At 72.3% G+C, this 54,507-nt stretch carries 53 protein-coding genes (2 of these 53 running past the window's edge); 27 read left to right on the top strand and 26 right to left on the bottom strand.

Features of this window, described 5'->3' with window-relative positions; genetic code table 11:
• Together sufU and ACIQH8_RS15200 are read right to left on the bottom strand one after the other, a co-directional pair.
• A protein-coding gene (gene sufU, locus ACIQH8_RS15205) for a Fe-S cluster assembly sulfur transfer protein SufU (protein WP_401000169.1) crosses the window boundary here: on the bottom strand, positions 1-115 show its 5' portion. 326 nt of this gene lie to the left of the window's left edge; the window shows 115 of its 441 coding nt (coding positions 1-115); the start codon lies at positions 113-115; its stop codon lies beyond the left edge, outside the window.
• Complete coding sequence (locus ACIQH8_RS15200; RefSeq protein WP_401000167.1) at positions 115-1,422, bottom strand: aminotransferase class V-fold PLP-dependent enzyme; 1,308 nt, start codon at positions 1,420-1,422, stop codon at positions 115-117. The genes sufU and ACIQH8_RS15200 overlap by 1 nt, the downstream gene beginning before the upstream one ends.
• Before the next feature lie 82 nt (positions 1,423-1,504).
• Here ACIQH8_RS15200 and ACIQH8_RS15195 point away from each other — a divergent pair, with 82 nt between their 5' ends.
• On the top strand, positions 1,505-3,043 hold the full coding sequence (locus ACIQH8_RS15195; RefSeq protein ID WP_401000165.1) for an MmgE/PrpD family protein: 1,539 nt from the start codon (positions 1,505-1,507) through the stop codon (positions 3,041-3,043).
• Between the two features lie 71 nt (positions 3,044-3,114).
• Here the strand turns inward: ACIQH8_RS15195 and ACIQH8_RS15190 are convergent, their stop codons facing one another.
• Complete coding sequence (locus ACIQH8_RS15190) at positions 3,115-3,948, bottom strand: hypothetical protein (RefSeq protein ID WP_401000163.1); 834 nt, start codon at positions 3,946-3,948, stop codon at positions 3,115-3,117.
• A gap of 324 nt (positions 3,949-4,272) precedes the next feature.
• Here ACIQH8_RS15190 and ACIQH8_RS15185 point away from each other — a divergent pair, with 324 nt between their 5' ends.
• The gene (locus ACIQH8_RS15185; RefSeq protein ID WP_401000161.1) at positions 4,273-5,442 is read left to right on the top strand and encodes a bifunctional 2-methylcitrate synthase/citrate synthase; all 1,170 of its coding nucleotides are present in this window, start codon (positions 4,273-4,275) and stop codon (positions 5,440-5,442) included.
• A gap of 135 nt (positions 5,443-5,577) precedes the next feature.
• On the top strand, positions 5,578-6,138 hold the full coding sequence (locus tag ACIQH8_RS15180) for an acyl-CoA thioesterase (protein ID WP_401000159.1): 561 nt from the start codon (positions 5,578-5,580) through the stop codon (positions 6,136-6,138).
• Positions 6,139-6,181: 43 nt separating this feature from the next.
• Here ACIQH8_RS15180 and ACIQH8_RS15175 read toward each other — a convergent pair whose 3' ends face one another.
• Complete coding sequence (locus tag ACIQH8_RS15175) at positions 6,182-7,291, bottom strand: AI-2E family transporter (RefSeq protein WP_401000157.1); 1,110 nt, start codon at positions 7,289-7,291, stop codon at positions 6,182-6,184.
• Positions 7,292-7,348: 57 nt separating this feature from the next.
• On the bottom strand, positions 7,349-7,879 hold the full coding sequence (locus ACIQH8_RS15170; RefSeq protein ID WP_401000155.1) for an SRPBCC domain-containing protein: 531 nt from the start codon (positions 7,877-7,879) through the stop codon (positions 7,349-7,351).
• Positions 7,880-7,949: 70 nt separating this feature from the next.
• On the opposite strand from ACIQH8_RS15170, the gene ACIQH8_RS15165 reads away from it, so the two are divergent.
• Complete coding sequence (locus tag ACIQH8_RS15165) at positions 7,950-8,321, top strand: hypothetical protein (protein WP_401000153.1); 372 nt, start codon at positions 7,950-7,952, stop codon at positions 8,319-8,321.
• Between the two features lie 55 nt (positions 8,322-8,376).
• On the opposite strand, the gene ACIQH8_RS15160 is transcribed toward ACIQH8_RS15165, so the two are convergent.
• Complete coding sequence (locus tag ACIQH8_RS15160) at positions 8,377-10,110, bottom strand: phytoene desaturase family protein (RefSeq protein WP_401000151.1); 1,734 nt, start codon at positions 10,108-10,110, stop codon at positions 8,377-8,379.
• Positions 10,111-10,222: 112 nt separating this feature from the next.
• Between ACIQH8_RS15160 and ACIQH8_RS15155 the strand changes: the two genes are divergently transcribed.
• From ACIQH8_RS15155 to ACIQH8_RS15140, 4 genes are all read left to right on the top strand, one after another.
• The gene (locus tag ACIQH8_RS15155; protein WP_401000149.1) at positions 10,223-10,444 is read left to right on the top strand and encodes an antitoxin; all 222 of its coding nucleotides are present in this window, start codon (positions 10,223-10,225) and stop codon (positions 10,442-10,444) included.
• On the top strand, positions 10,441-10,803 hold the full coding sequence (locus tag ACIQH8_RS15150) for a type II toxin-antitoxin system PemK/MazF family toxin (RefSeq protein WP_401000147.1): 363 nt from the start codon (positions 10,441-10,443) through the stop codon (positions 10,801-10,803). The genes ACIQH8_RS15155 and ACIQH8_RS15150 overlap by 4 nt, the downstream gene beginning before the upstream one ends.
• 91 nt (positions 10,804-10,894) lie before the next feature.
• The gene (locus ACIQH8_RS15145) at positions 10,895-11,899 is read left to right on the top strand and encodes a helix-turn-helix transcriptional regulator (protein WP_401000145.1); all 1,005 of its coding nucleotides are present in this window, start codon (positions 10,895-10,897) and stop codon (positions 11,897-11,899) included.
• Between the two features lie 153 nt (positions 11,900-12,052).
• Positions 12,053-12,505: a VOC family protein gene (locus ACIQH8_RS15140; RefSeq protein ID WP_401000143.1), complete on the top strand. Its 453-nt coding sequence runs from the start codon at positions 12,053-12,055 to the stop codon at positions 12,503-12,505.
• A 6-nt stretch (positions 12,506-12,511) separates the two neighbouring features.
• Here the strand turns inward: ACIQH8_RS15140 and ACIQH8_RS15135 are convergent, their stop codons facing one another.
• Complete coding sequence (locus ACIQH8_RS15135; protein WP_401000141.1) at positions 12,512-12,904, bottom strand: META domain-containing protein; 393 nt, start codon at positions 12,902-12,904, stop codon at positions 12,512-12,514.
• Positions 12,905-12,943: 39 nt separating this feature from the next.
• Positions 12,944-13,936 carry a LysR family transcriptional regulator gene (locus ACIQH8_RS15130; RefSeq protein WP_401000139.1) on the bottom strand — a complete coding sequence of 331 codons (993 nt, stop codon included), beginning with the start codon at positions 13,934-13,936 and terminating at the stop codon, positions 12,944-12,946.
• 202 nt (positions 13,937-14,138) lie between these two features.
• On the opposite strand from ACIQH8_RS15130, the gene ACIQH8_RS15125 reads away from it, so the two are divergent.
• From ACIQH8_RS15125 to ACIQH8_RS15110, 4 genes are all read left to right on the top strand, one after another.
• Positions 14,139-17,771 carry a bifunctional proline dehydrogenase/L-glutamate gamma-semialdehyde dehydrogenase gene (locus ACIQH8_RS15125; RefSeq protein ID WP_401000137.1) on the top strand — a complete coding sequence of 1,211 codons (3,633 nt, stop codon included), beginning with the start codon at positions 14,139-14,141 and terminating at the stop codon, positions 17,769-17,771.
• A gap of 213 nt (positions 17,772-17,984) precedes the next feature.
• Positions 17,985-19,442 carry a basic amino acid/polyamine antiporter gene (locus ACIQH8_RS15120; RefSeq protein WP_401000135.1) on the top strand — a complete coding sequence of 486 codons (1,458 nt, stop codon included), beginning with the start codon at positions 17,985-17,987 and terminating at the stop codon, positions 19,440-19,442.
• Between the two features lie 35 nt (positions 19,443-19,477).
• Complete coding sequence (locus ACIQH8_RS15115; protein WP_401000133.1) at positions 19,478-20,716, top strand: arginine deiminase; 1,239 nt, start codon at positions 19,478-19,480, stop codon at positions 20,714-20,716.
• A 2-nt stretch (positions 20,717-20,718) separates the two neighbouring features.
• Positions 20,719-21,663 (top strand): 1-phosphofructokinase family hexose kinase, encoded by a 945-nt coding sequence (locus tag ACIQH8_RS15110; RefSeq protein WP_401000131.1) that lies wholly within the window; start codon positions 20,719-20,721, stop codon positions 21,661-21,663.
• A gap of 230 nt (positions 21,664-21,893) precedes the next feature.
• Here ACIQH8_RS15110 and ACIQH8_RS15105 read toward each other — a convergent pair whose 3' ends face one another.
• Complete coding sequence (locus ACIQH8_RS15105) at positions 21,894-22,376, bottom strand: ATP-dependent zinc protease (RefSeq protein WP_401000129.1); 483 nt, start codon at positions 22,374-22,376, stop codon at positions 21,894-21,896.
• A 26-nt stretch (positions 22,377-22,402) separates the two neighbouring features.
• On the opposite strand from ACIQH8_RS15105, the gene rimK reads away from it, so the two are divergent.
• Complete coding sequence (rimK, locus tag ACIQH8_RS15100) at positions 22,403-23,611, top strand: 30S ribosomal protein S6--L-glutamate ligase (RefSeq protein ID WP_401000127.1); 1,209 nt, start codon at positions 22,403-22,405, stop codon at positions 23,609-23,611.
• Positions 23,612-23,798: 187 nt separating this feature from the next.
• Here rimK and ACIQH8_RS15095 read toward each other — a convergent pair whose 3' ends face one another.
• Positions 23,799-24,161, bottom strand: coding sequence for a GntR family transcriptional regulator (locus ACIQH8_RS15095; RefSeq protein ID WP_401000125.1), 363 nt, complete (start codon positions 24,159-24,161; stop codon positions 23,799-23,801).
• A 30-nt stretch (positions 24,162-24,191) separates the two neighbouring features.
• Positions 24,192-24,629, bottom strand: coding sequence for an Lrp/AsnC family transcriptional regulator (locus tag ACIQH8_RS15090; RefSeq protein WP_401000123.1), 438 nt, complete (start codon positions 24,627-24,629; stop codon positions 24,192-24,194).
• A gap of 282 nt (positions 24,630-24,911) precedes the next feature.
• On the opposite strand from ACIQH8_RS15090, the gene ACIQH8_RS15085 reads away from it, so the two are divergent.
• Positions 24,912-25,739 (top strand): LLM class F420-dependent oxidoreductase, encoded by an 828-nt coding sequence (locus tag ACIQH8_RS15085; RefSeq protein WP_401000121.1) that lies wholly within the window; start codon positions 24,912-24,914, stop codon positions 25,737-25,739.
• A gap of 41 nt (positions 25,740-25,780) precedes the next feature.
• Here the strand turns inward: ACIQH8_RS15085 and ACIQH8_RS15080 are convergent, their stop codons facing one another.
• On the bottom strand, positions 25,781-26,569 hold the full coding sequence (locus tag ACIQH8_RS15080) for a hypothetical protein (RefSeq protein ID WP_401000119.1): 789 nt from the start codon (positions 26,567-26,569) through the stop codon (positions 25,781-25,783).
• Positions 26,570-26,960: 391 nt separating this feature from the next.
• Between ACIQH8_RS15080 and ddaH the strand changes: the two genes are divergently transcribed.
• Both ddaH and ACIQH8_RS15070 read left to right on the top strand, forming a co-directional pair.
• On the top strand, positions 26,961-27,824 hold the full coding sequence (gene ddaH, locus ACIQH8_RS15075) for a dimethylargininase (RefSeq protein WP_401000117.1): 864 nt from the start codon (positions 26,961-26,963) through the stop codon (positions 27,822-27,824).
• Between the two features lie 54 nt (positions 27,825-27,878).
• Positions 27,879-28,379 (top strand): Rho termination factor N-terminal domain-containing protein, encoded by a 501-nt coding sequence (locus ACIQH8_RS15070; RefSeq protein ID WP_401000115.1) that lies wholly within the window; start codon positions 27,879-27,881, stop codon positions 28,377-28,379.
• Positions 28,380-28,400: 21 nt separating this feature from the next.
• On the opposite strand, the gene ACIQH8_RS15065 is transcribed toward ACIQH8_RS15070, so the two are convergent.
• Positions 28,401-29,231: an alpha/beta fold hydrolase gene (locus ACIQH8_RS15065; RefSeq protein ID WP_401000113.1), complete on the bottom strand. Its 831-nt coding sequence runs from the start codon at positions 29,229-29,231 to the stop codon at positions 28,401-28,403.
• Between the two features lie 138 nt (positions 29,232-29,369).
• On the opposite strand from ACIQH8_RS15065, the gene ACIQH8_RS15060 reads away from it, so the two are divergent.
• Together ACIQH8_RS15060 and ACIQH8_RS15055 are read left to right on the top strand one after the other, a co-directional pair.
• Positions 29,370-30,914 carry a peptide MFS transporter gene (locus ACIQH8_RS15060; protein WP_401000111.1) on the top strand — a complete coding sequence of 515 codons (1,545 nt, stop codon included), beginning with the start codon at positions 29,370-29,372 and terminating at the stop codon, positions 30,912-30,914.
• A gap of 44 nt (positions 30,915-30,958) precedes the next feature.
• The gene (locus ACIQH8_RS15055; protein WP_401000109.1) at positions 30,959-31,771 is read left to right on the top strand and encodes a polyprenol monophosphomannose synthase; all 813 of its coding nucleotides are present in this window, start codon (positions 30,959-30,961) and stop codon (positions 31,769-31,771) included.
• Here the strand turns inward: ACIQH8_RS15055 and ACIQH8_RS15050 are convergent.
• The 3 genes from ACIQH8_RS15050 to ACIQH8_RS15040 all read right to left on the bottom strand — a co-directional run bounded on the left by ACIQH8_RS15050 (position 31,723) and on the right by ACIQH8_RS15040 (position 35,268).
• Entirely contained in the window at positions 31,723-32,997 is a 1,275-nt protein-coding gene (locus ACIQH8_RS15050; protein WP_401000107.1) for an ROK family transcriptional regulator, read from the bottom strand. The two genes, ACIQH8_RS15055 and ACIQH8_RS15050, sit on opposite strands and share 49 nt — an antisense overlap.
• Positions 32,998-33,091: 94 nt before the next feature.
• The gene (locus ACIQH8_RS15045) at positions 33,092-34,636 is read right to left on the bottom strand and encodes a carboxylesterase/lipase family protein (RefSeq protein ID WP_401000105.1); all 1,545 of its coding nucleotides are present in this window, start codon (positions 34,634-34,636) and stop codon (positions 33,092-33,094) included.
• Positions 34,637-34,650: 14 nt separating this feature from the next.
• Positions 34,651-35,268: a TetR/AcrR family transcriptional regulator gene (locus ACIQH8_RS15040; RefSeq protein WP_401000103.1), complete on the bottom strand. Its 618-nt coding sequence runs from the start codon at positions 35,266-35,268 to the stop codon at positions 34,651-34,653.
• 125 nt (positions 35,269-35,393) lie between these two features.
• Here ACIQH8_RS15040 and ACIQH8_RS15035 point away from each other — a divergent pair, with 125 nt between their 5' ends.
• The 7 genes from ACIQH8_RS15035 (at position 35,394) to ACIQH8_RS15005 (ending at position 40,214) form a co-directional block, all read left to right on the top strand.
• On the top strand, positions 35,394-35,870 hold the full coding sequence (locus tag ACIQH8_RS15035) for a hypothetical protein (RefSeq protein WP_401000101.1): 477 nt from the start codon (positions 35,394-35,396) through the stop codon (positions 35,868-35,870).
• 1 nt (position 35,871) lies between these two features.
• Positions 35,872-36,222: a hypothetical protein gene (locus tag ACIQH8_RS15030; RefSeq protein ID WP_401000099.1), complete on the top strand. Its 351-nt coding sequence runs from the start codon at positions 35,872-35,874 to the stop codon at positions 36,220-36,222.
• Between the two features lie 84 nt (positions 36,223-36,306).
• Positions 36,307-37,098, top strand: a complete 792-nt coding sequence (locus ACIQH8_RS15025) for an MTAP family purine nucleoside phosphorylase (RefSeq protein WP_401000097.1) — start codon at positions 36,307-36,309, stop codon at positions 37,096-37,098.
• Complete coding sequence (locus tag ACIQH8_RS15020; RefSeq protein WP_401000095.1) at positions 37,095-38,144, top strand: NAD-dependent epimerase/dehydratase family protein; 1,050 nt, start codon at positions 37,095-37,097, stop codon at positions 38,142-38,144. Before ACIQH8_RS15025 ends, ACIQH8_RS15020 begins: the two co-directional genes overlap by 4 nt.
• Positions 38,141-38,824, top strand: a complete 684-nt coding sequence (locus ACIQH8_RS15015; RefSeq protein WP_401000093.1) for a glycosyltransferase family 2 protein — start codon at positions 38,141-38,143, stop codon at positions 38,822-38,824. The genes ACIQH8_RS15020 and ACIQH8_RS15015 overlap by 4 nt, the downstream gene beginning before the upstream one ends.
• The gene (locus ACIQH8_RS15010; RefSeq protein ID WP_401000091.1) at positions 38,821-39,453 is read left to right on the top strand and encodes a DUF2064 domain-containing protein; all 633 of its coding nucleotides are present in this window, start codon (positions 38,821-38,823) and stop codon (positions 39,451-39,453) included. The genes ACIQH8_RS15015 and ACIQH8_RS15010 overlap by 4 nt, the downstream gene beginning before the upstream one ends.
• Positions 39,450-40,214 carry a class I SAM-dependent methyltransferase gene (locus ACIQH8_RS15005; protein WP_401000089.1) on the top strand — a complete coding sequence of 255 codons (765 nt, stop codon included), beginning with the start codon at positions 39,450-39,452 and terminating at the stop codon, positions 40,212-40,214. Before ACIQH8_RS15010 ends, ACIQH8_RS15005 begins: the two co-directional genes overlap by 4 nt.
• Here the strand turns inward: ACIQH8_RS15005 and ACIQH8_RS15000 are convergent.
• Together ACIQH8_RS15000 and ACIQH8_RS14995 are read right to left on the bottom strand one after the other, a co-directional pair.
• Positions 40,100-40,543 carry a hypothetical protein gene (locus tag ACIQH8_RS15000; RefSeq protein WP_401000087.1) on the bottom strand — a complete coding sequence of 148 codons (444 nt, stop codon included), beginning with the start codon at positions 40,541-40,543 and terminating at the stop codon, positions 40,100-40,102. The two genes, ACIQH8_RS15005 and ACIQH8_RS15000, sit on opposite strands and share 115 nt — an antisense overlap.
• Positions 40,540-41,730, bottom strand: a complete 1,191-nt coding sequence (locus ACIQH8_RS14995; RefSeq protein WP_401000085.1) for a molybdopterin-dependent oxidoreductase — start codon at positions 41,728-41,730, stop codon at positions 40,540-40,542. The genes ACIQH8_RS15000 and ACIQH8_RS14995 overlap by 4 nt, the downstream gene beginning before the upstream one ends.
• Positions 41,731-41,857: 127 nt before the next feature.
• Between ACIQH8_RS14995 and ACIQH8_RS14990 the strand changes: the two genes are divergently transcribed.
• A complete protein-coding gene (locus ACIQH8_RS14990; protein WP_401000083.1) occupies positions 41,858-43,252 on the top strand; it encodes a hypothetical protein in 1,395 nt (464 codons plus the stop codon).
• A 179-nt stretch (positions 43,253-43,431) separates the two neighbouring features.
• On the opposite strand, the gene ACIQH8_RS14985 is transcribed toward ACIQH8_RS14990, so the two are convergent.
• From ACIQH8_RS14985 to ACIQH8_RS14975, 3 genes are read right to left on the bottom strand one after another with little or no spacing between them, the layout of a single operon-like run.
• Entirely contained in the window at positions 43,432-44,838 is a 1,407-nt protein-coding gene (locus ACIQH8_RS14985) for an MFS transporter (RefSeq protein WP_401000081.1), read from the bottom strand.
• A gap of 41 nt (positions 44,839-44,879) precedes the next feature.
• Complete coding sequence (locus tag ACIQH8_RS14980; RefSeq protein WP_401000079.1) at positions 44,880-46,691, bottom strand: sulfatase; 1,812 nt, start codon at positions 46,689-46,691, stop codon at positions 44,880-44,882.
• Positions 46,688-47,308: a PadR family transcriptional regulator gene (locus tag ACIQH8_RS14975; RefSeq protein ID WP_401000077.1), complete on the bottom strand. Its 621-nt coding sequence runs from the start codon at positions 47,306-47,308 to the stop codon at positions 46,688-46,690. The genes ACIQH8_RS14980 and ACIQH8_RS14975 overlap by 4 nt, the downstream gene beginning before the upstream one ends.
• Positions 47,309-47,458: 150 nt before the next feature.
• On the opposite strand from ACIQH8_RS14975, the gene ACIQH8_RS14970 reads away from it, so the two are divergent.
• Positions 47,459-49,807: a glycoside hydrolase family 3 C-terminal domain-containing protein gene (locus ACIQH8_RS14970; RefSeq protein WP_401000075.1), complete on the top strand. Its 2,349-nt coding sequence runs from the start codon at positions 47,459-47,461 to the stop codon at positions 49,805-49,807.
• Between the two features lie 45 nt (positions 49,808-49,852).
• Here the strand turns inward: ACIQH8_RS14970 and ACIQH8_RS14965 are convergent, their stop codons facing one another.
• The 5 genes from ACIQH8_RS14965 to ACIQH8_RS14945 form a co-directional block, all read right to left on the bottom strand.
• A complete protein-coding gene (locus ACIQH8_RS14965; protein ID WP_401000073.1) occupies positions 49,853-50,638 on the bottom strand; it encodes an SDR family NAD(P)-dependent oxidoreductase in 786 nt (261 codons plus the stop codon).
• Between the two features lie 57 nt (positions 50,639-50,695).
• Complete coding sequence (locus ACIQH8_RS14960; protein WP_401000071.1) at positions 50,696-51,736, bottom strand: lactonase family protein; 1,041 nt, start codon at positions 51,734-51,736, stop codon at positions 50,696-50,698.
• Positions 51,733-53,019, bottom strand: coding sequence for an alpha-hydroxy-acid oxidizing protein (locus ACIQH8_RS14955; RefSeq protein WP_401000069.1), 1,287 nt, complete (start codon positions 53,017-53,019; stop codon positions 51,733-51,735). The genes ACIQH8_RS14960 and ACIQH8_RS14955 overlap by 4 nt, the downstream gene beginning before the upstream one ends.
• 15 nt (positions 53,020-53,034) lie before the next feature.
• On the bottom strand, positions 53,035-53,784 hold the full coding sequence (locus tag ACIQH8_RS14950) for a FadR/GntR family transcriptional regulator (protein WP_401000067.1): 750 nt from the start codon (positions 53,782-53,784) through the stop codon (positions 53,035-53,037).
• Positions 53,785-53,901: 117 nt separating this feature from the next.
• On the bottom strand, positions 53,902-54,507 hold the 3' portion of the coding sequence (locus ACIQH8_RS14945) for an NYN domain-containing protein (RefSeq protein WP_401000065.1). Its footprint extends 963 nt past the window's final position; the window shows 606 of its 1,569 coding nt (coding positions 964-1,569); its start codon lies off the right edge, out of view; its stop codon occupies positions 53,902-53,904.

Genomic DNA, 54,507 nt, shown 5'->3' with positions numbered 1-54,507 from the left:
ACGTCGGGTTGTACTCGTGGTGCTCGGCGTCGGCGCCCTCGAGTGGCCCGTCGCCGTGCCGGGCGCGAGCGTGGTCGAGGATGATCTCCTGGTAGAGGCCGTCGAGGTTGGCCATCACGCGGCTCCCAGTCCGAAGAAGGCGCGGACCTCGCCGAGCGCGGCGACGAACCGGTCGGCCTCCTCCGCGGTCGTGTACACGTGCGCGCTCGCCCGCGTCGTGGAGGTGAGGCCGAGCGCGCGGTGCAGGGGCTGCGCGCAGTGGTGGCCGACGCGTACCACGAGCCCGGCGTCGTCGAGGAACTGGCCGACGTCGTGCGAGTGCACGCCGTCGACCGCGACGCTCACGAGGCCCGCTCGTGCGTGCCCGCGTTGCGGCCCGACGATGCGCACGCCCGGGATCGCGGCGACGCCCTCGACGACGCGCTCGGCGAACGCGTCCTCGTGCGCCGCGACGGCCTCCATGCCCATGTCCTCGAGGTAGCGGACGGCGGCGGCCAGGCCGATCGCCTGCGACACGGGCTGCGTGCCCGCCTCGAAGCGCTGCGGGGCCGGGAGGAACGACGCCGTGTCGAAGGTGACGCGTGTGATGGTCGAGCCGCCCGTGCGGGCCGGCGGCAGTGCATCGAGGAGCTCGGCGCGACCGTAGAGCACGCCGATGCCGTTCGGTCCGAGCATCTTGTGGCCGGAGAACGCGGCGAAGTCGACGTCGTAGCCCGCGAAGTCGACGGGGCGATGCGGCACCGACTGGCAGGCGTCGAGCACGACGAACGCCTGAGGCGCGCGAGCGCGCACGGCCGCGACGACGTCGGCGACCGGCACGATGAGGCCGGTCACGTTGGAGATCTCGGCGAACGCGACGACGCGCGTACGCGGCGTGAGCACGGCGACGAGGTCGTCGACCGACCAGCAGCCGTGCTCGTCGACGCGCACGGGCACCAGCCGGGCTCCGGTGCGCTCGGCGACGCGCTGCCACGGCAGCAGGTTCGCGTGATGCTCGGCCTCGGTCAGCACGATCTCGTCGCCGGCGTGGAGCGCGAAGCGCGCGGCATCCGCCCCGCCGATGCCGGCGCTCGCGTCGGCGATGCCGAGCGCGACCATGTTCAGCGCGTCGGTCGCGTTCTGCGCCCACACGATCTCGCGGTCGTCGGCGGCGCCCACGAAGCGGGCGAGGTCGGCGCGCGCCTCCTCGAAGCGGGTCGTCGACCGTCCGGTCGCGGCGCTCGCGCCGCGGTGCACGGCCGCGAGGTCGTGCACGAGGTAGTCGCGCTCGGCGTCGAGCACGGCCGTCGGGCGTTGCGCCGTCGCGGCCGAGTCGAGGTACGCGGTGGGTCGCGCGTCGCCCGAGATCGCGAACGCCGGGAAGTCGTTCCGGATGTCGTCGATCGCGCGTGCGCCGACGCGCTCGGTATCGGTGGGGATCATCCCCTCCATCGTCCCATGCCCCGGCCGGGAGTCCGCCGTCAAGACCGGGCGCGACGGGGCCCGGTTCGATAGCGTGAGCGACGTGAAGATCCACCACCTGCGTACCCACCGGAGCGACGAGAACCTCGCACGAGAGGGCCAGCTCGCCTGGCAGCTCGCGGGCGTCGCGGTCGACCCCGTCGAGGTCGGCGACGAGGTCGTCGACATGGTCGTGAACCGCGTCATCGACAACGCCGCCGTGGCCGCGGCATCCCTCGCCCGGAAGCCGGTCGTGGCCGCACGCAGCCAGGCGCTCGCGCATCCGGTCTCGATCGGCGGCGACGGCGCCACCGTGTTCGGTGCGGATGCCGCGCGGCGGACCTCGCCCGAATGGGCCGCATGGGCGAACGGCGTCGCCGTTCGCGAGCTCGACTTCCACGACACCTTCCTCGCGGCCGACTACTCGCACCCCGGTGACAACATCCCGCCGATCGTCGCCGTGGCGCAGCACCTCGCCGCATCGCGCGGGCTCACGGGCCGCGACGTCGTGCGCGGCATCGCGACCGGGTACGAGATCCAGGTCGACCTGGTGAAGGCCATCACGCTGCACGCGCACAAGATCGACCACGTCGCGCACCTCGGCCCGTCGGCCGCCGCCGGCATCGGCACGCTCCTCGGCCTCGACCAGGAGACGATCTTCCAGGCCATCGGCCAGGCCCTCCACACGACGACCGCGACCCGCCAGTCGCGCAAGGGCGAGATCTCGACGTGGAAGGCGCACGCGCCCGCGTTCGCCGGCAAGATGGCGGTCGAGTCGGTCGACCGGGCGATGCGCGGCGAGACCAGCCCCGTGCCGATCTACGAGGGTGAGGACGGGGTGATCGCCTGGCTCCTCGGCGGTCCCGAGGCGACCTACGAGGTGCCGCTGCCCGAGCAGGGCGAGGCGAAGCGCGCCATCCTCGACTCGTACACGAAGGAGCACTCGGCCGAGTACCAGGCGCAGGCGCTCATCGACCTGGCGCGCAGGCTCCACGATGAGTACCCGCTGATCCTCGACGATCCGGAGCGCATCGAGTCGATCACGATCCACACCTCGCACCACACGCACAACGTCATCGGCACCGGGGCGAACGACCCGCAGAAGTACGACCCGGATGCCTCGCGCGAGACGCTCGACCACTCGATCCCGTACATCTTCACGGTCGCCCTGCAGGACGGCACGTGGCACCACGCGGACTCGTACACGGCAGAGCGGGCGCACCGCCCCGACACGGTCGCGCTCTGGCGCAAGGTCTCGACGGTCGAGGACCCGGAGTGGACGCGCCGCTACCACTCGCTCGACATCGGCGAGAAGGCGTTCGGCGGGCGCGTGGTCATCCGCCTCGGCGACGGCAACGAGATCGTCGACGAGATCGCCGTCGCCGACGCCCACCCGCTGGGTGCTCGGCCGTTCGGTCGCGAGCAGTACGTGCAGAAGTTCCGCACGCTCGCCGAGTCGGTGCTCGAGCCCGCCGAGATCGATCGCTTCCTCGAGCTCGCGCAGCGCCTGCCGGAGCTCGGACCCGACGAGCTCGGCGGCCTCACGATCACGGCCGCCCCCGGCGCTCTGACCCACGTGGAGATCCCGACCGGCCTCTTCTGAGTTCGATTGTCGTCAGGATCGGCGGGTTGTTGGTGCCCGACACCCACCGATCCTGACGACAGCTGAACCCGTCACCGTGGGAACCACCGCGAGAGCCGGACTGTCCCGGCCCAGCCACGGCGGCGAAGGTTGGCCGCGATGCGCTCGACGAGCTGACGAGGTTGCACCAGGTCGGCCTGGGTGATCTCCGTCACGTGGAAACCGAGTGCCTCGAGGATGGCCTCTCGGGTCCGGTCGCGACGCCACTGGCGAACGTCGGTCCGATGGTGGTCGCCCTGATACTCGAGGAGTTCGCCGTAGCGCTCGAATGCGAGATCGACTCGTGCGACGAACCGCCCCGAGTCATCCGTGACGACCTTCTGGCACGTGGGCACGGGCAGCCCGGCCAAGCATACGAGCGCGCGCAGTTCCGATTCCTTCGGTGACTCGCTCGCGATGTCGCGCAGGCGAGCTGCCTCGATGAGCTTCGCCCGCAGTCGATGGTCCGGATAGGCCGTGATCGCATCAGCGAGGTCCGGGTGCGGGGCCGCGAGGGCGTCGGCCACGGCGACGAGTTCGGGCACCGAGAGATCGCGGGCGAGATCGCAGAACGTCCGCACGGTCGACGTCACACGGACGCCGTCGTCGATGACGTCGTCCGGCGCGACCCGGAGGGCTCGCCCCAGCACGCCGCGCCGACGTGGCGCCCTCGACGTGTCGGGCACGCCGACCTCGACGATTCCGCGCAGTCGCGGCGGGATCGGCAGCCGAAGATGCTGCGCGGCGGAGCGGCCGCACAGGAACGCGTCGGGCCGCAGCACCCTGAGCACGGCGCGGTGCTGCGCGAGTTCCTCGGCGTCGGCAGCGATGCGCACGCCGGACGTCGGCGCGACGAGATCGGAGGCGCGAAGGCGACTCCGTCCCACTCCGGCTCGCGAAGCCTCCCGCACGGTGAACGCGTGATCCGACCGAAACGGTTCGGGGAGGGGGCGCTTCGCGGTCATGCGGACGACGCTGGTCGCCAGAGGGGCGGGTCCCGCAGGAATCCGGACGCCGACGGGATGCTCGGGCACGCGCACGGCTGGGGAGGACGGAAGGTCGTCGTCAGGATCGGCGGGTCGGCTGGGCGCGCAACCCGCCGATCGTGACGACAACCGCAGCCGCAGCGCGAGGCGGCCGACGGGCCGTAGGCTGGGGGAGCGGTCGCGACGAGGCGACCCGCCCGTCCGAAGAGCCCCACGAGGAGCACGATGAGCGAGCAGACCCCGCAAGCAGCGACGCCGAAGATCTACAAGGGGCTCGCCGGAGTACCCGTCGACGTCACCGCGATCTCGAAGGTCAACCCCGAGACGAACTCGCTGCTGTACCGCGGCTACCCGGTGCAGGAGCTCGCGGCATCCGTCACCTTCGAGGAGGTCGCATACCTGCTCTGGTACGGCGAACTGCCGAACGACGACGAGCTCGCCGCGTTCGAGGACCTCGAGCGCAGCCACCGCGGCCTCGACCACGAGACCAAGCGCATCGTCGACGAGCTGCCGCTCACGGCCCACCCGATGGACGTCGTCCGCACCGCCGTCAGCGTCATCGGCGCGAGCGACCCGAAGACGCCCGACGACTCGCACGCGGCGAACCTCGAGAAGTCGGTGCGGCTGTTCGCGAAGCTGCCGTCGATCGTCACCTACGACCAGCTCCGCCGCCGCGGGCTCGACTTCGTCGAACCGAACAACGACCTCGGCTACTCGGCGAACTTCCTCTGGCAGGCGTTCGGCGAGACGCCCGAACTCGAGGTCGTCAACGCGTTCGACACGTCGATGATCCTGTACGCCGAGCACTCGTTCAACGCCTCGACGTTCACCGCGCGGGTCATCGCGTCGACGCTCTCCGACCTGTACTCGGCGGTCACGGGGGCGATCGGCGCGCTCAAGGGCCCACTGCACGGCGGCGCCAACGAGGCCGTCATGCACGCGTTCGACGAGATCGGCGCCGGCGAGGGCGGCGCGCAGCGCGCCGTCGAATGGCTGGATGCCGCGCTGGCCGACAAGCGCAAGATCATGGGCTTCGGGCACCGCGTGTACAAGCACGGGGACTCCAGGGTGCCGACCATGCGCGATGCCCTCGAGCGGATGGTCGAGCACTACGACCGTCCCGACCTGCTCGAGCTCTACACGGCGCTCGAGCAGGCGATGGAGGAGCGCAAGGGCATCGAGCCGAACCTCGACTACCCGGCCGGCCCGACGTACCACCTCATGGGGTTCGACACCGAGATGTTCACGCCGCTGTTCGTCGCGAGCCGCGTGACCGGGTGGACCGCGCACGTCATGGAGCAGCTCGCGTCGAACGCGCTCATCCGTCCGCTCTCGGTGTACGAGGGGCCGGAGGAGCGGCACGTGCCGCCGCGCGGCAACGCCGACGGCGCGTAGGTCGCGCCGAGGTCGCGCCGACGGCTTCGCGCCTCTGCACAACGCCGCGCCGCGGCATCCGTCACCGCACTGTGCCCGCCCGCCAAGGTGTGCCGAACCACCACCGGATCGGTCATATCCTCGTGGACTATGCACATGCTGTTCCGGACCCTGCTGCACATGCTGTTCCTGTCGCGCCGCAAGCCGACGCTCGGGCACTACGACATCGCACGCACCCGGTTCATCACGCTGCCGACCGACCTCGACGTGAACCGGCACATGAACAACGGCGTGTACTTCTCGATCATGGATGTCGCGCGGTTCGACATGCTCGTGCGCAACGGAGTCTTCGGGCTCATGCGCGAGAAGGGCTGGTACCCGGTCGTCGCGAGCGAGACGATCACGTTCCGCAAGTCGCTGCAGCTCTGGCAGCGGTTCACGATCGAGTCGCGCCTCCTCGGCTACGACGAGCGGGCGGTGTACGTCGAGCACCGCCTGGTGCGACCGGATGCCTCGGGCGAGCCCGAGATCTACGCGCGTGCGTTCATCCGCGCACGGTTCCTGCGCAAGGAGGGCGGCACGGTTCCCGTGTCGGAGCTGCTGGAGGTGTTCGGCACGCCGCCGATCGACGACGAGCTGCCGGAATGGATCGAGCGGTGGGGAGCGGATGTCGCGCTGCCGCCGACGCGCGCCGCGGCGCCATCCGTCTGGCATTGACGAGCCCCCGGTTCGGCGAACGGCCCGCGGGCAGGCGCCTCCGCTAGCTGCGCGCCTTCCAGGGCACGACGACCTCCTTGACGATGAGCAGGATGCCGGCGGCCACCGGGATGGCGACGAGCGCGCCGGGCAGGCCCGCGAGCGTTCCGCCCGCGAGGGCCGCGATGAGCACGATCGACCCGGGCACCTGCACGGCCCGGTTCATGACGCGCGGGGTCAGGATGTACGCCTCGACCTGCATGTAGATGAGCATGCCGATCAGGACGACGAGCGCAGCGGTCGGGGAGACGAACAGCGCGAGCACCGTCATGAAGATGGTGGTCAGCACGGTACCGATCATCGGGATGAGCGTGATGAAGAACGCCGCGACCGAGATCACGAGCGCGAACGGCACCTGCGCGATGCTGAGCAGGATGAGGCTGTAGACCGCGTTGAAGAACGCCAGGACGACCATGCCGCTGAGGTACCGACCGACGTTCTGCATGATGCGCTCGGCGTAGTCGACCACGCGCTCGCGGTGCGACGCGGAGATCAGCGTGTAGATCGCCGCCTTCGACGAGTCGAGCGTCGCGGTGAAGTAGATGGTCAGGATGAAGATGAAGAACGCCGTCGAGATGCCGCCGATGATCGCGAACCCGACGTTGAGCGCGCCGCCGCCGACGGTCGCCCACGTGGCGGGGTTCGTGATGAAGTCGACGAACGTGGAGTAGAGGTTCGCGAACACCCCGTCGGAGTCGGAGGAGAGCTGCTTGAACCAGTCCTGCTCCTGCAGGTTGGCGTAGAGCTGCGGCAGCGAGGTGATGAAATCGGCCGCCTGCGTGATGACGATCGGCAGCACGACCCCGAGCATTCCGCCGATGACGAGGATGAACAGGATGATCACGGTGAGGATGGCCCAGCCGCGCTTCATGCCGCGTCGCTGGAACCAGCGCACGAGCGGATCGAGCCCGAGGGTGATGAAGACCGCCGCGAACACCGAGAACACGACGCTCGACAGGTTGATGAGCGCGAGGGCGAGGGCGAGCGTGACGAGCACGCCCGCGGTCGCGAGCAGGGCCCAGACGAACGGACGCTGGCCCATCAAGCCGCCCGACGCGGATGCCTGCTGGCGGGTCGTCTCGAGGTCGCGGGCTCGCCGTTCGATGGGCTTCACGCGCGTCAGTCTAGGGGCGTGCCCCCGCGGCACGCAGCATCGGGGGCCGTGCCGTCGTCAGCGACCGCCCGCGGTGTCGGGCGCCTGCGCGGCGGCGGGGACGTGCAGCGAGCGGTACGTGTCGACGAGTCCCGGGTCGTAGGCGCTCCACTCGGGCATCGCGGAACCCGAACGCGAGGCGGCGAGCCGGTCGAGGAAGTAGTCCCATCCGGGCCCGATCGAGGTCGCGTCGGCGGGGGAGCGGAGACGCTGGCCGAGCGTGAGCGTCGTCATCCCGCCGGCCTCGCGGAGGTGGCAGAAGACGCGCACGGCGTCGTCGCCCTCGCCGATGTCGGCGTGGAAGCCGTGGGGTGCGTCGCACTCGAGGATCGAGGTGTTCTGCCACTCGGCGTCTTCACTCGACATCCGGAACCGGACCGCGCCCGTCGACGGGTTGCCCGTGTACGTGCCGATCCACGCGAGCATCGCCGTCGGATTCGTCAGTGAATACCAGACGTCCTCGATGGGCGCATGGAACAGCCGGTCGAACTGCAGGTAGAGCCCGTCGCCCTTGTGAACGTAGTGGCCGGTCGCCCGAGTGATGGTCATCGTCGCCCCCATGCATGTCGTCCTTCCCTCAGGCTAATCCGGCCGCTCCGAGACGGCTAGAGTGGCGCGCATGAGCACTCGGGGAACCTCGCAGAAGTCGCACGACGAGCAGTCGCTCCAGATCGCCGGCCGGCACAGCGGCATGTGGGGGTGGTTCAGCGGCATCATCGTGCTCGCCCTGATCGCCGTTCCGCTGAGCGCCGCGTTCGCCTTCGCCACCAACCCGGGCACGCAGCAGCTCTTCGGCGGGCGCCTCTCGGAGGCGACGCAGGGCGGCTACCAGGCGTTCTGGTGGGTCGTCACGCTCCTGCTCGTCGCGCTGCCGATCCTCGTCGGCTACGGCGTCGCGAAGATGTCGGGCCGCGCGCTCATCATCGTCGGCGCCGTCGTGGCGCTGTTCGTGATCGCGATCATGATCCTCGGGCAGCTGTTCGTCTTCTGACCTCGGGGTCGCGCGAGCTCGCGGCGGCGCCCGGCAGCGTGCGTCGCCGTTGCACTCAGGGCAGTTCCTCCTCGAGCACGGCCATCGCGGCGTTGTGCCCGCCGATGCCGCTGACCGCGCCGCCGCGCACCGCGCCCGAGCCGCAGACGAGGACCCGCGGATGCGCGGTCGCGACGCCCCAGCGTTCGGCGGGCGTCGTCGCCTCGGCGCCCGGCTCGCTCCACGGCCACGACAGCGGGCCGTGGAAGATGTTGCCGCCAGGCATGTGCAGCGCGTCCTCGAGGTCGCGCGTCGTCTTCACCTCGACGCACGGCCGGCCGGCGGCATCCGTCGCGATGACGTCGGCGATCGGCTCGGCGAGCACCGAGTCGAGCGAGGCGAGCACGGCATCGCGCAGGCGGTCGCGGAGCTCGTCGTTGCCGTGCGCGTCGACCAGCCGATCGGGGGCGTGCAGCCCGAAGACGGTGAGGGTCTGGGCCTCGGATGCCGCGAGCTCGGGCCCGAGGATCGACCGGTCGCTCAGCGTGTGGCAGTAGATCTCGCAGGGCAGCGGGTCGGGCAGGTCGCCGCCGGCGGCGCGGCGGTAGGCGGACTCGAGCTGCGACTCGAGCTCGTTGATGTGGAACGTGCCCGCGAAGGCCTGCTCGGGTGCGACCTCGGCGTCGGCGAGGCGAGGCAGGCGCGTGAGCAGCAGGTTGACCTTCACCTGGGCGCCCTCGGGCATGCCGGCGCGGGCGAGCCGGCGGCGGGCCGCGTCGTCGAGCGCGACCTCGTCGGAGCCGGGGCTGGCGGCGGGTTCGTCGCGGGGGGCGACGGATGCCGTGGGGCCGGCGCCGTCGGCGACGGATGCTGCGACCAGCCGTTCGAGCACGAGCGGCGCGACGTTCGCGAGCACGACGTGCGCCCGCGACATCCGCTCGGCCCCGCCCTCGCGCCATCGCACGACGCCCGATTCGCCGTCGATGGCGACGACCTCTGCCTCGGTGCGCAGCTCCGCGCCGGCCTCGCGGGCGGCCCTGGCGAGCTCGCCCGACACGGCGCCCATGCCGCCGACGGGCACGTCCCAGTCGCCGGTGCCGCCGCCGATCACGTGGTACAGGAAGCAGCGGTTCGCGTCGAGCGACGGGTCGTCGAGGTCGGTGAAGGTTCCGATCAGCCCGTCCGTCGCCACGATGCCGCGTACGAGGTCGTCGGCGAAGCGCTCGTCGATGGTCTCGCCGAGCGGGTGCTCGACCAGGCCGTCCCACACGCGATCGTCGCCGACGAGCGCGCGCGCCTCGGCGCGGGTCGGCAGCGGCTCGGTCAGGGTCGGGAAGAGCGCCTCGGCGACGCGGGCGGTGTCGGCGTAGAACGCCTCCCACGCGTCGGCGTCTCCCTCCGCGCCGACCCGGGCGAACGCGTCGCGGGCGGCCGCGGCATCCGCCTCGACATCGATCAGCAGACCGCGCGACGGGTCTCGGGGGTCGGGCGTGTATGAGGAGAACCGGCGGCGCACCAGGCGGACGTCGAGCCCGAGGTCGTCGATGATCCGCTGCGGGAGCAGGCTCACGAGGTACGAGTAGCGGCTGAGGCGAGCGTCGACGCCGTCGAACGCCTCGGCCGAGACCGCGGCGCCGCCGAGGTGGTCGTCGCGCTCGAGCAGCAGCACGCGCTTGCCCGCTCGAGCGAGGTAGGCGGCGGCGGTCAGGCCGTTGTGGCCTCCGCCGACGATGACGACGTCGTGGTCGGGGGCCTGTTCGGGTGCGTCGGCGGGCAGGGGCGCGTCGGCGGGGTGCGCATCGGTGGGCATCCCACGAGCGTAGACGAGCGGATGGCGCGTTCCGCGCGTCGTCCCGACCGCCTCGCATCCGGCCGGCCCGATACTCCATCGCGACGAGGTCGTACTCGAGTAGCATCGAGGTATGACCAAGCTCAGCGTGAGCCTTCCGCCTGCCGACGTCGAGTTCATCGATGCGATCGCCGTGCAGTACGACGGCAACCGTTCCGCGGCGATCCACGATCTCGTCCGTCTCGGCCGAGAACTCGCTGCCGGCGACGCGTACGCCGAGGCGTTCGACGAGTGGGAGTCCTCCGGCGATGCGGCGGCCTGGGAGTCGACCGCGGCCGACGGGCTCGCGAGGTGAGACGCGGCGACGTCATCGTGGTGGCGCTCGATCCCGCCCTGCCGGCGGAGGCGTCGAAGGCCCGCCCGTGCGTGCTGGTGAGCAACGACGGCGCGAACTCGACGGCGACCCGGCTCGGCCGGGGGGTCGTCACGGTCGTGCCGGTCACGTCGAACACGGCTCGGGTCTTCGCTCCGTTCGAGTGCCTCGTCGAGGGTGTCGACGATCTCGCCGCGATGGGCCTGCCCGCGCCGTCGAAGGTGCAGGCGGCGCAGGTGAGGTCCATCTCGGTCGCCCGTGTGCGCGGAACCATCGGGCGCTGCCCGGAATCCGTGCTCGGCCGGGTCGACGACGCGCTCCGGTTCCACCTCTCGCTGTAGTCGGGCTCAGCTCGCGCGCCAGACCGCGCGCGCTGATCATGGGGTTTGCATCCGGTCAGTTTCCGACCGGAATCGGAGAATAATCGGGACCATGGCCGCCACCACCAGCCGCACCCTCGACCTCCTCTCCCTGCTGCAGAGTCACCGGCATTGGACCGCGCGCGAGCTCGTCGACCGGCTCGGGGTGAGCGAGCGCACGCTGCGGCGCGACGTCGAGCGGCTGCGCGAACTCGGGTACGCGATCGAGTCGACGCGGGGCGTCGCCGGCGGGTACCGGCTGGCCGCGGGCACCGGGCTGCCGCCGCTCCTCCTGACCGACGACGAAGGGGTCGCGATCGCGGTAGGACTCCGCTCGCAGGCCGCCGCCGGACTGCGCGGCGCCGAGCACACCACATTCAGCGCGCTCGCGAAGATCGAGCAGGTACTGCCGCCCGCGCTGCGGCGGCGGATCGAGGCGCTGCAGGCCGTGGCGGCGCCGGCGGGCGCGTTCGGGCCGGGGTCCGGGGCGCGCCCCGCGCCATCCGTCGACAGCGACCTGCTCGGCCGGCTCGCGCTCTGCTGCCGCGACGCCGAGCGGATCCGGATGAAGTACACGGATGCCACGGGCGCGTCGAGCACGCGCTCGATCGAGCCGCACCGCCTCGTGCCGCTCGGGCGGCGCTGGTACCTGCTCGCGTGGGACCGCGACCGCGATGACTGGCGCACGTTCCGGCTCGACCGGATCGACGACGTGTTCCAGACGCGCGTGCGCTTCGCGCCGCATCCGCTCACCGATGACGAGGCGCTCGAACGCGTCCAGCGCGCGGTGCGCTGGCGCGAGCAGGCCGTGCGCGCGTCCGTGCACGTGGCGATGCCGGTCGAGGAGTTCCGCGAGCGGCTCGGCTGGTGGGCGCGCGACGCGGTGACGGCGCCCGACGGGTCGGGGACCGTCTGGCCGGTCGAGGGGGAGTCGGTCGCGGGCGTCGCCGCGGCGCTGCTCTGGGTGCCCGAGGGGGTCGGATGCCGCGTGGACGGGCCGCCCGAACTGCTGGCGTATCTGCGCGCGCAGGCCGCGCGATTCGCCGCCGCGACCGAGGCCTTGCCGCCCGCCCCCTGATCGTGTCCACTCCTGCGGATATACGATCCGCCGCCCCGTGCGACCGGCGGATTCAGCGGCGTTGCGGATCGTATATCCGCAGAACGGGACCGGGGAGTCCGGCCCCGGGGAACCGGGGTGGCGGGTGTCGGCGGGCGGGAGTCGAATGGGGGCATGGACATCGTCTTCATCGCCGGGTTCGGCCCGATCGGCACGGTCGACTCCGCGTCGCACGACTTCTGGGCGGGTGCGCTCGGCATCCCGTTCCACGAGAACGCGCCCCGCTACTTCCACACCGAGGAGGTCGAGGGTGCGAAGGCGTTCGCGATCTGGCCACTCGACCAGGCCGCCGAGGCGACCTTCGGCACCGCCGAGTGGCCCGCCGACCGGCCGGTTCCGCAGGCGTGGATCGAGTTCGACGTGGCCTCGGCCCAGGCGGTCGCGCCCGCGGTCGCGGAACTGCGCGCGAAGGGCCTCGAGATCCTCGTCGAGGCGCACGAGGAGCCGTGGGGGCAGACGACGTCGCGGCTCATGAGCCCCGAAGGGCTGCTCGTCGGAGTCAGCTACACGCCGTGGATGCACGGCGACGGTGGCGACGGCGCCGACGGCACCGACGGCACGGCCTGACGCGCGTCAGCCCGACTTCTCGAGCGTGCCGATGGGGGAGCCGTCCTCGCCGAGCACGGTCATGGTGTCGTCCGCCACATCCGCGGCGTTCATGCCGGCGAGCCAGTCGTCGACCCCTTCGCAGGCCATCCTCGTGGACGCCACGTTCTCGAACTCGACCTGGTCGGCCTCGTTGACCGACCAGGTGCCGTTCAGGGTGTTGCAGCCGTCGCTGCCGGTGAAGTCGCCGCCGTCCTCGAGCGTGAGGAAGGGCGAGCCCTCCGCGGACGAGTCGCCCCACGTGCCGGTCGGATCGATGTCGCCCCCGGTGTCCTCGCCGGCGACGCCGCTGCACCCGCTGAACGCGAGCACGGCCGCCAGCACCCCCATGCCGATGACGAGCCTCTTCCCCCTGGTCATGGTCGCAGCGTAGCGGGGTGCGCCGTCGGCGTCACCCCGTCAGTCGTGCGTCGCGGGAGGCTCGCTGCGAGCGGCCGCGCGTGCCAGCGCGTCGCGCGCGGCGACGACGGCGGGGCGGCGGGCCGCGGCGCTCCGGGTCGAGGAGAACACCTCGCGGAACGGGTCGTCGGGGAGTGACGCGAGCTGCACGCTCGGCGCCTCGCCGGCCCACACGAGGTCGGGGAGGAGTCCGACGGCGTTGCCCGAGCGGATCAGGCGGATGTGCGCCATGAGGTCGGCGGTCTCGAAGCGCACGTCGGGCTCGAAGCCCGCGCGACGGCAGAGCTGCTCGGCCCACTCGCGCGAGGCCGTGCCGCGCGGTTCCATGACCCAGGGCATCTCGGATGCCGCGGCGAGGCCGTCGTCGGCGACCGACCGCAGCAGCTCCGTCGGGGCGTCCTTCGGGAGGGCCGCAGCGGCCGGGTCGGGTCGACGCAGTCCGCGTCGACGTGCGGCCGGATGCGGCGGCAGGGCGAGCCGGATGGCGTCGCGCGCGAGCGGCACCCGGTCGAGCTCGGGGTGCAGCGGGCGCGTGTAGCCGGGGTACTGCTCGGCGACGACGAGGTCGAAGTCACGGGCCGCGACGTCGAACAGCGCGAGTTCGGGCTCCCGCTCGGTGACCTCCACGCGCAGCGAGGGGTGCTCGGCGGCGAGCAGCGTCAGCGCCTGCGGCACGACGGCGTGGGCGGCGGACTGGAACACGGCGATGCGCACGGTGCCGCTGACGGTCGTGAGCGAGCGCGCGACATCCGCCTCGGCCTCTTCGAGCCGTTCGAGCACGGCCTGCGCGTGCCCGACGAGCAGCTCGGCCTGCGGCGTGAGCTGCACGCGCCGCCCCACCTGGACGAGCAGCGGGACCCCGGCCTCCTTCTCGAGCAGGCTGAGCTGCTGCGAGACCGACGACGGGCTGTAGGAGAGCGCCTCCGCGACGGCGGTGAGCGTGCCCCGCTGGCTGAGTTCGACGAGGAGGCGCAGTCGCCGGACGTCGAGCATGCGTGCGCCCTCCTCCCGCGACATCCGCCCCGCATCGAGCGCCGGCGCGGCGCGCCGGGATCGCCCGACACGAACGTTCGGGAAACATGAACAGTATGCATCGGATTCATTCGCTGTACCGAACGGAATCCGGAGCGCACACTGGAGGTGCCGGGCGCGCATCATCCCCGTGCGCCCTCCGAGACCTAAGGACACCGCAGTCGTGACCACTTCGAAGCTCCTCACGGACGTCGTCCCCGACACCGACCACGTCATCGCCCTCGTCGAGCGCTGGCTCGCCGAGAGCGCGAACCACCCCGTCGACCCCGCCGCCCAGCGTCTCGCGGGCGTGCTGAAGGACGAGCACGGCCTCGCCTTCACCGTCGGCTTCGTCGACGGCGTCATGCGGCCCGAAGACCTCGGCGTCGCCGGTCGCAACCTCGCCGAGGTCGCGAAGCTCACCCCGAAGTTCCTGCCCGCGTACCTCAAGGCCGCGATCCGCCTCGGCGGGGCGATGGCGCCGGCCTTCCCCTGGATCGTGATCCCGATCGCGCGCCGCGTGCTGCGGGCCATGGTCGGCCACCTCGTGCTCGACGCGACGCCCGCCAAGCTCGGCCCGGCGATCGCGAAGCTCCGCGAGTCGGGCAACCGCCTGAACCTCAACCTGCTCGGCGAGGCCGTGCTCGGCGAGCACGAGGCCGACCGGCGCCTGAAGGGCACCTACGACTTCCTCGCGCGCGACGACGTCGACTACGTCTCGATCAAGGTCTCGAGCGTCGTCAGCCAGCTGTCGATGTGGTCGTTCGACGAGGCCGTCGAGAAGGTCGTCGCCAAGCTCACGCCCCTCTACGAGCTCGCGGCGAAGGGCGCCGCACAGGGCACGGCCAAGTTCATCAACCTCGACATGGAGGAGTACCGCGACCTCGATCTCACGATCGCGGTCTTCAAGCGGCTCCTCGACCAGCCGCAGCTGCAGGGTCTCGAGGCCGGCATCGTGCTGCAGACCTACCTGCCCGACGCACTCGGCGCGATGCAGGACCTCACCGAGTGGGCGCAGGCCCGCCGCGCCGCGGGCGGTGCCCCGATCAAGGTGCGCGTCGTGAAGGGCGCGAACCTCGCGATGGAGAACGTCGACGCGCACATCCACGACTGGCCCCTCGCGACCTACTCCACCAAGCAGGACTCCGACACCAACTACAAGCGCGTGCTGCACTGGTCGATGACGCCCGAGCGCATCGACGCCGTGAAGCTCGGCATCGCCGGCCACAACCTCTTCGACGTCGCACACGCGTACCTCACCGCGAAGGAGCGCGGCGTCGACCACGGCGTCGAGTTCGAGATGCTGCTCGGCATGGCGACCGGCCAGGCCGCGGCCGTGCGCGGCGACGTCGGCCGCCTGCTGCTCTACACGCCGGTCGTGAACCCGAGCGAGTTCGACGTCGCGATCGCCTATCTGATCCGCCGCCTCGAGGAGAACGCGAGCCAGGACAACTTCATGTCCGCCGTGTTCGAGCTGAGCTCGAACCGCGCATTGTTCGAGCGCGAGCGCGACCGCTACCTGCGTTCGCTCGCCGCGCTCGAGGGCGAGGACCCGGAGGGCCCGGCGCCCGCGCCGAACCGCACCCAGAACCGTCGCACCGAGTGGGACGAGAAGGATGTCGCCGAGCTCGCCGGCACCGTCGTCGGCGCGCCCGCTCCGGGCGAGGAGCACGAGGGCTCGCTGACGAGCGTCGTCCTCGGCATCACGCGCGGCTCGGGCCTCGACGGCGACCTGACGGATGCCGCGGCGCTCGCCGCCGCCGAGCTCACCGGTCCCGGCGTCACGCCGGGCTTCCGCAACGAGCCCGACACCGACCCCGCGCTCGCCGCGAACCGGGACTGGGGCCGCCGCATCCTCGAGCGCGTGCCCTCCTCGACGCTCGGCGTCGACACCCTGGAGGCCAACCGCATCGAGACCGCCGACGAGCTCGAGCAGCTCATGACGACGGTCGCCGCGAACGGCGCCGCCTGGGGCGCCCTGCCCGGCGACGAGCGCGCCGCCGTGCTGCACCGTGCGGGCCTCGCGCTCGCCGCGAACCGCGACCGCCTCATCGAGGTCATGGCCGCCGAGACCGGCAAGACCATCGCCGAGGCCGACCCCGAGATCAGCGAGGCGATCGACTTCGCGCACTACTACGCCGAGCGCGCCCGCGAGCTCGATCACGTGCAGGGCGCCCGCTTCGTGCCCTCGAAGCTCACCGTCGTGACCCCGCCGTGGAACTTCCCCGTCGCGATCCCCGCGGGCGGCGTGCTCGCCGCGCTCGCCGCGGGCTCGGGCGTGATCATCAAGCCCGCGAAGCTCTCGCAGCGCTCGGGCGCGATCATGGTCGAGGCGCTGTGGGAGGTCGGCATCCCGAAGGACCTGCTCGCCCTCGTCGACCTCGGCTCGCGCGACCTCGGCACCAAGCTCGTCTCCGACGAGAAGGTCGACCGCGTCATCCTCACGGGCGCCTACGAGACGGCCGAGCTGTTCCGCTCGTTCCGGAAGGACCTCCCGCTCCTCGCCGAGACCAGCGGCAAGAACGCGATCATCGTGACCCCGTCGGCCGACCTCGACCTCGCGGCATCCGATGTCGTCAAGAGCGCCTTCGGGCACGCGGGCCAGAAGTGCTCGGCGGCCTCGCTCGTGATCCTCGTCGGTTCGGTCGCGAAGTCCGAGCGGTTCCGCCGCCAGCTGGTGGATGCCGCGACGAGCCTCCGCGTCGGCTGGCCCGAGCACCCGCAGAGCCAGATGGGCCCCATCGTCGAGCCCGCGAACGGCAAGCTGCTGCATGCACTCACGACGCTCGGCGCCGACGAGGAGTGGCTCGTCGAGCCGCGGCAGCTCGACGGCACCGGCCGGCTCTGGTCGCCCGGCATCCGCGCGAACGTGAAGCCCGGCTCGTACTTCCACCTCACCGAGTTCTTCGGCCCCGTGCTCGGCATCATGCACGCGAAGGACCTCGACGAGGCCATCCGCTTCCAGAACGCCGTCGACTTCGGCCTCACCGCGGGCCTGCACTCGCTCGACTCCGACGAGCTCGGGACCTGGCTCGCGACCGTCGAGGCCGGCAACCTGTACGTCAATCGCGGCATCACGGGCGCGATCGTGCAGCGCCAGCCGTTCGGCGGCTGGAAGCGCTCCTCGGTCGGCGCGGGCGCGAAGGCCGGCGGCCCGAACTACCTGTTCGGCCTCGGCGACTGGGCACCCGACCACTCCGAGCCGAGCCGCTCGCTCCACCTCCGCGGCCTCGAGCAGCGCGTGACCGACCTCATCGAGGCGTCGCAGTCCTCGCTCGAGTACGAGGCCTACGAGGTGCTCCGCCGCTCCGCGCTCTCCGACGCGGTCGCGTGGGCCGACGAGTACGCCACGGTGAAGGATGTCTCGGGCCTCGGCGTCGAGCGGAACCTGTTCCGCTACCTGCCGCTCCCGGTGACGATCCGGGTGAGCGAGGACGCGACCCTCGCCGACGGCCTCCGCGTCATCGCGGCGGGCCTGCTCGCGAAGTCGCCCCTGTCGGTCTCGACCGCCCACGAGCTGCCCAAGGGCGTGCGGGCGCTGCTGGCCTCGCGCGACATCCGCGTGGTGCGCGAGGGCGACGCCGGCTGGATCAGCCGCGCTGGCAAGGGCGAGGTCACCGGTCGCGTCCGCCTCGTTGGCGGGTCGGCGACGGCGCTCGCCGGGGCGACCGGCGGCACGCCCGACCTCGCGGTGTGGTCGCACCCGGTCACGCCGTCGGGCCGCGTCGAGCTGCTGCCGTTCCTCCACGAGCAGGCGATCTCGATCACGAACCACCGGTTCGGCAACCCGACGACGATCTCCGACGGCGTCATCTAGGGCCGTTCCGAACGGATGCCACGGGGCGGTCGCGCGAGCGGCCGCCCCTTCGTCGTGCCCGCCGGTCCGTCGCGGCGCGCTTCGGGCCGGGCGCGGCCGCGCCATCCGCTCGCCCTTGTGCGCCCGACCTCGCTGCGCTAGACACGGAGCAGGTTGCGACGCCGCGTCCTGAACCATCCGCCCGGGGGCGGATCGAACGGGGAGGGGGCCCTGATGGCATCGACCACCGAGCGGGTGACGTCCAAGCTCAGCTTCCCGGCACTGACCGCGATGGTCGTCGGCTCGATGGTCGGCGCAGGCGTGTTCCAGCTGCCGGCCCGCTTCGCGGGCCAGACCGGCGTCTACGGCGCGCTCATCGCCTGGGGGATCGCGGGGCTCGGCATGCTGACGCTCGCGCTCGTGTTCCAGACGCTCGCGATGCGCAAGCCGGAGCTCGACAACGGGGTCTACGTGTACGCGAGGGCCGGCTTCGGGGTCTACCCCGGCTTCCTCTCCGCCGTCGGCTACTGGGCATCGGCGTGCGCGGGCAACGCGTTCTACTGGGTGCTCATCATGACGACGCTCTCGCAGCTGTTCCCGGGGCTCGCGCCCGTGCTCGGCGAGGGCGACACGTGGCCGGCGTTCTTCGTGTCGGTCGCCGCGGTGTGGGGTGTCTACCTGCTGATCCGACAGGGCGTGCGCGAGGCGGCCGCGATCAACTTCATCGTCACGATCGCGAAGCTCGTGCCGCTCGGGCTCTTCATCGTGCTCGTGATCTTCTACTTCGACTGGGACGTCTTCGTCGGCAACCTCTCCGGCGACGACGGCCCGGCCGCGTACGAGACGCTCTTCGCGCAGGTGCAGGGCACGATGCTCATCACGGTGTTCGTCTTCCTCGGCATCGAGGGCGCGAGCGTGTACTCGCGCTACGCGAAGAAGCGATCGGATGTCGGGCGGGCGACCGTCCTCGGGTTCCTCTCGGTGCTCGCGCTGTTCGCGTCGGTGTCGATCCTGTCGTACGGGATCCTGCCGCAGGCCGAGATCGCGGCCCTCCCGCAGCCGTCGGCCGGTGGCGTGCTCGAGGCGGCCGTCGGTCCGTGGGGTGGCGCGTTCATCCGCGTCGGGCTCATCATCTCGGTGCTCGGCGCCTATCTCGCGTGGCAGCTGCTCGCGGCCGACGTCGTGTTCGCCGCGGCGAAGGACCAGGACCTGCCGCGGTACTTCGCTCGCCTGAACTCCCGCGAGGTGCCCGAGCACGCGGTGCTCTGGACGTCGATCCTCGTCACCGTCATCCTCTTCCTCGTCCAGTTCGTGAACGACGCGCTCGACTTCACCCTCGACCTCACGGCGGCCCTGTCGCTCGCGCCGTACGCGCTCGCGAGCGCGTACGGCGTGAAGATCGCCGTGCGACGCGACGGGTACGCGGATGCCGCGTCCGGCCGTCGCGCGCGGGAACTCGTGATCGCGGCGATCTCGACGGCGTACACACTGTTCCTGATCTGGGCGGCGGGCTACGTCTTCCTGTTCCTGGCGTGCATCCTCCTCGCCCCGGGGACCGCGCTCTACGTCGTCGCCCGACGGCAGCAGCAGGCGAGGGTCTTCACGCCGGTCGGGCTCGTGGTCTTCATCGCGATCGTGGCGTTCGCCGTCATCGGCGTCGTCCTGCTCGCCACCGGTGCCGTCCAGCTCTGACCATCCTCGCGCCGCGGCGCAGAAGGGAGCACACCATGTCGGACCAGTCGCACGGGGTCCACTCCGAGGTCGGCCGCCTCAACACGGTCCTGGTCTGCCGGCCGGGCCTCGGCCATGAACGGTTGACGCCGAGCAACAGCGACGCGCTGCTCTTCGACGACGTGCTGTGGGTGCAGAACGCCCAGCGCGACCACGCCGACTTCGTGCAGCACATGCGGGACCGCGGCGTCGAGGTGGTCGAGCTCCACGACCTGCTGGCCGAGACGCTCGCCGTGCCGGGGGCGCGCGACTGGCTGCTCGATCGCAAGATCGTCCCGAACGAGGTCGGCGCCGGACTCGTCGCCGACACGCGCGCGTTCCTCGATTCGCTGGACCACGCGACGCTCACCGAGTACCTCATCGGCGGGCTCTCGACGCGAGACCTGCCGGCCGAGTTCCGCGCGCCCGAGGTCGCGCTGGTGCGCGAGTCGGCCGGCATGACCGAGTACCTCATGCCGCCGCTGCCGAACACCATCTACACGCGCGACACGACCTGTTGGATCTACGGCGGGCTGACCCTCAACCCGCTGTACTGGCCGGCCCGGCACGCGGAGACCATGCTGATGAAGGCGATCTACGACTTCCATCCGGACTACACGGGCAGCACGGTCTGGTGGGGCGATCCCGAACAGGACCACGGGCAGGCGACGCTCGAGGGCGGCGACGTCATGCCGGTGGGCAACGGCGTCGTGCTGATCGGCATGAGCGAGCGCACCTCGCGGCAGGCGATCACGGCCGTCGCCGCGAAGCTCTTCGAGCAGGGCGCGGCCGAGCGCGTCGTGGTCGCGGGCATGCCGAAGCTGCGGGCGGCGATGCACCTCGACACGGTCTTCACGTTCGCCGACCGCGACCTCGTCACGTACTACCCCGACATCGTCGACGGCATCCACACGTTCTCGCTGCGCCCCGACGGCAGTGGCGGCATCGAGGTGACCGAGGAGCGCGCCTCGTTCATCGAGGTCGTGGCCGAGTCGCTCGGGCTCGCGAAGCTGCGGGCGGTCGAGCCGGGCGGCGGGTGGTACGCGGGTGAACGGCAGCAGTGGGACAGCGGCAACAACGCCGTCGCGGTCGAGCCGGGCGTGGTCTTCACGTACGACCGCAATACGTACACGAACGCGCTGCTGCGCGACGCGGGCGTCGAGGTCATCGAGATCGTCGGCGCCGAACTCGGCCGCGGTCGCGGAGGAGGGCACTGCATGACCTGTCCGATCTCGCGCGACGCCGTCGACTACTGACGATGGCTGTGCACGCACCCATCGTGACGTTGACGATGAACCCCGCGCTGGACGTGTCGAGCACGGCCGACCGGGTCGTGCCCGAGCACAAGCTGCGCTGCGGCCCGAGCCGGTTCGACCCGGGAGGCGGGGGCGTGAACGTGAGCCGCGCCATCCGGAACCTCGGCGGCAGCTCGATCGCGGTCTACCCGCTCGGCGGTCCGACCGGTCAGGCGTACCGCGGCTTCATCGAGGAGGCCGGCCTCGTCGCGCGGGTGATCACGATCGCCGGCAACACGCGCGAGAGCTTCACGGTCGACGAGCTCTCGACCGGCGACCAGTTCCGATTCGTGCTGCAGGGGCCCACGATGCGCGAGCCCGAGTGGCGCGCGTGCCTGTCGGTCGTCGCCGACGAACTGCCCGTCGGCGGGTTCCTCGTCGCGAGCGGCAGCCTGCCGCCGGGCGTGCCGGCCGGGTTCTACGCGATGCTCGCCGAGATCGCGTCCGAGCACGACGTGCGCCTCGTCGTGGACGCCTCGGGGCCGGCGCTCGCGGCCGCGCTCGAAGCCGGCGTGTTCCTCATCAAGCCGAGCCGCGACGAGCTCGCCGACCTCGTCGGCGCCGCGGGCGATCTCGACGAGCCGGCAATGGTGGATGCCGCGCGGTCGCTCGTCGCGGCCGGGCGCAGCGAGATCGTCGCGCTCACGCTCGGCGGGCGCGGCGCAATCCTCGTGACGGCCGACGAGGTGCTCCGTCTCCCGACGCCTCGCGTCGTGGTCGCCAGTGCCGTGGGTGCGGGAGACGCGTTCCTCGGTGCCTTCGTGCTGCGGCTCGCGCAGGGCCGGGCGCTTCCCGCGGCGTTCCGCACCGCGGTCGCGGCCGGCAGTGCGACGGCGATGCTGCCGGCGACGGAGCTGTGCCGGGCCGCGGATGTGGCGCGGCTGGAGGCCCACCTCAGGGCCGCGTGAGCCGCGGCATCCGTCGCGTCCGCCGGCGACGCCGACGAGTTCGCAGGGTGACGTGGGTGATGAGGCCCGACGGGGCCCTGTGGCGCGGTTGGTCCTGCGAACTCGGCCCGGCCTCGCGGTCGACGCCGACGAGTTCGCAGGATGAGGTGGGCGATGCCCGCCGCCTGGACGCCGTCTCGCGTCTGATCCTGCGAACTCGACCGGACTGGCGAGGGCGGGGGCCGGTCGCCTCAGGCGCGGCCGCGATTGCGGCGACGGATGTCGCGGGGCGCGCGCCCGCCGACGAACGACCGCCCGGCATCCACGAGGAACCCGTTGCGCAACGCCTCGCGCCCGATCAGCATGCGGAAGCCCATCTCATCGCGATTGGTCAGCGTGACCTCGGCAGTGACGGGGCGATCGTGCAGCACGATCTCCATCAGCACGACGAGACGCTCCTGCGTGTGCCCGGTCGAGCTGCGGATGACCCGGCGATCGTGCACGGGCAGCTCGACCGTCGCGGCATCCGCATCGGTGTCCTGCCACGGGTGGATGCCGAACCGCACCCAGGCGACGCCCTCGCGCTCGAACTCCTCGACGTCGAACGCGTGCAGCGCCGACGAGCGCGCGCCCGTGTCGAGCTTCGCCTTCATCCACTCGACGTCGGCCTGCGGGAGGCGCACCCATTCGCGCCATCCGGCGATGGTGTTTGAATGGTTCGGCACATCCGTCACCCGATCATCTTCGCAGGGACTCCCGCATGAAACTCGCGATCCTGTCGCGCGCGCCACAGGCGTACTCGACCCAGCGTCTCCGTGCTGCAGCGCAGCAGCGCGGACACCAGGTCAAGGTCCTGAACACCCTCCGCTTCGGCATCGACCTCTCGGGCGCCGAGCCCGACCTGCAGTACCGCGGTCGCCCGCTCAGCGACTACGACGCGATCCTGCCGCGCATCGGCAACTCGATCACCTACTTCGGCACAGCCGTCGTGCGGCAGTTCGAGCAGATGGACGTCTACACGCCGAACACGGCCAACGGCATCACGAACGCGCGCGACAAGCTGCGCGCGAACCAGATCCTGTCGCGCCACAACATCGCGCTGCCCGCCACGACGTTCGTGCGCAATCGCGCCGACCTCCGCCCCGCGATCGAGTCCGTCGGCGGCGCGCCCGTCGTCATCAAGCTGCTCGAGGGCACGCAGGGCATCGGCGTCATCCTCGCCCCGACGGTCAAGGTCGCCGAGGCGATCATCGAGACGCTGCACTCGACGAAGCAGAACGTGCTGATCCAGAAGTTCATCGCCGAGAGTCGCGGCCGCGACATCCGCGCCCTCGTCGTCGGCGACCGCGTCGTCGCCGCCATGCGCCGGGTCGCGAGCGGCGACGAGTTCCGCTCGAACGTGCACCGCGGCGGCAGCGTCGAACCCGTCGAGCTCACGCCCGAGTACGAGCAGGCCGCCGTGCGGTCCGCGCAGATCATGGGCCTGAAGGTCGCGGGCGTCGACATGCTCGAGGGCAACGAGGGCCCGCTCGTGATGGAGGTCAACTCGTCGCCCGGCCTGCAGGGCATCGAGACGGCGACGAAGCTGGATGTCGCGGGCGCGATCATCGACTACATCGGCAACCAGGTCGCCTTCCCCGAGATCGACGTGCGCCAGCGGCTGACCGTCTCGACGGGGTACGGCGTCGCCGAGCTCCTCGTGCACGGCGCCGCCGACCTCGTCGGCAAGTCGCTCGGCGAGTCCGGCCTCTGGGAGCGCGACATCACGGTGCTGACGCTGCACCGCGGCGCGACCGTGATCCCGAACCCGCGCAAGGGCGTCGTGCTCGAGGCCGAGGACCGCCTGCTCTGCTTCGGCAAGCTCGAGGAGATGCGCTCGATGATCCCCGAGCGCCGTCGGCGCCGGCAGAAGGTGCGGCGCCTGCCGAAGGAGCCGATCCCGGCGCCGCCCGAGGCCGCGGCGAGCTGAGCGGGCCGCGCGCCCGCGGCGCGCCCGCGCCCCGCGCGCCCGCGCCCCGCGCCCTCCCGCGCGCGCCCCGCGCGCCCCGCCCGCGCGCGCCCGAGTGCGATTTCTGTGTTCGAGTGCGGCTTCATGCGGCACTCCACCGCAGAAATCGCACTCGAACGGGGTGGCCGCGGGACGCGAGGCTCCCGCGTCAGCCGCGGGCGCGGAGTGCGCGCGCGACGGCGGCCAACGCGTCATCCGTCGTCACGCCCAGGCGTTCGACGCTGTCGGCGAAAGTGGATGCCGCGGACTGCAGCGCCTGCTCGACCGGATCGCCCGCCGCGCTCACGAACGTGCCCGCGCGGCCCCGCCCCTCGACGACGCCGTCGGCCTCGAGCTCCTTGTAGGCGCGTGCGACCGTGTTCGCCGCCAGGCCGAGCTCGTCGGCCAGGCCGCGCACGGTCGGCAGCTTCGAGCCCGCCGCGAGGCGTCCGTCGCGGACGGCATCGACGACCTGCATGCGGAGTTGCTCGTACGGCGGAGTGTGCGCGTCGTCGTCGACGGTGAATCGCATGGGGACGGCTCCGGGGTCGGTCGGCGCGGGTCAGTCGCGGTTGCGGTTGACGAGGCGCGACAGCACGATCGCGCTCCTCGTGTGATCGACGTTCGGGGCGATGCGCACGCGTTCGAGGGCGTCCTCGAGCGAGGTGATGTCGCGGGCGCGCATGTGCACGATCGCGTCGGCGCTCCCGGTCACCGTGCCCGCGTAGACGACCTCGGGGACGTTCTGCAGGATGCGCTGCAGTTCGTCGGGCGCGACGGTGCCGCGGCAGAAGAGCTCGACGTACGCCTCGGTGCTCATGCCGTCGACCGCGGGGTCGACCTGGATCGTGAACGCCTTGATGACCCCGTCGGCGACGAGCTTGTCGACGCGTCGCTTCACCGCCGACGCGGACAGCCCCACCGACGACCCGATGTCGCCGTACCCGGCCCGCGAGTTCTGGCGGAGCAGGTCGAGGATCGCCCGGTCGAGGTTGTCCATGGGGCGAGTGTACGGCGGTCCGTTGCGCCCGGGAACGGGTCGACGCCGGATTCGTGCGCGCCGTTGCGCGTTCGTGACCGTGAGCGGACGGATGTCGCGTGGCGCCGGGTGCGCGCCCGGGCTCGTCGCTGGGGTCGTCGTCAGGATCGGCGGGTGTGCGGCGTTCCCCACCCGCCGATCCTGACGACAACCGCCGCCGGCCGCGCGACGCGCGGACGCGGCATCCGTTCGCTCGTGGCGCAGACCGCGGAAACCGCTCGCCCGCGCGCGTAGCGTGAGGCCATGACCCCGAACACCGCTCCCGTCCGCCTCGGCATCCAGCTGCAGCCGCAGCACGCGACCTACACGCAGATCCGCGACGCCGTGCTCCGCATGGAAGACCTCGGCGTCGACGTCGTCTTCAACTGGGACCACTTCTTCCCGCTGTCGGGCGACCCGGACGGCCTCCACTTCGAGGCGTGGACGATGCTCGGCGCCTGGGCCGAGCAGACCGAGCGCGTCGAGTTCGGCTCGCTGGTCAACTGCAACTCCTACCGCAACGCCGACCTGCAGGCCGACATGGCCCGCACGCTCGACCACATCAGCGCGAAGGGCGGCGACACCGGCCGCTTCATCTTCGGCACGGGTTCGGGCTGGTTCGAGCGCGACTACGACGAGTACGGCTACGAGTTCGGGACGGTCGGCTCGCGCCTCGACGACCTGGCCGAGGCGCTCCCGCGCGTGAAGGCGCGATGGGCGAAGCTCAACCCGGCGCCGACGCGCGACATCCCGATCATGATCGGCGGCAAGGGGGAGCAGAAGACGCTGCGCCTCGTCGCCGAGCACGCCGACATCTGGCACTCGTTCGTTGGGCCCGACGAGCTCGCCCACAAGCTCGAGGTGCTGAACCGCTGGGGCGAGAAGGTCGGGCGGGATGTCTCGGGCATCACGATCTCGAACGAGCTCCCGCGCCGCAGCCTCGACGACGCGTACGCCGACGCGCTGTACGACGCCGGCGTGCGCCTGTTCACGCTCGGCATCTCGGGACCCGCGTACGACGACGCGCCCGTGCGCCACTGGCTCGCCTGGCGCGACCGGCGCAACCAGGACGCGGGGGTGCGCGCGGCCTGAGCCGCGCTGGCAGCGGGGCGCGCAGCTCGGCGCGCTCCCGTTCAGCCCGTCGGCCGGGCGGTGAAACTCACCTCGCCGGATTCCGCCCATTCGATGCGGTAGAACGCGGTCTCGAACCCGCCCTCTGCGTACAGGCCGTCTGCCGGGAACAGGCCGTCCGTGGTGCAGGTCGACATGCCGCCGACCTCCCGGACATCGAGCAGCAGGCAGACCTGCGCGGAGTCCGCGCTCCGCGCGACGTGGATCGACGCGCCGTCCGGATACGTCCCGACGCGTCGGAGCGTCGCGGGGTCGACCGTGGGGTCCTCGAAGCCCGGCAGGTCCTCAGGTACCTGCGCGCGCTCGAACACCGCCATCGCTCGCGCCTCGGCGAGCGGCACCGGCTCGGCCGCGTCGCTCGCCTCGCCTCGCTCGAGCTCGAACGTGAGGGCCGTGTCGGGGATCGGGCCCTCCGAGCCGCCCGCCAGGTCGGTCGTCTGCGCGCCCGCGATCCAGCCGGTGCCGAAGCCCAGGGCGAGCGCGATCGCGCCGACGACGACGCTCCAGCGAAGGGCAGCGGATGCCGCGCGCCGCGGCTCCTCGAGCGGCGGATCACCTGCGATGCCGAGCGCATCGAACGGATCCGCGTCGAGTGCCGCGGACGCCGCCGCTGCCGGGGTCGACGGGGTGCCGGTGACATCGGCCGGCGATTCGGGCCGATTGCTCCCGGACCGCGTCGCAGCACGCCGAAGGGCGTGGAGCTCGTCTGCGGCGGCCTCGCGCGCGTCGTCGTCCGTTCCCGCTCCGTATGCGAGTCGCTGCAGTTCGGCGATGCGATTGCCGTCGGACATCCGGGTCTCCTCGCTCGGCCGGCGTAGGGGCGGCCGGGGTGGAGTCAGGATGGCGCACCGCGGTCCCGCTCGGCAAGCCTCGGCGGGCGGTCTCCTCGGGCGACGCCGGATTCGTGCGCGTCGCACGCCCGCCACCGCGCCGGAAGCCCGCGGGCCCGCGATCCCTCAGCCTCGAAACATTGCGCAGGATCATGGAACGCGCAGGAATCGTGTGCGAGACGCCGAGAAGTCGCACGCATCGAGCGCCACACTGGAGGTGGCGTCCCGACGGCGGTGCCATCCGAACACCGCCGCCGGGGCTCGAGAGAGCGACCTGGTCCGCCGACACCCCACCGGCCGAGCCGGCGGCGCGCCGCCGTGCCCGGCCGACGAACCCACCTCGAGGAGTGAGATGTCGACCGTGATCGAGACCCAGACGACCCCGACCCCCGCAGCGCCGGAGCGCACCGCGTCGAAGAAGACCGTGCTGATGTGCCGCCCCGAGCACTTCACCGTCGTGTACCAGATCAACCCGTGGATGGATCCGGCGAAGCCGACCGACACCGCGCTCGCGGTGGCGCAGTGGCAGACGCTGCACGACACGTACGTCGGCCTCGGCTTCGACGTGCACCTCATCGACCCGGTCGAGGGCCTGCCCGACATGGTCTATGCGGCGAACGGCGGCACCGTGATCGACGGCATCGCGTACGGGGCGAAGTTCACGCACGCGCAGCGCGCGGCCGAGGGCCCGGCGTACATGGAGTGGTTCCGCCGGGCGGGCTTCGACGTGCGGGAGCCGGCCGAGACGAACGAGGGGGAGGGCGACTTCCTGCTCGTCGGCGACGTGGTCCTCGCGGGCACCGGCTTCCGCAGCGACGGAGCGAGCCACGAGGAGCTTGCCCGCATCACCGGCCGCGAGGTCGTCACGCTGACACTCGTGAACCCGAGCTTCTACCACCTCGACACCGCGATCGCCGTGCTCGACTCCCGGCCGGGGCAGGAGCACATCGCCTACCTGCCGAGCGCGTTCGACGGCCCCTCGCTCGAGATCCTGCGCGAGCGCTACCCGGACGCGATCCTCGTGTCCGAGGAGGATGCCGCGGTGCTCGGCCTGAACTCGTACAGCGACGGCCGCAACGTCGTGATCGCGGCGCGTGCGACCGGATTCGAGCGCCAGCTGCGCGATGCGGGCTACCACCCGATCGGCGTCGACCTGTCCGAGCTGCTGCTCGGCGGCGGCGGCGTGAAGTGCTGCACGCTCGAACTGCGGCGCTGATCCCGCTACGATTCGGCAGGACCCCACCCACCGACCCACCCCGAGGGATCGACGATGGCACCTGCGAACACCGACCAGAACGCTGCCGTGAAGGCGCTCGGCGCCGCGAAGCAGCTCGCCGCCCGTGCCGGGCAGGCCACGCGCGAGCGGCTGCGCACGCTCCGCCGGAAGCGCACGACGACGGATGCCGCGGGCGCGGCGACCGTCGACGAGCCCGCGTCGAGCACGACCGCGCCGGCGTCGGCGCGGAGCTCGGCTGAGACCGCGCCCGCGCCCGCCGCCGCGGCCTCCACCCGACCCACGACCGACGCGACGGCGCCGGACGATGAGTCGGCCGACGACATGCCGGGCGCCGTCGAGTCGGCTGCCGAGACGCGCACCGCCGCGAAGCCCGCGGCCACGAAGAAGCCCGCGGCCGGGCCGGGCGCGAAGCCCGCATCGGCCGACCTCGCGTCGCGCACCGTGCCCGAGCTTCGCGCGCTCGCGAAGGAGCGCGGCGTCACGGGGTACTCGCGCATGACGAAGCCGCAGCTGCTCGAGGTCCTCGCGGGCTGAGGCACCGGCGCCCGCGTCGGCCTACGACGCCGCGAACGTCAGCAGCGCCGCGTTGACCTCCTCGGCGTGCGTCCACAGCATGCCGTGCGGCGCCCCCTCGATCTCGACGTACTCCGCCTCGGGGAGCATCGGGTGGAATCGCCGGGCGGTGGCGTCGATCGGGAGGATCCGGTCGGCGGTGCCGTGCACGATCAGCGCGGGCACGTCGATGCGCTCGATGTCGGCGCGGAAATCGGTGAGCCACGTGTCGACGCACGCCGACGCGGCGTACCATCCCGCGCTCGCCGCCGTCGCCCAGCTGCCGCGCACCGCGGCCTCCGAGATGCGGGAGCCGAGGTTCTCGTCGAGGTTGTAGAAGTTCTCGAAGAACCCGTCGAACCAGGCGAAGCGGTCGCCCTCCGCCTGGGACCTCAGCCCGTCGAAGTCGGGCGCGGCGCCCTCGGGATTGTCGTCGGTCTGCCGCAGGTACGGTTCGAGCGAGCCGAGGAACACGGCCTTCGCGATGCGGTCGCTGCCGTAGGTGCCGAGGTACCGGCCGACCTCGCCGGTGCCCATCGAGAAGCCGACGAGCGTGACATCCGACAGCTCGAGCCCATCGAGCAGGGCCTTCAGGTCGGCGGCGAACGTGTCGTAGTCGTACCCGGTCGTGGGCTTCGACGACCGGCCGAAACCGCGCCGGTCGTACGTGATCACGCGGTATCCGGCGCCGAGCAGTGCCCGCGACTGCTTCTCCCACGATGCCCCGTCGAGCGGGTAGCCGTGGATGAGCACGACGGGCCGGCCATCGCCGTGGTCCTCGTAGTGGAGCTCGATGGGCGCGGAATTCTCGGTTCCGACGGTGATGTACGGCATGTTCGGTGTCCCCCTGCGGTCGTCCCTGCGGTCCTCTGCCTCGGCAAGTCCAGCACTCGCCGACGGGCGGGACAAGGCCCGGGGGCGGATGCCGCGGCCCCTGACCGCTCGCGGCGAACGGGTGTAGTGTGCTGGGCCATGCGAGACGACGATCGTCCGACGGGGGAGAGCGACGAGTCGGCGGCCGAGGCGGGTGCGAGCGCAGGGGTGACGGCGCCGCCGGCCGAGTCGGGCCACCGCGATGACCGGGCGGACCGCGGCTTCTTCGGACAGCCGCGAGCGCTCGCGCACATCTTCGGCGTGGAGATGTGGGAGCGGTTCAGCTTCTACGGCATGCAGTCGATCCTGCTGCTGTACCTGTACTTCTCGGTGTCCGAGGGCGGCCTCGGCATGGAGCAGAGCGCTGCGGCGGGCATCGTCGGCGCGTACGGCGGCGCCGTGTACCTGTCGACGATCCTCGGCGCGTGGATCGCCGACCGCCTGCTCGGCAGTGAACGGGTGCTCTTCGTCTCGGCGATCGTGATCATGGCAGGACACATCGCCCTCGCGCTCCTGCCGGGTTTCCTCGGCGTCGGCGTGGGCCTCGTGCTCGTCGCGTTCGGGTCGGGAGGTCTGAAGGCCAATGCCACGAGCGTCGTCGGCACGCTGTACTCGCGCGACGACCCCCGACGGGACGCCGGGTTCTCGCTGTTCTACCTCGGCATCAACCTCGGCGCGTTCCTCGGACCGATCATCACGGGCCTGCTGCAGTCGACCGTCGGGTTCCACTGGGGCTTCGGCGCGGCGGCGGTCGGGATGGCCATCGGACTCATCCAGTACTCGTTCGGTCGCAAGGGGCTTCCGCCCGAGGCATCCGTCGTGCCCAACCCGCTGCCGCGGGAGAAGCGCGGCCTCGTCGTCGGCATCGCGATCGCGGCGGCGATCCTCGTCGTCGCACTCGTGCTGACACGACTGGTGACGGCGGAGAACCTCGTGACCTGGGTGATCGGCGGCACGATCATCGCCGCGGTGGCGTACTTCATCGTGATCCTGACGAGCCATGCGGTCACCGCGGTCGAGCGGAGCCGGGTGTTCGGCTTCATCCCGCTGTTCATCGCGAGCGTGGCGTTCTGGTCGCTCTACCAGCAGCAGTTCACGGTGCTCACGATCTACTCCGACGAGCAGCTGAACCGCGACCTGTTCGGCTGGGAGATGCCGATCTCGTGGGTGCAGTCGATCAACCCGGTCTTCATCATCCTGCTCTCGGGCGTGTTCGCGGCGCTCTGGACGAAGCTCGGCGACCGGCAGCCGTCGACGCCCGTGAAGTTCGCGCTCGGCACGACGATCATGGGCGTGGCGTTCCTGCTGTTCCTGCCCTTCGCGGGCGGCGGGCCGAACTCGACGCCGCTGCTCGCGATCGTCGGCATCCTGTTCGTGTTCACGGTGGCCGAGCTGCTGCTCTCGCCCGTGGGGCTGTCGGTGGCGACGAAGCTCGCGCCCGAGAAGTTCCACACGCAGATGGTGGCGCTGTTCTTCCTGTCGGTCGCGCTCGGGACCGCGATCGCCGGCCAGCTGGCGGAGTTCTACTCGGCCGTGCCCGAGGCGGTCTACTTCGGCGTGCTCGGCGCGATCGCCATCGTGCTCGGCGGGGCGCTCGCGCTCGCGACGCGGCCGGTGCTGCGACTCATGCAGGGGGTGCGCTGACCCGGTTCGCTGCCCGTCGGCGCGGCCGGGTACGATGCCCTGACATGTCGTCGCGTGGTGAGGAGCAGCCGGTGAGCGGACCCCTCGTCGTGATCCCCACGTACGACGAACGCGAGAACCTTCCCGGGATCGTGGCACGCGTGCGTGCTGCCGTGCCCAGCGCATCGGTGCTCGTCGTCGACGACGACTCGCCCGACGGCACCGGCGAGCTCGCCGACGAACTGGCCGCCGCGGATGCCTCGGTGCACGTGCTGCACCGGCGCGGCAAGGAGGGCCTAGGCGCCGCGTACCTCGCCGCGTTCGACTGGGCGCTCGAGCGCGGCTTCGATCCGATGGTGCAGCTCGACGCCGACGGTTCGCACCTGCCCGAGCAGCTTCCGGCGCTCCTCGACGCGCTCGAGACGACGGATGCCGCGGGGCGACCGGCCGATGTCGTGATCGGCTCGCGGTGGGTGCCCGGCGGTTCGGTGGTGAACTGGCCGCGTCGGCGGGTGTGGCTCTCGAAGACGGGCAGCACGTACTCGCGGTGGATGCTCCGGGTGCCCGTGAACGACGTGACGGCCGGATACCGCGTGTATCGCGCCGGCGCGCTCCGCGCCCTGCGACTCGACGACGTCCACACGAAGGGCTACGGCTTCCAGGTCGACATGACCTGGCACGCGGTCACGGCCGGACTCCGTGTCGTCGAGGTGCCGGTCACGTTCGTCGAGCGCGAGCTGGGGCGGTCGAAGATGAGCGCGGCGATCGTGTTCGAGGCGATGGGTCGCGTGACGGCCTGGGGCATCGCACGCCGACTCCGACGGACGCGTCAGGCGACGGCCGGGGCCAGCGCCGACCGGAGGCCGTCGCGCGCCTGACGGCGTGCACCCTCGAGCCCGAGGTCGTCGCCGAGTCTCGCAGGCGCCAGCCGCGGGATCGCGTTCAGCGCACCGTTGCCGATGGTCGGCCGGTTGTCGCGGAACGACGCGTCGATGTCGTCGACGAGGGGCGCCCACCAGCCGTCGACGATGATGACGTCGGGATCGATCGCGGGGACGACGACCTGCAGCGCACGGCCGATCCAGAGCGCGGCGTCGAGCCACGCCCAGCGCGCACGGTCCTCCGATGCGGCGATCCGATCGGCCAGCTCGGCGATCGCGGCGGTGCGGCCGTACGTGAGCTCGAAGTCCTGGAGTTCGGCCTTGGCGAGCACGACGTCGGGTGCGGCGACGGTGGCGAGGCAGCCGCGCTGACCGCATTCGCACCTGATGCCGTTCGGGACGATCGGGAGATGCCCGAACGTGCCGGCCAGGCCGTGGGCCCCCGAGTACGGCTCGCCGCGGATGACGATCGCCGAGGAGACCTGCGCGTCGCCCGAGATGTGCAGCACGATCTCCTCGTGGTGCCCGGACCCGTCGCCGGCACCGGCGCTCGCTTCGGTCGCGGCGCGGGCGGATGCCGCCGTGCGGAGCGCCGGCGGGACGACGAGGTCGTGCTCGATGACGGCCAACCGCTCCGACCGGGTGCGGAGCGCGGAGACGACGTCGAGCGGTTCGAGTCCGAGCGTCGCGTCGCCGATGACGAGCTCGGGAGCACCGACGACCGCGCCCTGCACGAGGAGCGTGACCTCCGCGATCCGACGGTCGTCGCGCTCGGCCTGGGCGATCGCGCGGTCGACGACGACGGCGAGCGCGTCGAGCGGTGCGGCATCGGCGGGCCGGGGGTCGTCCACGGCGATGGCGACCGGCTCCTCGTAGCGTGCGATCTCGGCGCCGTCGAGTTCGGCCAACGTGGCGATGGCGTCGTCACCGGCGACGCCGGCCGTGAGGAGGAGCCGGTCGGCGATCGAGAGGCGGAGTCTGCCGTGCCGTCCGTGGTCACCGCTGTCGGGTTCGACCAGCAGGTCGGCGTCGATCATCCGAGCGACGAGCCCCGAGACGGCGGTCCGCCCGAGCCCGGTCGCGCCGGCGAGCTCTGCGCGCGTCGCGCTGCCGTGGACGAGCAGGTGGTCGACGAGGCGTGCGGCGTGTTCGACGCGCCCTGCCTGGTTCGCCGCGGTGCTCTCGGTCGGGTCGTGGGCTGCGGTGGCGCCGGGCTGCGTCATGGCGCCAGCATGACGGTTCGGGACGCCGGGCGAGAAGTGCCCCGTTCGGGGGGTGGCGGAGGGGTGACGAACGACCGCGACGCCTCCGGCCCCGTCAGACCCCCGCGAGCGGTCGCGCCGACGCGTAGGCGTCGGGCACCGTCGCGACCGTCAGGTCGTACACCCGGGCCGGGAAGGCCTCGCCGGCCGCGGTGGGCCAGGACGGATCCGTGCCCCGGACGAACGCGACGACGTCGGCGTGCAGGCGGTCGGCGAGGCCCTGCGGCGGGCGCGCGCCCGCGATCGCGGGCACGTGGCCCTCGGCGAGCACGTCGAACAGGAACGGCACGTCGAGGCAGTGCACCGCGGCGCCGGAGACGGGGGAGCGCCACGAGAACCGGTACGCCCAGGTGGCGGCGGGGGCCGCGCCATCCGATGCCGCCGCGGCGGCGCCGAGCTCACGCGCCGCGACCATGCGCACGAGCGGCGCGCGGAAGATGTGGTCGCTGACGTACCGCCCGAGCACGGCGGCCGTACCGCGCAGCCGCTCGCCGCGGTTGGCCTCGAGCCACTCCGAGCGTCGGGGCTCGACAAGCCCGAGCCGTTTCAGCGCCGCCTTCCGCGACACCCAGCGCAGCCTCCCCTCGGCGCTGCGGAACGCGGATGAGAACTCGTCGTCGGTCGTGCCGAGCACGAGCGGCACCGAGGCGCCGACGCCGGTCGCGATCGACGAGGCGGTCCTCGCCGGAATCAGTCGCCCGTCGACGACCGGCCCGAGCGGTAGCCCGTCCGCGACGAGCTCGACACCGCCGCCACGGGCGCCGCGCGGCGGCTGGAGCGCCTCCCGCTGGAGCTGCCGCAGGCGCTCCTCCGACAGGGATCGCAGCCCGTCGAGGTCGGGGCGGACGTCGCCGAGTTCGCCGAGTCGCTGTGCGAACGCCTGCGCACGCTCGGGCGACACGTCGGCGACCGCGGGGGAGATCGCCCACACGCGGTGGAAGAGACCCTGTGCGCGCGGCATCCCGAGCAGCGTCAGCACGGCGCCGCCGCCGGCGGACTGCCCGGCGATCGTCACGCGCCCCGGATCGCCGCCGAACGCGGCGACGTGGTCGCGGACCCACTCGAGTGCGAGCAGCCAGTCGAGCACGCCGCGGTTCGGCGCGGCGCCGGCGATCCAGCCGAACCCGTCGAAGCCGAGGCGGTACGACACGTTCACCGTCACGACACCGTCGCGGTTGAACGTGCGGCCGTCGTACCAGGGGCTCGCGGGCGAGCCCGCCACGTAGCCGCCGCCGTGGAACCACACGAGGACGGGCAGTCCGCCCGCCCCGCCCGGATCGGACGTGCTCTCGGCACGGGGCGACGGCGTGAAGACGTCCACGTTCAGCGTCGCCTCGCCGGGCACCGACGGCTCCGGAATGAGCGTGACCCCGGGGTCGCCGCGTTGCGGCGTCGGTCCGTGCTCGAGCGCGTCGCGCACGCCCTCCCACGGCCGTGCTGGCACCGGCGGGGCGAAACGCAGGTCGCCGACGGGGGGCTCGGCGAAGGGGATGCCGAGGAACGCGGCCGATGCGTCCGGCGTGCCCGGCGTGCCCCGCCACCGACCGCGGACCGTCCCGGACCTCGTCCGGACGTCGACGGTCGGTGCGGGGTCTGGCACGGGATCTCCTTCGGTCAGCCCTCGGCGGGCGGGGCCTGCGCCGCGGAGGCGTCGGCGGGTTCGAGCAGTCGCAGCAGTGCCGACACGTGCGCGGCCATGTCGACCGAACCGTCCATGAGCCACTGGACCTGCAGGCCGTCTGCCGAGGCCAGGAGCAGCATGGCCGCCTGGTCGGCGTCGAGGTCGGCCCGCACCCTGCCCTCGGCCTGCATGCGGCGGATGTCGGCCCCGACGAGTTCCCGGAACGTCCGCGTGCGCTCGGCGAAGAACGCGTGCGCCGGGTGCGCGGCATCCGTCGCCTCGGCCTGGAGGCGGACGTAGAGCTGGATCAGGCCGGGAACGTCGGCGTTGCGACCGATGATCCGACGGAACCCCTCGAAGGTCGATGTCGGGCCGGCCGCGTCGTTGATGCGCGCCAGGTCGGTCTCGTCGCGCTTGCGGAGCACCGCGGCGAAGAGCTCCTCCTTGGTGCCGAAGTAGTGCAGGAGACCGGCCTGGCTGAGCCCGACGGCCTCGGCGAGCTCTCGGACGGAGGCGCGTCCGTACCCCTCGCGGGCGATGACCTCGAGGGCGGCCGCGAGGATCTCCTCGCGCTTGGCGACGCCCTTCGCGTACGCTCCCCGCTGTGCCATGCCATCGATACTAGGTTGCGTCGCGCCCGCGGCCAGTCAAGGGGTTGGGGCCGGATGGCTCGCGGCGTACGCTGCCGATGCAGGCGACCCGTCGTGGTCGCCATGCCGACACGCGAGGGGGACGCATGCCGAAGACCGCTGCCGACCGCGATGCCCGCCGAGACGCGAAGCGCGCGGTGAAGGAGGCCGAGCGCGCCGAGAAGCAGACGCGCAAGCTCGCCTCGTCGCTGCCCGAGCCGGCGAAGTCGAGGGTGACGTCCGTGGCGTCCGCCGAGAAGCGACGCATCGCCATCGTCAGGCGGGAGGCCGACCGCGTGCCCTACGCCGCACGACGGGCGGCGAAGCGCTCGGCGGGGCGTCTCGAGCGCGTCGCCGTGCGGTACGGGTCGGCGGGCGGGCGCGCATCGTCCGCCGACGCGTCGCGGAAGGGCGGCGCCGCGAAGTCGATCGAGCGCCAGCGCAAGCAGGTGAAACGGCCCTCGAACATGGCGATCGTGAGCGGCTTCCGCACGCTGTTCTCAGCGATCACGACGCCGACCGACCAGGAGCGCGCGCGGAAGACCGCGAAGGAGCGCGTGCGGAGGATGAAACGGAGGAGCTGACATGGCGATCCGACTGAACGAACCGGCGTTGCGTCAGGCGCGCGCGCTCGTGCGCGACGGCAGGGTCGTGCGCGACGAGCGCGAAGACTGGAGCGAGCACGCGCCGAGCGCGGACGATGAGAACGCGTTCGTCGACGGCGAGGGCTGGACCGAGTACCGGCATTGGCACCTCGGCGTCGACGACGACGAGAACGACGAGACCAAGGGGGCGTACTCGTTCCCCTACGGCGACTTCTCGAAGGTGCATCGCTGCGCGGTCATCTCGCTCGAGAGCCGCGCCGGCCAGTACGACCACCACGAGATCCGCGACGCCGCGCGGAAGCTCCTGGAGTTGATCGACGAGGCCGACTGATGCCGCACCGGCGACACCGGCGCGTCACCGGATCGTAAGGAAGCGCCTCGATCCGGCGGAGCGGGGGACGGGCAGGGTTGAGCCATGGAGACGGTGGGGGTGATCGGCGGCACGGGGCTCGCCGCGCTGGTCGAGGGCGACGCGCGCGAGCACGCGACGCCGTTCGGCGCGGCGACGGTCACGGTGGGTGATCTCGGCGGCCGTCGGGTCGCGTTCCTCGCGCGCCACGGCGACGGGCACACGATCCCGCCGCACCGCATCAATGCGCGTGCGAACGCGTGGGCGCTCGCCGACCTGGGGGTTCGGGCCGTCGTCTCGACCGCCGCCGTCGGGTCGCTGCGTGCCGGGTTCCCGACGCAGTCGTGGGCGATCCCCGACCAGCTCCTGGACCGCACGTGGGGTCGCGCCGACACCTTCTACGACGGCTCCCTCGTGCGGCACCTGCCGTTCGCCGAGCCGTTCTGCCCCGAACTGCGACGCATCGCGATCGAGGCGCTGCCGGATGTCGCGGGGCGGGCGACCGTCGCGGTGATCCAGGGTCCGAGGTTCTCCACGCGGGCCGAGGCATCCGTACTGCGCGACGCCGGCGCGGACCTCGTCAACATGACGCTCTGCCCCGAGGTGGCGCTCGCCGCCGAGCTCGGCATGGGCACGGTGACGCTCTGCCTCGTGACCGACACCGACACGGGACACGTCGAGGACGACCCCGATGCGGTGACCGCCGAGCTCGTGTTCCGCCGGCTCGCCGAGGCGCGGCCTCGCGTGCTCGCCTCGCTCGAACGGATCGTCGCCGCGATCCCGGCGGACTATTCGCCGCGCGACCTCATCGACGACGAGGCGATCGCGCACGTGCTCGGGCGGTCGGTGGTGAGATGAGCGCCCTCGTCACCGGCGGTGCCGGGTTCATCGGCGGCGAGGTGGTGCGACTCGCCGTCGAACGGGGCGACACGGTGCGGGTGCTCGATTCGCTGCGCGCGGACGTGCATGCGGCATCCGTCGCCCCGCCGGACGGCGTGGAGCTCGTGCACGGCGACGTCCGCGACCCGGCGGTGCTCGACCGGGCGCTCGCCGGTGTCGACGCCGTGTTCCACGAGGCGGCGAAGGTGGGCCTCGGCGTCGACCTGCAGGACGCCCCGGACTACGCCGCGTCCAACGTGCTCGGCACGGCCGAGCTCGTCGCCGCGATGGAGCGGGCGCGCGTCGGCCGGCTCGTGCTCGCCTCGTCGATGGTCGTCTACGGCGAGGGGGCGTATCGAGACGCCACTGGGCTGCGGCGCCGGCCGGCCGCGCGGAGGGTCGCCGACCTGGATGCCGGTCGGTTCGAGCCGCGCGACCCCGAGACGGGGCATCCGCTCGCCCCCGACCTCGTCGACGAGGACGACGCGCTCGACCCGCGCAACGTCTACGCGCTGACGAAGCTCGCGCAGGAGCACCTGGCCGCGTCGTGGGCGCGGGCGACGGGCGGTCGCGCGGCGCTCCTGCGGTACCACAACGTGTACGGGCCACGGATGCCGCGCGACACCCCCTACGCCGGTGTCGCCGCGATCTTCCGCTCGTCGCTCGCGCGCGGCGAAGCCCCGCGCGTGTTCGAGGACGGCGCGCAGCGCCGCGACTTCGTGCACGTGACGGATGTCGCCGCCGCGAACCTCGCCGCGGCGGACGCGCTCGACGCGCTGCCCGACGGGACGGCGCGGGCCTACAACGTCGGATCGGGTGTCGTCACGACGGTGGGCGAACTCGCCGGCGGGCTCGCGCGGGCGATGGGCGGGCCCGCGCCGGTCGTCACGGGCGAGTACCGCCTCGGCGACGTGCGGCACATCACCGCATCATCCGCTCGTGCCCGTGCGGAACTCGACTGGGTGCCGCGCGTGGCGCTCGCCGACGGACTCGCCGAGTTCGCGGCAGCCGGGGCGTCGCGATGAGCGGCGGAGCCGGCGGCGAGCCGCGCGTCGACCTCGTGCTGCCCTGCCTCGACGAGGAGCGTGCACTGCCGTGGGTGCTCGAGCGGCTGCCCGACGGCGTGCGCGCGATCGTCGTCGACAACGGCTCGACCGACCGCTCGGCCGAGATCGCGCGCCAGCACGGCGCGACCGTCGTCAGCGAGCCCCGGCGCGGCTTCGGTGCGGCGGCCAATGCCGGGCTCGAGGCGGCGACCGCGCCGCTCGTCGCGTTCTGCGACGCCGATGCGTCGCTCGACCCCGGCGACCTCCCCGCGCTCGTCGCACTCGTCGAGCGCGGCGACGCCGACCTCGTGCTCGGGCGACGTCGGCCGACGAGCGGGTCGGCCTGGCCGCTGCACGCGCGCGTCGCGAACCGCGCGCTCGCCGCGCGCATGACCCGCCGCACGGGCACGCGGCTCCACGACCTCGGCCCGATGCGCGTCGCCGAGACCGCCCGCCTGCAGGCACTCGGCATCCGCGATCGGCGCAGCGGGTTCCCGCTCGAGATGGTGCTGCGGGCCGCCGCCGACGGATGGCGCATCCGCGAGCTCGACGTGCCGTACCGCCCCCGCGAGGGCAGGTCGAAGGTGACCGGCACCGTGCGCGGCACGCTGACCGCGATCGGCGACATGTCCCGCATCTTCCGCGAGGTCCACGCATGACCGCCGTCGCCGTCATCGCGAAGGAGTGCCGGCCGGGTCGCGTGAAGACCCGGCTCACTCCGCCGTTCACGGCCGAGGAGGCCGCCGCGCTCGCCGCCGCGGCACTCGACGACACGCTGGCCGTGGTCGCCGCGCTCCCCGTCGATCGTCGCGTGCTCTACTTCGACGGCGACGTGGCGCCCGAGGCGGCGGCCGGGTTCGACGTGCTCGCCCAGACGGCGGGCGACCTCGACGAGCGGCTCGCGCACCTGTTCGACGTGGTCGACGAGCCGCTGCTGCTCGTGGGCATGGACACCCCGCAGCTGTCGACCGAGCTCGTCGCGGCCGCGCTCGGCGTCGGCGACGCCGACGGGTCCGTCGCAGCATGGCTCGGCCCGGCCGCCGACGGCGGATTCTGGGCGCTCGCGATGCGCGAGCCCGACGGCGCGGTGCTCCGCGGCGTGCCGATGTCGCGCGACGACACCGGACGACGCCAGCTCGAACGACTCGAGGCGGCCGGGCTCGTCGTGGGCCTGCTCGACGAGCTCACCGACGTCGACACGGCCGAGTCCGCGGCATCCGTCGCCCTCGCCGCACCCGGCACCCGGTTCGCCCGACTGCACCGCGAGCTCGCACGAGGTCGATCATGAGCGCCCCGCCGTTCCGCCCGCCACCGGTCGCGTTCGGTGCCGGTCGCGGCGAACCCTACGTGCGGCTGCTCGCCGGCCAGGACGTCGTGACGCTCTCGCTCCGCGGCGCCGACGGCACCTCGCACCGGCTCGACGCAGGCAGCTGGGTCCGTCCGGCGGGTGACGCCGACCTCACGGTCCTCGACCGCGCCACGGGTCCGCTGCTCGACATCGGCTGCGGGCCCGGCCGGATGCTGCACGCCGCCGACGCCCGATCGCTGCCGGCGCTCGGCATCGACGTCGCCGCGCACGCCGTCGAGCGCGCACGGCGCGCGGGCGGCCTCGCGCTGCAGCGGTCGGTCTTCGATCGGCTTCCGCTCGAGGGACGCTGGCAGAGCGTGCTGCTCATGGACGGCAACATCGGCATCGGCGGCGACCCGGCCGCGCTGCTCCGCCGTTGCGCGGAGCTCGTGACCGGCGGTGGTCAGGTGCTCGTCGAGGTCGACGCCGATGCCGACCTCGCGGTGGTCGGCCACTGCACCCTGGTCGACGACGACGGGCGCGAGAGCGAGCCGTTCCCGTGGGCGCGTCTCGGCTGGGCGGTGCTGGCCGACCTCGCATCCGACGCGGGCCTCGCGGTCGCCGAGCACTGGGACGCCGCGGGGCGTCACTTCGTGCGCGCGGCGCGCTCGGCGCGGAGGAGCCTCGTGCGCGAGACGCGCAGCGCGATCGTGGCGACGACGAGCAGCACGGCCCAGATGACCGCGAGCGCGATGCCGTAGGAGCCGACGAGGATCGTCGGGTTGGGATTGCCGAGCGTCGATGCGACGAGCGCCGGCACCGTGATCGCCGTGAGGATGGCGCCGACGACGAGCGCGCCCTGCGCGATCGCGACGCCTCGATCGCCGACCCGGCCGCGCACGCGCGCGGCGCCGAGCCCGAACGCGACCACGACGGGTGCGACGACGCCGTCGTGCAGCAGGATCGCCGCGCCCACCCACACCGCGATGCCGAACCAACGCGAGGGCGCGATCTCGGTCAGCGCCAGGAAGACGCCCACGGCGGCGAGCCCGAGCCCGGCGGCGATGAGGATCCCGCGCGCCGCCCTCACCCCGTCACCTCGATCCGTCGCAGCCACTTCGTCTGCATGACGCCCGGCCGCCCCGGCGCGATCACTCGGGCGGGGAAGCCGTGGTCGACGTCGAGCGTGCCGCCGTTCACCTCGAGCGCGATGAGGGTCAGCGGGTCGCGCGCGTACTGGGGCGGCATCTCGGTGCGCGCGAACGCGCCCCGCTCCTGCAGGCTCTCGATCCGGAGCGGAGCCGTCGGCTCCGCGGCATCCACCGCGGCGAGGAGGTCGACGAGCCGCACACCGCGCCAGGTCGCCGACTGGCTCCACCCCTCGACGCACGCGATGGGCAGCACCTCCTCGGCCTGCGGCAGGCCGCGGAGGTCGTCGAGCGTGAAGTCGGTGGACCCGGACGGCGTCGCGACGGTGAGCACCCAGTCGGGCGCGACCGCCGTCTCGGTCACGCCCGCCTGTGCGGCCGTGCGGTTGACGGGCAGGCCCTGCGGACCGACGCCCATCCGGCGCGGGGCGAGCACGTTGACGGGTGCGAGCGCGGGCACCGTCTGGCCGGCCGTGAGTGCGACGGCGGATGTCGCGGCCGCGCCGATCGCGGCGAGGAACCCGCGCCGCGAGACGAACCGCCCCGTGGCATCCCCTCGATCGCCCGCAGGTCGCCGCCAGACCTTCGCGATCACCGGCAGCTTCATGCCGAGGTGGATCGCGAGCGCTCCGATGAGCACCCAGGCGAGCGCGAAGTGCGTATCGCGGAAGGGGAACGGGAACGCGTACCACTGCACGAGGTTCATCAGGCCGATCGTCACCTCGACGAGTGAGACGCCCACGAGCACCGCGATCGACGCGCGCTCGAGGAAGTGCGCGACCGACCGGACGGGTGGCCAGGCGAACAGGCGCGGATAGACCGTCCACAGCTTCGCGAGCAGCAGCGGCACGGCGGCGGTGCCGGTGATGACGTGCAGGCCCTGCGTCCACCGGTAGAGCTCGACCGGCCTGGCCGGCATCGGCAGCCACGGCAGCGGGCTCTGCAGCAGGTGGCTGTAGACGCCCGTGCCGAAGCAGATCAGGAACGCCGCGCCGAGAAGCCGGCCGACCACGACCGTGGTGCGGGGCGACTTCACCCGCGGGTCGGATGCCGCGTCGTGTGCGGCGCCCGCGAGCGGCTCGAGTCGTTCGGCGATCCGAGCCGAGGCGCGTTCGGTGAAGCCGGCCATGCTCCCAGTCGACCACCGCTCCGGATCGGAAGCGAGGGCTGGACCTTACGGTTCGCGGACGCGAGTTCCGACATCCGTAATGTGTCCACCCCTGCCCCGGTGCGCGACCGCTCCGTAGTCTCGGAGGATGCAGGTCGAAGCCGGGACTCGTCGCCGCGCCCTGGTCGTCGCGGCGCCCTGGATCGGCCTCGGGGTCGCCCTCGCGCTCATCGCGCTCGCCATGATCGTCCCGGGCCTGCTCGGCCAGGACATGAACATCAGGTCGTTCCCGCCGCTGCACGCCGAGTGGATGCCGAGGCTCGGGCCGGGCACGCTGCCCGCCGTGCTGCTCGCCGTCGCCGCGTCCGTCTGGGGTGTCCCGCTCGCGCGCCGGCTCCGCTGGGGCGCGCTGCTCGGCGTCGCCTACGCGGCCGCGGTCGCCTGGATGGTCGCTCTCGCGACCGTCGACGGGTGGGACGGGATCGGCCGGATCCTCGAGCACCGGTACGAGTACCTGGGCACCGCGCGCGAGGTCACCGACTTCGGCGCGACGCTCCGCGACTACATCGCGCACATCCCGCTCGACTCGGATGACAACTGGCCGGTCCACATCGCCGGCCACCCGCCCGGCGCACTGCTGTTCTTCGTGGTGCTCGTTCGGCTCGGCCTCGGCGGTGGGCTGGCGGCCGGGTTCGTTGTGCTCCTCGTCGGCGCGACCGCGGCGCTCGCGGTGCTGATCCTGCTCCGTCGGTTCGGTGCCGAGGATGCCGCGCGCCGCGCCGCGCCGTTCCTGGCGATGGGTCCCGCGGCGATCTGGTTCGCGGTGTCGGCCGACGGCATGTTCGCCGCGGTCGCCGCCTGGGGGCTCTGCGCGCTCGGGTTCGCCGCGACGGCCCGTCGCCGCTCGCGCGAGATCCGCGCGACGGAGGTCGCCGGGCGCGGCACCGGTGCCATGGTCGCCTGGAGCGTGCTCGCCGGGCTGCTGCTGGGGTACTGCGTGATGATGTCGTACGGGCTGCCGATCCTCGGGATCCTCGCCCTCGCCGTGCTCGCGCTCGGCGGCGACTGGCGGCCGCTGCCCATCGCGGCCGCGGCGGCGCTCGCGGTGGTGCTCGCCTTCGCGGCGTTCGGGTTCCTCTGGTGGGAGGCGTTCCCGGTGCTCGTCGAGCGCTACTGGGACGGCGTGGCGAGCCGCCGCCAGTTCACCTACTGGGTGTGGGGCAACCTCGCGGCGCTCTCGATCAGCGCCGGACCGCTGATGGGCGCGGGGATCGCCACGACGGCGGCGCGGGCCACCGGATGGCGGTCGGAGGCCCGCGCCGAGCGCGTCGCGATCGTGCTCGCGCTCGCCGCCGCGGCCACGATCGTCGCCGTCGACCTCTCGCAGATGAGCAAGGCCGAGGTGGAACGCATCTGGCTGCCGTTCGTCCCCTGGCTCCTCGTCGGCACCGCGCTGCTCACCGATCGCTGGCGCCGCGCCGGCTTCGCCGGACAGCTCGGCTTCGCGCTCGTCGTGCAGCACCTGCTCGTGACGAGCTGGTGAGTCCGCTGGCGCATTCCGCCGCTCGACCGCCCGCCGGTTCACCACGGTGTGGCAGCCGCGTTCGCGGCGATACCGTCCACGAGGACGTGCCAAGCAGGGCCGAGGACCTCGCCGGCGAGACGACGGGGCGGATGCCACGGCCGTCGGCACGTGGCATCCGCCCCGTCGGTGACGCCGGGTCAGGCCGACTCGGCGGCCTCCTTCGCGAGGATGTGCTCGCGCCGACGGTCGAGTTCGGCCTCGAGGGCGAGGCGGTCGCGCTTGAACGGGCGGTAGAGGAAGGAGAGGAACAACCCGTTGACGACCATGATCACGACGACGAGCCAGAACATGACGGCCTGCATGCCGATCGCGTCGGCCAGGAAGCCGGCCGTGAGCGTGTAGATCGCGAACGCGACCGACTCGATGATCGACACGAAGATCGCGAACGCCGCACCCCGGAGCTCGGGCGGGACGACCGCCATGACGAGCGGGCGGTTCACGCCCGGGTTCAGGCCCATCGTGAGACCGACGAGGCCGAACAGCACGAGGAACGGGAGGATGCCGCCGTACGCGACCTGCGTCGCGAAGAACGCGACGATCGCGAAGAGGAACTGCGCCGCCTGGAGCAGGCCGACCCGTCCGTAGTCCGGGCTCAGGCGGTTCAGCACGTCGGCGAGGTAGCCGCCGATGATCGTGCCGACGAGGTAGCCGATGCCGAACGGCGCCATGACCGTCGCCGCCACCGCGGTGTCGAAGCCGTAGACCTGCACGAGCATGACGACGCCGAACGCGGCGAGCAGCAGGTGGCTGGAGAGCAGCCGGCTGCCGAGCAGGATCAGGTAGCTCGGGATCTTCATGAGCGAGACGACCTTGGTCCAGGTGATCTTCGACTCCGCGTCGCGCTCGGCCTGCGTGAAGCCGCGCAGCTGCGCCTCGCCGTTGCCGGTGCCCGGGTCCTTGAAGAACAGCACGATGAGGAGGCCGAACAGCATGTTGATCGCGCCGAACACGAAGAAGCCGTAGCGCCAGCCGTCCTCGACGTTCGCGAGCTGGCCGATCAGCGGCGCGAGCACGGCCGACCCGGCGGCGACGCCGCCGTAGAGCCAGCCGACCACGCGTCCGCGCTTCTTGTCCTCGAACGAGTCGCCGATCACCTCGGGCACGATCGCGTGGGCGGCGGCCGGGCCGGCGGCCATGATCGTGTAGAAGATGAGCAGCTGGGTGAAGTCCTGCGCGAAGCCCGCGGCGATGCCCCAGAGGCCCCAGAAGCCGGTCGCGATCGCCAGGATCCACTTCCGGGAGAATCGGCGGGCGAGGTACACCCAGACCGGACCGGCGACCGCGCCGACGATGCGGCCGGCCGCGGCGAGGATGCCGAGCGCGCTCGTCGCGAGGCCGAGGGCGGCCTGGATGACGGGGAACAGCGTTGTCGAGATGCTGCCCTCGCCGCCGTCGACGAGCATCGAGCCGCCGAGCACGACGAGGTTCGTCTTGCGGCGCTTCGGCGGTGCCGAGGCGCCGGGCGTCGGCGCGCCGGATGCGGCCGGCGCCGTCGGGGCGGTGACCGGAACCGCGCTCGGCGCGGTGCGGACGTCATTGGACATGGTTCACTCCTTTGTGAGGGTACTGCGGTTGGTCGGTCGGGTCAGGTCCGGTCGAGGGCGACGGATGCCGCGGCATCGGCCTCGGTCAGCTCGACCGCGAGTGCGGCGAGCAGGGGTCGGGGCAGGAGGCCGACCAGCATGGCGGCGACCTGCAGCAGCGTGAGCCGGCCGGCCATCGCGACGACCGGACCGCCCGCGAGCATCGGCGCGTGCCGTGCGAGCACCGCGCGGGACGCGTCATCCGCCAGCAGTTCGCCGAGCGGGCGCTCGAGCGCCGCGCCGGCGTCACCGAAATCGGCGGCCGAGGCGGCGGGTAGGAGCGAGAGCTGGAGCATCTGCCACTGCGCGCCGACGAGCAGGTGCTCATCGCCGAGGGCGCCGGTCTCCGGCAGGCCGAGGCGAACGAACTGCTCGGCCGGCGCGTCCGACGCGACGAGCAGGTCGCGGAGCGCGGTCGCGAGTTCGAGCTCGAGCGCGTCGTCGCGCAGCGGGTGCAGTTGCTCGGGGTCGGCCTCGAGGTCGAAGAGCTGCGTGCCGAAGGCGTACGGCGCGACGAACGCCTGCGCGGGCGTCTTCAGCACCTTCAGGCCCTTCGTGAACGAGAACCCGTCGACGAGCTCGGCGTGGGCGAGCTCGCCGGCGTGGAAGAACCCGTGCATGTGCGTCGGCATCAGCGTGTGCTCGTGGAGCGGCTGGTTCATGGGGGTCGCCGAGGCGCGCATGTAGACGAACCGGCCGTCGGTCACGCACGCGTGTCCGCCGAAGACGCCGAACAGCCCGTACTCGCGGATCGGCTGGTCGTCGGCGACGACCGGCGCGAGCGACGCGCCCTGCATGTCGTCGGTCGGCGCGACGCCGAAGAAGTCGAGCAGGGTCGGGCCGAAGTCGATCGTCTGCACGAGCGAGGCGCGCCGTTCGCCGGCGACCCCGGAGCGCGGGTCCCACACGAAGAGCGGGTTGTGGATCGTCTCGTCGTACCAGGGCTGCACGTTCTTGCCCCACCAGCCGTGCTCGCCGAGCATGAATCCGTGGTCGGTGTTGACGATGAGCATCGTGTCGTCCCACATGTCGTGCTCGTCCATGTGGTCGAGCACGCGGCCGAGCGACCGGTCGCACATCGTCAGGAGCGCGGCGTACTCGGCGCGGGCGTGCTCGACGGCCTCGGGGACCTCGGTGACCTTCGCGTAGTCGGGCCAGTCGAAGTGCGGTCCGTCGTAGCCGGTCTCGTAGTGCCGCTTGTAGTCGGCGTAGCTGAAGAACGGCTCGTGCGGGTCGAAGGTCTCGATCTGGACGAACCAGCCGTCCTCGTCCGTGTTCGTCCGCAGGAACTCGATGCCGGCGTCGAACGTGCGGGTCTGCGGGTGGTCCTTCTCGTCCTGCAGGTGACCGCGGTTGACCCAGTCCTGCCTCCAGAGCGTCGTCTTCAGGTCCTTCGACATTCCGAGCGCTTCGGGGATCTCGGGGTCGGCGACCTGGCCCTTCCAGGGGTCGCCCTCCTGGCCGCGGAAGAACTCGTGGGTCGAGTACCGGGTGTGGTAGGTCGCGCCGCCGTCCTCCCAGTAGTGCTGGTGGTCGGTCGCGAGGTGCGTGTGGATGCCGGCGGCGGTGAGCATCGCGGGGACCGAGTCGTCGAACGGCTCGAGCGGGCCCCAGGACCGGTGCAGGAAGTTGTACCGCGCGGTGTGCATCTCGCGCCGAGCGGGCATGCACGGCATCGACCCGCCGTAGCAGTTGTCGAAGGTGACGCTGCGCGCGGCGAGGCGCTCGAAGTTCGGCGCGTGCACCCAGTCGCTGCCGTAGGGCGGCAGCATGCGCCGGTTCAGGCTGTCGAACATGACCATGATGGCCCTCATGAGCGCGCCTCCTCGGCGATGGTGGCGGTGACGGATGCCTCGGGCTCGGCGGTGCTCGCGATCTCGGCGACGAGCGACGCGCGCATCTCCTCGAGCCACTCGATCCAGCGATCCACGGACTCCTTGCCGAACTCGTGCATGGCGATCCCGATGCGCTCGACCCGGTCGAGGTCGATCTCGGGGATCGGATCGGGGTCGGCCATGGTGAGGGAGCGGGTGCGGCTCCGGAGGACCTGCGCTCGCCGGTACTCGAGCTCGGTGTCGATGACCACGACCGCGGCCGCGGGGTCGAGCTGCGCGGTGAAGACGAACCGGGCGTTGAAGTCGGCGTCCTGGAAGCGGCTCGTGGGCTTGTAGGGCGAATGCACCCACTCGACGAGGGCTTCGCGACCGACCTCGGTGATGCGGTAGACCTTCGCGTCGGGTCGGCCCTCGCGCGGGTCGACGTGGAACTCGACGAGTCCGTTCGTGACCATTCGGCCGAGCTCGCGGTAGATCTGGCTGTGGTGCGTGTTCGACCGCAGGAACTGCCCCTCGGTGTCGAGCCACTTCATCAGCTCGTAGCCGTGCAGTGGCTTCAGGGCGAGCAGCCCCAGCAGGACGTTCTCGAACTTCATCGTTGCTCCCTATGTGCATCGTCACACATGTCACTAGTGTTATAACTGACGCTGAAAACCGTGTCAAGCTCGGATTTTGGGGCGATGGCCTTGAAGCTGAAAACCGAGTGCTATACAGTTTTTGGAGCTCAACGACGAGAAAGGCGCACCATGACCGACACCCTCCACGACGGCGCAGCGGCCATCGAGCCCGCCGCATTCACCACGACGCCCGCGGCCGAGATCGTTGCCGCCCTGACGACCGAGCAGAAGGCCGCGCTCACGAGCGGCGAGAGCTTCTGGACCACGAAAGAGGTCGGCGCCGTTCCGTCGATCATGCTCACCGACGGCCCGCACGGCGTGCGCAAGCAGGACGAGAGCGCCGACCACCTGGGCATGGCCGCGTCGGTGCCCGCGACGTGCTTCCCGCCCGCGGTCGCCCTCGGCTCGTCCTTCGACCCCGAACTGCTCGAGCGCGTCGGCGTCGCCCTCGGCGAGGAGTCGCGGGCCGAAGGCGTCGGCGTGCTCCTCGGCCCCGGCATCAACATCAAGCGCTCGCCGCTGTGCGGCCGCAACTTCGAGTACCTCTCCGAGGACCCGCTCGTCTCCGGCGTGCTCGGCTCCGCGCTCGTGCGCGGCGTGCAGTCGCAGGGCGTCGGCGCGTCGCTCAAGCACTACGCGGCGAACAACCAGGAGGACGACCGCATGCGCGTGTCGGCCGACATCGACCCCCGCCCCCTTCGCGAGATCTACCTCCGCGGCTTCCAGCGCGTCGTCGAGGACGAGCAGCCGTGGACCGTCATGTGCTCCTATAACCGCGTGAACGGCATCGCCGCCTCGGAGAACCGGTTCCTGCTCACCGAGGTGCTCCGCGACGAGTGGGGCTTCGACGGGCTCGTCGTCTCCGACTGGGGCGCCGTCACCGACCGGGTCGCCGCGCTCGCCGCCGGCCTCGACCTCGAGATGCCCGCCAACGGCGGTCGCTCCGACGCGCAGGTCGTCGCCGCGGTCGAGTCGGGCGAGCTCGACGAGTCGGTGCTCGACACGGGCGCCCGCCGCGCCGTCGAACTCGCGCAGAAGGCCGTCGCCGGAGCCGACCCCGCCGCCACCTATGACGTCGACGAGCACCACGCGCTCGCGCGCGAGGCCGCGGCGAACAGCATCGTGCTGCTGCGCAACGAGGGCTCCCTCCTGCCGCTCGCGCCCGAGGCATCCGTCGCCGTCATCGGCGAGTTCGCGCGCACCCCGCGCTTCCAGGGCGGCGGCAGCTCGCACGTCAACGCCACGCGCGTCGACGCCGCGCTCGAGTCGATCCGCGAGGTCGTCGGCGCGGACGCCGTGACCTTCGCGCCCGGCTTCACCATCGACGGCTCGGATGCCGCGGGGCTGGCCGACGAGGCCGTCGCCGCTGCCGCCGCGGCCGACGTGGCCGTGCTCTTCCTCGGACTGCCCGCGAGCCTCGAGTCCGAGGGCTTCGACCGGCGCGACATCGAACTGCCCGCCGAGCAGGTCGAGCTCGTCGAGCGCGTGCTCGCCGCGAACCCCAGGACGGTCGTCGTGCTCTCGCACGGCGGCGTCGTGCGCCTCGCACCGTTCGCAGACCGGGTCCCCGCGATCCTCGAGACGTGGCTGCTCGGCCAGGCGGGCGGCTCGGCGGTCGCCGACGTGCTGTACGGCGCGGTGAACCCGTCGGGCCGCCTCACCGAGACCGTTCCGGTGCGCCTCCAGGACACCCCGGCGTGGGGCAACTTCCCCGGTGAGCACGGGCACGTGCGCTACGGCGAGGGCCTGCTCGTCGGGTACCGCTGGTACGACGCCCGCGACCTCGAGGTGACCTACCCGTTCGGCCACGGCCTCTCGTACACGACCTTCGAGTACGGCGACGCGGTCGTGGCCTCCGACGACGACGGGCTCCTCGTCCGCGTGCCCGTCACGAACACGGGCGAGCGCGACGGTTCCGAGGTCGTGCAGGTCTACACGTCGCTGCCGGGCTCGACCGTGGCACGCGCTCCGCGCGAGCTCAAGGGCTTCGCCAAGGTCGCGCTGGCGGCCGGCGAGCGTCGCGAGGTCGAGATCCGCGTCCGTCGCATCGACCTCGCCTACTGGGACACGCGCGTCGACCTGTGGATCGTCGAGGGCGGCGACTACACGGTCGAGGTCGGGGCGTCGAGCCGCGACATCCGCTCGGTCGCGACGGTCGAGGTCGAGGCCGACCCGGTTCGCATCCCGCTCACGCTCGAGTCGACGATCGGCGAGGTCATGGCGCATCCCGTGGCCGGACCGATCGTGGGTCAGGCGCTCGCGGCCATGGCGGCCGACCTCCTCGGCGGCGGCGAGTCGACGGGCGAGGCCGGCGAGGCGCCGGCCGAGACCGCCGGAGGCCTGGGGCTCGACGCCGAGGGGATGATGCAGATGATGGGTGCGATGCCGATCGGTCGCGCCGCGATGTTCCCGGGGTCGGCCTTCGACCGCGAGCAGATCGAGCAGCTCCTCGCCGTGGCGAACGCGCCGCTGTCCTGATGACGCGGACGCGCGGGGCTCGGCGCGCTCTCCGGGCCCCGCGCGTCAGCGGCGCTCCTCGGCGACCGCGTTGCCGCCGTCGACGGGGATGAGCTGGCCGGTCACGTACGAGGCGCCGGGGCTCGCGAGCCACGCGATCGCCGAGGCGACCTCGTCGGGCCGGCCGCTGCGCGCCATCGGGACGAGCAGGCCCTCCTCGGCCTCGCTCGGCAGTTGGCTGGCGGTGGCGATCCACCCGGGCGCCACGGCGTTCGCGGTGATGCCCGACAGTGCCTCGTCGACCGCGAGCGCGCGGACGTACCCGAGCATGCCCGCCTTGGCGGTGGCGTAGCCGACGTCGCCGCGCGAGGCCATGAGCGGCCCCGAGACGCTCGACACGCAGATCACGCGGCCCCAGCCGGCCTCGCGCAGGCCCGGGAGCATCGCGCGCGTCAGCAGGAACGCGGTCGTGAGGTTCATCGCGAGGCCGGCGTTCCAGTCGGCGAGCGTCATCGTCCCGTCGCCGTGCAGCATCTCCGGATCGCCGGTCGCGATCATCCCGGCGTTGTTGACGACGATGGTGGGGCGGATGCCGGCTGCCGCGAGCTCCGCGGCGAGGTCGTCGACCTGCTCCTCGATGTCGAGGCGGGCGATGACGCCGACGGCCGTGATGCCGAGCCGGCGCAGCTCCTCGGCGCGCTCGTGCACGCGTTCGCTCGTCGCCGTGAGCACGATGCCCGCGCCGAGCTCGCCGAGCGCCTTCGCCGTGGCGAAGCCGATGCCCTCGGGGCTGCCCGCACCGCTCACGATCGCCACCCGGCCGTCGAGGTCCCATGCGGAAGGAAGGCTCATGGCGTTATCCTAGGCACGCGGGTCGCGGCGATGGGAGGGGCCGGAGTCGCCGGAACCTCAGGTGAGCGGCACCACGCACGCCGGCGCGGTCAGCTCGAGCACGCGGCGACTCGCGCCCGTCACGAGGTCGAGCTCGACGAGCGCGCGGCCCTCCTGCGCCGCGACCACGACCATACGATCGTCGAGGTGCGCGTGGTGACGTGGCCACGCCGCCCCGATCGGGAGTTCGGTGGCCAGACGCGGGCGCGCGCCATCCGTCGCCTCGAAGACCGACACCGTGTCGCGGCCCCGCACGAGCGAGGTGAGCAGGCGGCCCGACGGCGCCCGGTCGAGGTGCGACGGCTGCACGACGACGTCTCCGCCCGGCTCGGCGACCACGGGCTCGCTGCCGCTCGGCGCGAAGCTCGCAGCGTCGAGCTCGAACGTGTGCAGTCGCCCGTCGAGCTCGCCGACCACGTGCAGCAGCCCGCCGCCGACGAGCATGTGGCGCGGTCCCGTGCCGGGCGGCAGGTCGAGCGTTCGCACGATGCGCACTGCGGGGGTCGCGGCATCCGGTGCACGCTCGATCACGAGTTCGTGGATGGCGTCGCCGCCGAGGTCGCTCACGAGGTGCGTGCCCCACGGCGTCGCCGCGAGCTGGTGCGCGTGCGGGGCCTCCTGCCGATCGGAGACCGGACCGGTGCGGTGCGGGAGCGCCAGGCTGAACGGCCGGCCGAACTCGCCCGACGACTCGAACGGCACGGCCGTCACCGAGCCGCCGGTGTAGTTCGCGACGAGGAGCACGCGGTGCTCGGGTACGACGACGACGTGGCACGGGTCGGCCTCGCCGTGCACGACCGAGGCGACCGGCACGAGCGCGGGCGTGCCATCGGCCCCGCCGGTGGCATCGAGCCGGAAGCTCACGACCGACCCCGCGGCATCCTCGCCGACCGCGAACCAGACGTCGTCCGCGACCGCCAGGAACGACGGGTTCGACGCGACCCCGGACGCGGCCACGCGCCATCCGCCATCCGCATCGCGCTCGACGAGGTGCACGGCGGGGCCGGCGCCGTCGGGCGTGTAGCACCCGACCGCGAACCGGCGCGCGGTCGCGGTCACAGCCGGACCGGCATCCGCTCGGCCGCGTGCTCCGCGGCGGCGACGGCCGGTCGTGCGACCGGAACCAGCCGGGTCAGCTGGGTCACGTGCTTCGGCGTCAGCTCGTCGAGCGTCGCCACCTCGAGCAGCTTCATCGTGCGGACGATCTCGCCGCGGAGGATCTCGATCGTCCTGTCGACGCCGCGACGCCCGCCGGCCATGAGTCCGTAGAGGTAGGCGCGGCCGACGAGCGTGAAGCGCGCGCCGAGCGCGATGGACGCGACGATGTCGGCGCCCGACATGATGCCGGTGTCGACATGCACCTCGAGGTCCGCGCCGACCTCGCGGACGACGTCGGGCAGCAGCAGGAACGGCACGGGCGCGCGGTCGAGCTGGCGGCCGCCGTGGTTCGAGAGCACGATGCCGTCGACGCCGCGGTCGGCGAGCAGCTTCGCGTCATCGACGGTCTGCACGCCCTTGACGACGATCTTCCCGGGCCAGATCTTCCGGATCACGTCGAGGTCGTCGAACGAGATGGTCGGGTCCATGGCGGAGTCGAGCAGTTCGCCGACCGTGCCGCCCGTCGACGACAGCGAGGCGAACTCGAGCTTCGGGGTCGTCAGGAAGTTGATCCACCACGCCGGGCGGGGGATCGCGTTGACCACGGTGCCGAGCGTGAGCTGCGGCGGGATCGAGAAGCCGTTGCGCTTGTCGCGCAGCCGGGCGCCCGCGACCGGGGTGTCGACCGTGAAGAAGAGCGTGTCGAAGCCCGCGGCGGCTGCCCGTTCGGCGAGGCCGTACGAGATCTCGCGCTGCTTCATCACGTAGAGCTGGAACCAGTTGCGGCCGCCCGGGTTCGCCGCCTTCACGCCCTCGATCGAGGTCGTGCCGAGCGTCGACAGCGTGAACGGGATGCCCGCGGCGCCCGCCGCACCGGCGCCCGCCTCCTCGCCCTCGGTCTGCATCATGCGCGTGAAGCCCGTGGGCGCGATGCCGAACGGCAGGGCGCTCGGGCCGCCGAGCACCTCGCGCGTGGTGTCGACCTCGGGCACGTTCCGCAGGATCGACGGGTGGAACTCGATGTCGAGGAACGCCTGACGCGCACGGGCGAGCGAGATCTCGGCCTCGGCCGAGCCCTCGGTGTAGTCGAAGGGCGCCTTCGGCGTGCGGCGCTTCGCGATCGTGCGGAGGTCGGCGATCGTGAGCGCCTTCTCGAGGCGCCGGTCGGTCGGGTTGAGGGTCGGCGTCTTGAACCTCATGAGCTCGGCGAGCTCGCGGGGGTTCGGCAACTGGCGCTGGACCATGCTGGTGCTCTCTTCCTACGTGAGGTCGGTGTCGGGGGAGATCTCGGCGTAGTACCCCGAGATGTGGTCGTGGATGCGGGTGCGCGCGGCCGTGGCATCCGCTGCCCGGATCGCCTCGAGCACGCCGCGGTGCTCGGCGCGCAGCCGGGCGGACGTCGCGGGCCAGTCGGCGATGCGCCCCTGCCCCGCGAGCGCGTAGCCCTCGATGCCGCTGCGGAGACCCGCCATGGTCGCGGTGACGACCTGGTTGCCGGATGCCTCGGCGAGCGCCAGGTGGAATGCGGCGTCGAGTGCGAGGAACTCGGCCGGGTCGAGGGCGGGATCGTCCATGGCGTCGAGCAGCCGCTCGGCGGCGGTGAGGTCGGGGGCGGATGCCGCGTCGCGCTTCGTGCTCTCGGCGAGGTCGGCCGCGACGTGGGTCTCCAGCAGCAGCCGGGTCGAGACGATGTCGCCGACCGGGAATCCGCTCGCGGCGACCTGCAGCCGCATGAGCGCGCTCATGCCGCCGCCGGGCGTCGCGATGATGATCGCGCCGGCCGTCGGCCCCGAGCCGGCGTGCGTGCGGATGAGTCCGAGCACCTCGAGCACGCGAAGGGCCTCGCGCACGCTCGAGCGACCGACGCCGAGGTCGGCGGCGAGCTGCCGTTCGCCGGGGAGGCGGTCGCCGGGCGCGAGTTCGCCGTCGAGGAGCGTGTGCTCGATGTGCTCGAGCACGGCCTGCCAGGCGCGCGGCTCGATCGAGCGGGCGGATGCCTCGTCGCCCATGCCGTCTCCCTCGCACGTGCCGTGCGCGGCGCCGAGGCCGCGCAGTATGTGGTCTGACCACAGTAGCAGATGTGGTCAGACCACATAGGAGCCGACTGGCGGTGCCTCACCCGCCGCTCAGGCGGACACTGACGGCAGGGCGTCATCGTCGAGGAGCCCGCCGCTGACCCACGATCGCAGCTCTTCGAGAGCGCCGGCGTCGAGCTCGATTCGAGCACCTCCGCACAGCGATTCCACATTCCGCGTCCAGGCTGCTGCGACGTCGGTCAGCGAGAGCGGGCTGGCCAGATCGAGGTCCGAGTACTGCAGACCGCGTATGACGAAGCTGATCGCGGCCCGACCGACCGGCTCGCCGGCCACGCCGCATTCGTCGCGAACGCGCTTGGACGTCACGTTGATGTCGAGCGGATGCTCCGCGAGGTCGTGATGCAGGGTCGTGAGTACGCGACGAAACGCCGAGGTGCTGAGTCGCGGCACGTCGGTGACCTGCGTCACTTCTCGCTGCAATGCCGTGAAGGAGTCAGCCTGCGCAGCGAATCGCGAAGGTCCACTGCCTGCCGTTCGCGCCCCCGACTCGCGTGCGGGCGAATCCGAGACGGTCGCGGCGGAGTCCAGCGGCGCGGCGTCCGCCGAGGGCTCCGGGTGGATCGCCGTCCCGGCGACTGGAAGGTCGGCCTGGCTGAACCGGGCCGCATCCCAGGCCCAGCCCGGCGAGGCGCCGTC

The organism is Agromyces sp. GXQ0307, assembly GCF_044769845.1.
In the GTDB taxonomy this organism is placed as follows: Bacteria; Actinomycetota; Actinomycetes; order Actinomycetales; family Microbacteriaceae; genus Agromyces.
The sequence above is the reverse complement of the archived record's forward strand: the minus strand, read 5'-3'. Positions and strand labels throughout refer to the sequence as shown.

What these genes read in the sequence shown, in the direction of transcription:
- ddaH (WP_401000117.1), top strand. Translation starts at nt 26,961, where the DNA reads ATGTCGACCGTGATCGAGACCCAGACGACCCCGACCCCCGCAGCGCCG.
- ACIQH8_RS15050 (WP_401000107.1), bottom strand. Translation starts at nt 32,997, where the DNA reads ATGACGCAGCCCGGCGCCACCGCAGCCCACGACCCGACCGAGAGCACC.
- ACIQH8_RS15120 (WP_401000135.1), top strand. Translation starts at nt 17,985, where the DNA reads ATGGCATCGACCACCGAGCGGGTGACGTCCAAGCTCAGCTTCCCGGCA.
- ACIQH8_RS14975 (WP_401000077.1), bottom strand. Translation starts at nt 47,308, where the DNA reads ATGAAGTTCGAGAACGTCCTGCTGGGGCTGCTCGCCCTGAAGCCACTG.
- ACIQH8_RS14980 (WP_401000079.1), bottom strand. Translation starts at nt 46,691, where the DNA reads ATGAGGGCCATCATGGTCATGTTCGACAGCCTGAACCGGCGCATGCTG.
- ACIQH8_RS15085 (WP_401000121.1), top strand. Translation starts at nt 24,912, where the DNA reads ATGACCCCGAACACCGCTCCCGTCCGCCTCGGCATCCAGCTGCAGCCG.
- ACIQH8_RS14990 (WP_401000083.1), top strand. Translation starts at nt 41,858, where the DNA reads ATGCAGGTCGAAGCCGGGACTCGTCGCCGCGCCCTGGTCGTCGCGGCG.
- ACIQH8_RS15025 (WP_401000097.1), top strand. Translation starts at nt 36,307, where the DNA reads ATGGAGACGGTGGGGGTGATCGGCGGCACGGGGCTCGCCGCGCTGGTC.
- ACIQH8_RS14955 (WP_401000069.1), bottom strand. Translation starts at nt 53,019, where the DNA reads ATGGTCCAGCGCCAGTTGCCGAACCCCCGCGAGCTCGCCGAGCTCATG.
- ACIQH8_RS15035 (WP_401000101.1), top strand. Translation starts at nt 35,394, where the DNA reads ATGCCGAAGACCGCTGCCGACCGCGATGCCCGCCGAGACGCGAAGCGC.
- ACIQH8_RS14965 (WP_401000073.1), bottom strand. Translation starts at nt 50,638, where the DNA reads ATGAGCCTTCCTTCCGCATGGGACCTCGACGGCCGGGTGGCGATCGTG.
- ACIQH8_RS15185 (WP_401000161.1), top strand. Translation starts at nt 4,273, where the DNA reads ATGAGCGAGCAGACCCCGCAAGCAGCGACGCCGAAGATCTACAAGGGG.
- ACIQH8_RS14950 (WP_401000067.1), bottom strand. Translation starts at nt 53,784, where the DNA reads ATGGGCGACGAGGCATCCGCCCGCTCGATCGAGCCGCGCGCCTGGCAG.
- ACIQH8_RS15095 (WP_401000125.1), bottom strand. Translation starts at nt 24,161, where the DNA reads ATGCGATTCACCGTCGACGACGACGCGCACACTCCGCCGTACGAGCAA.
- rimK (WP_401000127.1), top strand. Translation starts at nt 22,403, where the DNA reads ATGAAACTCGCGATCCTGTCGCGCGCGCCACAGGCGTACTCGACCCAG.
- ACIQH8_RS15130 (WP_401000139.1), bottom strand. Translation starts at nt 13,936, where the DNA reads ATGCTCGACGTCCGGCGACTGCGCCTCCTCGTCGAACTCAGCCAGCGG.
- ACIQH8_RS15110 (WP_401000131.1), top strand. Translation starts at nt 20,719, where the DNA reads ATGGCTGTGCACGCACCCATCGTGACGTTGACGATGAACCCCGCGCTG.
- ACIQH8_RS15135 (WP_401000141.1), bottom strand. Translation starts at nt 12,904, where the DNA reads ATGACCAGGGGGAAGAGGCTCGTCATCGGCATGGGGGTGCTGGCGGCC.
- ACIQH8_RS15040 (WP_401000103.1), bottom strand. Translation starts at nt 35,268, where the DNA reads ATGGCACAGCGGGGAGCGTACGCGAAGGGCGTCGCCAAGCGCGAGGAG.
- ACIQH8_RS14995 (WP_401000085.1), bottom strand. Translation starts at nt 41,730, where the DNA reads ATGGCCGGCTTCACCGAACGCGCCTCGGCTCGGATCGCCGAACGACTC.
- ACIQH8_RS15200 (WP_401000167.1), bottom strand. Translation starts at nt 1,422, where the DNA reads ATGATCCCCACCGATACCGAGCGCGTCGGCGCACGCGCGATCGACGAC.
- ACIQH8_RS15165 (WP_401000153.1), top strand. Translation starts at nt 7,950, where the DNA reads ATGAGCACTCGGGGAACCTCGCAGAAGTCGCACGACGAGCAGTCGCTC.
- ACIQH8_RS14970 (WP_401000075.1), top strand. Translation starts at nt 47,459, where the DNA reads ATGACCGACACCCTCCACGACGGCGCAGCGGCCATCGAGCCCGCCGCA.
- ACIQH8_RS15055 (WP_401000109.1), top strand. Translation starts at nt 30,959, where the DNA reads ATGTCGTCGCGTGGTGAGGAGCAGCCGGTGAGCGGACCCCTCGTCGTG.
- ACIQH8_RS15155 (WP_401000149.1), top strand. Translation starts at nt 10,223, where the DNA reads ATGACCAAGCTCAGCGTGAGCCTTCCGCCTGCCGACGTCGAGTTCATC.
- ACIQH8_RS15145 (WP_401000145.1), top strand. Translation starts at nt 10,895, where the DNA reads ATGGCCGCCACCACCAGCCGCACCCTCGACCTCCTCTCCCTGCTGCAG.
- ACIQH8_RS15015 (WP_401000093.1), top strand. Translation starts at nt 38,141, where the DNA reads ATGAGCGGCGGAGCCGGCGGCGAGCCGCGCGTCGACCTCGTGCTGCCC.
- ACIQH8_RS15160 (WP_401000151.1), bottom strand. Translation starts at nt 10,110, where the DNA reads ATGCCCACCGATGCGCACCCCGCCGACGCGCCCCTGCCCGCCGACGCA.
- ACIQH8_RS15065 (WP_401000113.1), bottom strand. Translation starts at nt 29,231, where the DNA reads ATGCCGTACATCACCGTCGGAACCGAGAATTCCGCGCCCATCGAGCTC.
- ACIQH8_RS15080 (WP_401000119.1), bottom strand. Translation starts at nt 26,569, where the DNA reads ATGTCCGACGGCAATCGCATCGCCGAACTGCAGCGACTCGCATACGGA.
- ACIQH8_RS15030 (WP_401000099.1), top strand. Translation starts at nt 35,872, where the DNA reads ATGGCGATCCGACTGAACGAACCGGCGTTGCGTCAGGCGCGCGCGCTC.
- ACIQH8_RS15170 (WP_401000155.1), bottom strand. Translation starts at nt 7,879, where the DNA reads ATGACCATCACTCGGGCGACCGGCCACTACGTTCACAAGGGCGACGGG.
- ACIQH8_RS15060 (WP_401000111.1), top strand. Translation starts at nt 29,370, where the DNA reads ATGCGAGACGACGATCGTCCGACGGGGGAGAGCGACGAGTCGGCGGCC.
- ACIQH8_RS15020 (WP_401000095.1), top strand. Translation starts at nt 37,095, where the DNA reads ATGAGCGCCCTCGTCACCGGCGGTGCCGGGTTCATCGGCGGCGAGGTG.
- ACIQH8_RS15010 (WP_401000091.1), top strand. Translation starts at nt 38,821, where the DNA reads ATGACCGCCGTCGCCGTCATCGCGAAGGAGTGCCGGCCGGGTCGCGTG.
- ACIQH8_RS15005 (WP_401000089.1), top strand. Translation starts at nt 39,450, where the DNA reads ATGAGCGCCCCGCCGTTCCGCCCGCCACCGGTCGCGTTCGGTGCCGGT.
- ACIQH8_RS15180 (WP_401000159.1), top strand. Translation starts at nt 5,578, where the DNA reads ATGCTGTTCCGGACCCTGCTGCACATGCTGTTCCTGTCGCGCCGCAAG.
- ACIQH8_RS15140 (WP_401000143.1), top strand. Translation starts at nt 12,053, where the DNA reads ATGGACATCGTCTTCATCGCCGGGTTCGGCCCGATCGGCACGGTCGAC.
- ACIQH8_RS15090 (WP_401000123.1), bottom strand. Translation starts at nt 24,629, where the DNA reads ATGGACAACCTCGACCGGGCGATCCTCGACCTGCTCCGCCAGAACTCG.
- ACIQH8_RS14985 (WP_401000081.1), bottom strand. Translation starts at nt 44,838, where the DNA reads ATGTCCAATGACGTCCGCACCGCGCCGAGCGCGGTTCCGGTCACCGCC.
- ACIQH8_RS15115 (WP_401000133.1), top strand. Translation starts at nt 19,478, where the DNA reads ATGTCGGACCAGTCGCACGGGGTCCACTCCGAGGTCGGCCGCCTCAAC.
- ACIQH8_RS15070 (WP_401000115.1), top strand. Translation starts at nt 27,879, where the DNA reads ATGGCACCTGCGAACACCGACCAGAACGCTGCCGTGAAGGCGCTCGGC.